This is a genomic window from Actinomadura sp. SCN-SB (genome assembly GCF_043906805.1).
In the GTDB taxonomy this organism is placed as follows: Bacteria; Actinomycetota; Actinomycetes; order Streptosporangiales; family Streptosporangiaceae; genus Spirillospora.
In genome coordinates this window covers 1-55087 of the sequence record NZ_JBIMPP010000033.1, presented here as the reverse complement: position 1 = coordinate 55087, position 55087 = coordinate 1, and the positions used below count along the sequence as shown (strand labels likewise).

Sequence of the window (55087 nt, the reverse complement as noted above, 5' to 3'; positions counted from 1 at the left end):
GGGCCCTTCTTCGTCATGGATCGCGTGCCCGGACGCGTGCCCGCCGCCAAGCCCTCCATCCACAGCCATGGCTGGCTCGTCCCTCTCAGCCCGGCCGAACGCCGGCGCCTGTGGGAGTCGGCCATGGACGCCCTGGTCGCCGTCCACTCGACCCCGTGGCGGGAGTCGCACGCGTTCCTCCTTGAGGAAGGCGTGGAGCCCGGTCTTGAGAGCCATCTCCGCCGGACCGCCCAGTGGTACCGGTGGGCGGCGGACGGCCGCCCCTTCCCCACGACCGACGCCGCACTCGCCTACCTCATGGACCGACGGGCCGAGGTGGCGGCGGGAGAGCCCGTCCTTGTGTGGGGGGACGCCCGCATCGGCAATATGATCTTCGGGCCGGACCTGTCCGTCGCGGCGGTGCTGGACTGGGAGGTGGCGTGCGTCGGGCCGGCCGCCATCGACGTCGCGCACTGGCTGGTCTTCGACGAGTTCGCGACGGCGGCGTGCGGGGTCGACCGGCTGGACGGCTTCCCGGGGCGAAGCGAGACCATCGCCCGCTACGAGGCGGCGTCGGGGCGCACCCTGCGCGACCTGGACTTCTTCGAGATACTCCAGGCGTTCTTCCTAGCCACGACGCTGATCCGGCAGGCGGACGCCAAGATCCGGACGGGGACTCTGCCCGCAGGAAGCCGGATGGCACACGGTAACGCCCTCACGCAGATGCTCGCGCGCCGGCTCGGGCTGCCCGTCCCCGACCTGGCGGAGGATTACCTGGCGCACCGGTACGCGAGCCCCGGCACCGCATGAAGCGGACCTAGGCGCCGCGGAGGGCGGGGGCCACTTCCTTGCCGAAGAGGCTGAGGGTGGCGGGGTCGCCGAAGTCGTGGAAGCGCAGGACGAACAGCTCCACCCCGCGCTCGCGCTCGGCCACAAGTTGCGCGGCCAGCACCTCCGGTGTTCCCACCAGGGCCCGACCCCAGCCGTCCTCGGGCATGCGCCGCGCGGTAGCCGCCGCGACGGCGTCGACGGCGTCCTTCGTGGACGCGAGCCCGACGGCGTACTGCGCGGAGATACGCGCGTCCCCCCGGAGCGTGGCCAGTTCCTCCAGCCGGTGCCGCGCCTGCCCCAGGCAGTTCCACCAGTCGGCGTACTCCGCCACCAGCGGCATCGTCAGCGTGCGACCGCCGCCGCCGATGTGGATCGGTACACGCTGCTGCACCGGCCGCGGCAGCCCGTAGGCGCCCTTCAGCCGGAAATGCCTGCCCTCGTAGTCGAACGGCTCACCGGCGAACATCAGCCGCAGGATCTGCAGCGTCTCCGCCAGCGCCTCCGATCGGCCCCGCCGCGTGGCCGGGCCGAAGCCGAGGTCCCTCAGCTCGTCCTCAGCCGAACCCCAGCCCAGTCCCAGGTCCAGCCGCCCCCCGCTCACCTGGTCGAAGGTGGCCGCCATCTTCGCCAGCAGCACCGGATGCCGGAACGGGTTACAGCCCACCAGGTGCCCGAGCCGCAGCGTCGAGGTCGCTCCGGCCAGCGCGGTCAGCAGCGTCCAGCTCTCCAGGTTGCCGGTCGGCGGCGCCGCCGGGACGAGCAGGTGGTCCATGACCCAGAAGGAGTCGAACCCCGCCTCCTCGGCTGCGATCGCGCGCTCGCGCATCCCGGCGACATCGGTCTTGAACTGCGGGACGAACACACCGAACTGGACGCTGCCCACCATCATCCTTCCCGTCAGCGGCCGATGACCCGGTCGCCGATCGTCCCGACATCACGCTTGAACGCCTCGAAGCTGCGGCTGGGCGGCTCGATCGTGATCCAGGTGACGCCCGCGTCCTCGTACTCCGCGCGCCGGGGGGCGAACGCCGCGCAGAACGCGGCCGCGTCACCCGAGCGCAGCTCGTCCTTCTCGAACGGGGTCAGCACGACGTCCATTGCCCGCCCGCCCACCTCGTCGCGCCGTCGGTTCATGTCGGCGATCAGCTCACGCAGGGCCGCCATGTCCTCCAGCGGCGGGGTACGGGTGATCGCGGCCATCTCCGCGCCCTGGACGATCGGCATCCACCCCTGCCCGAGCGTGGCCGCGCGCCGCCGGGCCGCACCACTGTTCCCGCCGATCCAGATCGGCGGCCCGCCTTTCTGCGCCGGGCCGGGCAGGGCGCGGTGGCCCCGCACGCCGAACTCCGGCCCCTCGTGGTCGACGCCGTCCCAGGACGCCCGCATGGCGGCGATCGCCTCGTCCAGCAGAGCGCCGCGCCGCCCGAAGTCCGCGCCAAGGGCGGTGAACTCCGCTTTCAGGTACCCGGCGGCCATGCCCAGGGTGAGCCGCCCGCGCGACAGCAGGTCCAGGCTCGCGGCCGCCTTCGCCGCCAGGTAGGGATTGCGGTAGCCGGCCACCATCACGTAGGTGATGACGCGCAGCCGCTCGGTGGCCGCCGCCATCATGCTCAGTGACACGAACGGGTCGAAGGCGTGGTGACCTCCGTTGGACAGCCACGCCTCATCGGGATACGGATGCTCGCTCATCGCGATGGCGTCGAAGCCCGCCGACTCCACCGCTCGCGCGACGTCCCCGAGGTCTCCCTTCCCGATCCAACGCTCGTAGTGCTTGACCGCCCGCATCGGGAACATCAGGTTGTACCGCAGGGTCATGCCGGCACCTCGATGAGCACGGCGCCGGACTGCCCGCCGCCCGCGCACATCGCGGCCACCCCGTACCCGCCGCCGCGGCGGCGCAGCTCGTTCATGAGGGTGATGACCATCCGGGCCCCGGTCGCGGCCACCGGATGGCCGAGGCTGCAGCCGCTGCCGTGCACGTTGACCAGGTCCTCGTCGATGCCGAGGCCCTTGCAGGCGGCGACCGGCACGGAGGCGAACGCCTCGTTGATCTCCCAGAGGGCGATGTCGCCGACGCCCAGGCCGGCCCGGCCCAGGACCTTGGGGATCACGTCGAGCACCGCCATGCCGGTGCGGGCCGGATCGGTCGCGGTGGCGGCCCAGGAGCGCACCGTCGCCAGCGGGCGCAGGCCGCGCTCGGCGGCCAGATCGGAACCCGCCAGCGCGACGGCGGCCGCCGCGTCGTTGATGCCGCTGGAGTTCCCCGCCGTGATCGAGAAGCCCTCGATCTCCGGGTGCAGCACCTTCAGACCGGCCAGCCGCTCGGCGGTGGTGTCGCGGCGCGGGTGCTCGTCCACGGCGAACTCGGCGAGCGACCCGTCGTCCTGCAGGGCCTTCACCGGGACGATCTCGTCGGCGAACACGCCCGCGTCGATCGCGGCGATGGCCCGCCGGTGCGAACGCAGCGCCCAGGCGTCCATCTCCTCACGGGTGACCCCCGCCTCCTGCGCCGTGTTCCATCCGACGGTGATGGACATGTCGCGGTTGGGCGCGTCGGCGCGGTCGGGATGCGTCGGCGGCATCCACTGATCCTCGAACCCGTCCGCGGTGCCGGGCGTCCTGAAACGCTGCAGCGGGGCGGTCGACACCGACTGCGCGCCGCCGGCGATGAGGGCGCGGCCCGCGCCCGCGACGATCGCGGCGGCCGCGTTGCCGATGGCGGTCAGCCCGCCCGCGCAGTGACGGTTCACGGCCTGCCCGGGTACCTGGTGCATCCCGGCGGCCACCGCGGCGTGCCGCGCGAGGTCACCGCCGCCGTAGTTGGACTCGGCCAGGATCACGTCGTCGATGTCGGCTACGTCCAGCCCGGACCGGGCCCGCGCCTCGGTCACCACGACCTGCGCGAGTTCCATCGCGGTCGTATGGCGGAGGGTGCCCTTGAACGACGTGCCGATGGGCGTCCTGACACCCGCGACGATGACCGCCTCGGGCCTTGTGCTTTCAGACATTGCGGTGTGCTCCGTTGGCGTGAGGAGACGGTGAAGAGGTCGGCTCTGCGGCTGCTGACGGCGGCTACACGGCCGCCGTTCCGGCCTCGGCCGCCGAGGCGGCATCGCCGTTGGCCGAGAACCCGCCGTCCACTGTGATCAGCGCTCCGGTGGTGAAGGCCGCCTCTTCGGAGGCCAGGTAGGTGGCCGCGTAGGCGATGTCCATCGGGTTACCGATCCGTGTCAGCCGGCCTCCGCCGGTGTGAAGGCCGGAGTCGCCCCGGGAGGCGACGACACGGCCCACGATGATGCAGTTGGCGCGGATGCCGTCGGCGCTGCCCTCAGCGGCCAGCGTCCGGGTCAGGCTGTTCACACCGCCCTTGGCCGCCGCGTACGCGCCGAACCCCTTGAAACCTGCCAGCGACTGCCCGGAGGAGATGTTGATGATCGAGGCACCCGGCGCGGCGGCGAGGTGGGGCCAGGCGTACTTGGTCGCCCAGAAGACGTTTCCGGTCAGCGTGCCGACCAGGATCCGCTCCCACTCCTCATTGCTGTATTCGTGCAGCGGCTTGACCGTACCGGCCACCGCGTCGGTCGGGGCGGCGTTGTTGACGAGAGTGTGCAGCGCGCCGAACCGCTTCACCGTCGCCTCGACAACGCTCCGCACGCTGTCTTCGGAGGTGACGTCGAGCTCGAAGAACTCGGCATCACCGCCCGCGTCCCTGATCCGGCCGACCAGTTTCTCGCCGCGTTGCACGGTGCGGCCCGTCACCGCGACGCTCGCGCCCTCCGCCGCGAAATGCTCGGCGATGGAGCGTCCGATGCCCCGGGTGGAGCCCGAGATCAGCGCCACCTTGCCGGCCATCCTGTCACCCACGCGAATCCCTTTCCCATCATTGAACACCGTGTCAGTTCGCTTTGATATGCCGGGGGGGGCGCGCCGGCGCGTGCGCCGGCGCGCCCCCGCCAGGGTTCACGGCCTCGGGAAGTTGAAGACCCGGCGCGCGTTGAGTTCGACGATCTTGTGGGCCTCCTCGTCCGGCACCTCCTGCAGGATCTTGGTCACGTACTCACGGCTGTTGGGCCAGTTGGAGTCGGAGTGGGGGTAGTCGCACTCCCACATGATGTTGTCGATGCCCACCTTGTGACGGCGGGCGACGCCCTCGAAGTCGTCGATGAAACAGCCGAACATGTTGCGGCGCCACAGGTCCGACGGGCGGACCTCCTTGTTGACGTTCTGGTACCAGCGGTGCCGCTCCCAGGTCAGGTCGATACGCTCCAGCAGGTAGGGGACCCAGCCGATACCGCCCTCGGAGAGGGCGACCTTCAGGTTCGGGAACTTGTAGAAGACCGGGGAGAACAACAGGTCGGCCGTCGCGTCCATGGAGTTGGTGCCGAACAGCGCGATCATCACCGCCATCGGCGCCTCGGGCGAGGTGATCGGGGGCTTGCCGGAGGAGCCGAAGTGCATGCACAGCGGCATGCCGGTCTCCTCGGCCGCGCGGAACACCGGGTCCCAGTGGTCGGTGTAGAAGGACGGCAGCCCCAGGCCGACGGTGTTCTCCGGGAAGGTGATGGCTTTGGCGCCCTTGGCCGCGCAGCGGTGGATCTCGGCGGCGGCGGCCTCCGGGTCCCACAGCGGCAGGATGATCATCGGGATGAAACGGTCGGGATAGGCGGCGGCCCACTCGTCGAGGTGGAAGTCGTTCCAGGCCTTGACCGACAGCAGCGCCAGCTCCTTGTCCTGGCCCTCCAGGAACACGGTGCCGGCGAAGCGCGGGAAGGAGGGGAAGCACAGCGCCGACTGGACTCCGTCGATGTCCATGTCCCGAACCCGGGCGTGCACGTCGTAGCAGCCGGGCAGCATGTCGCTGAAGCTGGCCGGCTCCATCCCGTACTCCTGCGGCTTCTTGCCCGCGACGGCGTTGAGCCCGATGTTGGGGTAGATGCGGCCCTCGTACACCCAGACGTCGGCGAGTCTCTCCGAGGCGGCGGTCTCCTTGCCCTGCCGGGCCGCGTTGAGCAGCGCCGCGGACAGTCCCTCGTCACCGGCGCTCTTGCTCATGTCCATCCGGACGATGCGCGGGCCCGCCTCCCTGAACTTCCCTGGCAGGCGGTCCTCCCACAGCGACGGCGGTTCGATCAGGTGGTCGTCCACCGACACCAGCTGCATGTGATCTTGAAGCGGCACCGTGCCTCCTCGTGGGGGTGGGGGTGAGACGGACGTGACCCGGCAGCCGGAGGCGACAGACGGACCAGCGCTCATGCACCCTGGATTTCTGACACTACGTTTAAGACTATTGCGGGGTTATCGAGTGTCAATGTCGATAGATACATCTTCTTCTGACGTACGGTCACGAATCTCGGAACAGCAGCGCGCAGCCGGCCTCGGGGCCGCCGCCGACCCCGACCGCGGCGACCGCAGGATCATCGGGCACCTGCCGGTCGCCCGCCTCGCCCCAGAGCTGGACGCAGGCCTCGTGCAGGAAGCCATAGCCATGCAGACGTCCCGCCGACAGCTGGCCACCGTGCGGGTTGATGGGCAGTGCCCCCTCCAGCCGGTAATGCTCCTCGTCGTCGAGGAACGCACCGGCCTTGCCGTGCTCGCAGAACCCCAGCGCCTCGATCCACTGGAGGCAGAGATAGCTGAACCCGTCGTACAGGAGTGCCACATCGACGTCGGCGGGCGTCAGCCGCGTCGCCTCCCACATCGAGGCGCCCGCGTCATGGGCGGCCATGGTGGTCAGGTCGGTGCGCTGGTCCCAGGAATGCCGCTCGTACAGCGCCGATCCCACGGCCTCGAAGGCGAGTGGCGGGTTGGGGAGCCCCGCGGCCGCCTCGCGGCGGGAGATGACGAACGCGGTCGCGCCGTCGGCGGGGACGTCGCAGTCGTACAGGCCCAGCGGCCAGGAGATGAGCCGCGCCCCCAGGTAGTCGTCCATCGTCATCGGCGCCGTGTAGATCGCGTTGGGGTTGCGTGCCGCGTTCCGCCGCGCGTTGATGACCAGCTTGCCCACCTGCTCGCGGGTCAGGCCGAAGTCGTGCATGTAGCGCTGGGCGTACATCCCGATCCAGTTCGCGGGGGATGCCGCGCCGAAGGGCATCCGGAACTCCCCGTGCCCGCTCGCCCGCTCCTGCTTTCCGGTCAGCGCCGCGGCCCGGCCGGTGGCCTGCGCGGTGGCCTCCCAGACGGCCCGGAAGCACAGGACATGCGTCGCGCGTCCGGTGGCGACCGCGGCGGCCGCGTCGAACAACGTACCGAGCTGGCCCGATGTCTCGTTCCCGCTGACGTGCCACCGGGTCCTGAGCCCGAACGCGTCGCGGACGTCATGGGTGGTCGCGCCCACGAATCCGGCCTCGGCCGGGACCGGGCCGGGGTAGCTGGCCACACCGTCGATGTCGTCGAAGGACAGCCCGGCGTGCGCGACCGCGCGCTCCGCGGCTTCCAGGGCAAGGTCGAGCCCCGTCCGGCCGATCCTGCGCCCGAGCTGGGACTGGCCGGTCCCGCTGATGACGGCCCGATCGTCCGCGAAGCTCATCGGATCTCTCCTTCCGCGCGCACCGGCCGGAACAGGGGCAGGGCGACGTCCTCGTGCGCGTCGAACACCACCTCGACCGGCATGCCGACCGTGACCTGATCGATGTCGCACTCGACCAGGCAGGTGGTGAGCCGGACGTCGGGCTGCTCGGCGAGTTCGACCATGGCGATCACGTAGGGCGGCGGGAAGTCGGGGAACCAGGGATGATGGTTGACCGTGAACGCCGCGACCGTCGCGCGTCCCGAGGCGACCTCCGGTCCGACGTCCCGGCTTCGGCACCGGAAGCACGCGCCCACCGGCGGGTGGAACCAGCCGCGACAAGCGCGGCACCGGTAGATCCGCAGCTCCCCGTCGAAGCCGCCGGTCCAGAAGGGCCGGGACTCCCTGGTCACCGCGGGCAGGACGCGCCCGGGCCGATCTGCCATCGCTCTCCTCCAGTCGACCTGGGGAGCCTCCTCGCGGCTCCGCCGGAGCAATGTAGGCATACTGTCAGATTCTTATCGAGGGAAACAAGCCTAACCACATCTGACCCATTCACATGCGACGGAATCGGTGTGTACGATTCGTCAGATCCATGAGCATGGGCAAGAGGAGGAAGCGTCCTTGACCAGAGTGATGAGCGGCGTGCGCGTCGTGGAAGTGGCGGCCTGGACGTTCGTGCCCTCGGCGGGTGCGATCCTCACCGAATGGGGCGCCGACGTGCTCAAGATCGAACACCCCGAGACCGGCGATCCGCAGCGCGGCCTGGTCACCTCGGGACTGATCCCGGACGGCAGCGTCAATCACATGTTCGAGCTGCCCAACCGCGGCAAGCGCAGCGTGGGCCTGGACCTGAAGTCCGAACAGGGCCGCGAGTTGCTGATGAAGCTGGTCGCGTCGGCCGATGTCTTCCTCACCAACCTGCGCCCGGGCGCGCGCCGCAGGCTCGGCATCGACGTCGAGGACGTGCGCGCACACAACGAAATGATCATCTACGTGCGCGGTTCGGCGGCGGGCCAGCACGGCCCCGAGGCCGACCGCGGCGGCTACGATCAGACCCACTTCTGGGGACGCAGCGGCGCCGCCGACACCGTGAGTCCCGCTCAGCTGGACTTCACGCTGACCATGCCGGGACCGGGCTTCGGTGACGTGATCGGCGGGCTGGCGCTCGCCGGCGCGATCTCCTCCGCCCTCTTCCACCGGGAGCGCACCGGGGAGGCCATCACGGTGGACACCTCACTCCTCGCGCTGGGCGCCTGGGCGATGGGACCGACGATCGCGGGGGCGCATGCCTACCAGATCAAGGAGTACCCCAAGCACACCCCGGCCGACGCGCCCAACCCGCTGGTGAACAGCTATCGGACCGCCGACGGCCGCTCGATCTCCCTGGTGATGCTCGAATCGGACCGGTTCTGGCCCGAGCTGGCGACCGCGGTCGGACGGCCCGAACTGATCGACGATCCTCGCTTCCTGAGCCACGCCGACCGGATGAAGAACAACATCGCGTGTTGTGCCGAACTCGCCGCCGCGTTCGCCACCCGATCCCTGGAAGAGTGGATGCGGGCGCTGAAGGATCTCAGCGGCACCTGGACGCCGGTCCGGCGGCCGATCGAGGTTCCCGACGACCCGCAGGTCACGGCGAACGGTTACATCGCCGACCTGGAGGACGCCGACGGCATCCCGTTCAAGCTGGTCTCCGCGCCGGTGCAGTTCGGGGAGCGCCCCGGTGACGTGCGGCGGGCGCCCCGGCATGGTGAACACACTGACGAAGTCCTTCAGGAGCTGGGCCTGTCCATGGACGAGATCATCGAGCTCAAGGTCGGCGGCGCGGTCCTGTGAGACCTGCCATAGAGGTGATGTCGCCGACGGTGCCCGGGCAGCTCCGGGCACCCGGCTAGACTGGTCAGCGATGTCAGATACCTCGATCACCCGCCGGGCCAGCTACGGTCCCGCCAGCCCCGAGATCGGCAGCCGCGGCGCCAGCACGCGCCGCAAGATCGTCGAGGTCTCGCTGGAGCTGTTCGGCGAGCAGGGGTTCTTCACCACCTCCGTCGACGCCATCGCCAAGGCCGCGGGTATCTCCCGCGCCACGCTCTACCAGTACTTCCCGGGCAAGGACGAGATCTTCCTGGAGCTGCTGGACGAGTGCGGCAGCGCCCTGGTCCGGGTCGCCCGGCGGATCGGCCCGCTGGGCCCGACCGACCTCGGGCTGGACAACCTGCACTGGTGGCTGGGCGAATGGAGCTACGTCTTCGAGAAGTACCGGACCATGTTCGTCCAGTGGGCCATGGTCGGCTCGGTGGACAGCCTGGTCCGCAGCGAGGTCATCGGGTTCGTGGGGCGCTACAACCAGCGCATCGCCCAGCGCCTGCGGGCCTGCGACATCGAAGGGATCGAGCCCGAGACCGCGGCCGCGGCCATGACCGCGATCGTGCACCGGTTGAACCTGTTCGTCCACACCGGGCAGGCGCACGACGCCGACGGCGAGACGGTCACCACCGCGCTGTCGTACTTCCTGCAGCTCGTGCTCTTCCCCGGCACCCCTGCGGGGGTGCTGCGGAGCCTGCCGGCCGAGCCCGGCACCGGGGCGGCGCCGAGCGCGATCGTCATCCCCGAACCGCCGTCCACCGAGGGGCTGTCGGTGGAGGCTCGGGTGGCGGGCCTGACCACGCGTGCGGCCAACACGGTGCGCAAGCTGGTCGAGGCGGGCATCCTCAGGTTCGCCCGCAACGGCTACCACCGAACCAACGTGGAGGACATCGTCGAGGAGGCGGGCGTCGCGCGGGGCAGCTTCTACAAGTACTTCAGCGAGAAGCGCGACCTGCTGCTGGCGATCTGCATCCAGTCGACGGCCGAAGTGCTCGAGCTGGCCGATCGGATGCGCGCCATCGACCTGGCCGGCGACGACGCGGAGCTGCGGACGTGGCTGGCGGACTTCCTGGCCTTCGGAGCCCGGTACAAGGGTGCGATCAGCGTCGCCCAGTCCGACTCCGACGACACGCTCGTCGCCGCCCTGAGCGCCTATTCGCAGGCCGTGCTCGACGAGTCACTCCAGTGCGCCCTGGCGAAGCTGGCACACGAGTACCCGTTCGATCCCGCGACCGCCGCCGTGATCTTCCGGGCCCTGATCTCCCGGGTGCCCGGGGCGTTGAAGGAGCTTCCCGAGCCGCTCGACGATGAGCAGGTCCTCGACTTCCTGGTGATGGCCATCCGACGCGGGTTCCTCATCCACGCGGCACCCCGCCCCGAAGCGGCGGCCGCGTCCTAGAAGCACCGAAGGCGGCGGACCCCGGCATGCCACGGTCCGCCGCCTTCTTTTCTGAATGCTTCAGGCGCCCGGCGTCACGAACCCGTCAGCGGCCGCCATCGGGGTTCGCGCTTCTCGGTGAAGGCGCGTGCCCCTTCCATCGCGTCGGCGCTCTCGAAGACCGCCCGGCACTCCGCCATGATCTCCGCCATCGGGGCGCCTTCGGCCTCCGCACGCATCAGCTTCTTCGTGACCGACAGCGCCAGCGGCGCGTTCCGGGCCGCGAGCCCCGCGAGCTCCGCAGCGCTGTCGAGCAGTTCGGAGGCCGGCACGACCCGGTTGACCAGGCCCAGTTCCCGTGCCCTCGGCGCGTCGATGTACTCGCCGGTGAGGCCCATCTCCAGCGCGATGGCGAGCGGGATCCGGCGCGGCAGGCGCGTCCCGCCCCCCGCCGCCACCAGCCCCCGGCGGATCTCCGGCAGGCCGAACCGGGCGTGCTCGGCCGCCACGACCAGGTCGCAGGCCAGCGCGAGCTCGAATCCGCCACCGACGGCCGCTCCGTTGACCGCCGCGATGATCGGCTTGGGAAAGACCCGCTCGGTGAAGATCTCCAGGCCCGGTCCGTCGCCGGCCGGTTTCCCGCCCGCGGCGAACGCCTTCAGGTCCATGCCCGCGCAGAACGCGCGGTCGCCCGCCCCGGTCAGGATCAGCGCCCGTACCTCGGGGTCGCCCTCGGCGTCCTGGAAGGCCGTGCCGAGCCCGGTCATGGTCTCGGGAGTGAGCGCGTTGCGCGCCTCGGGGCGGTCGATCGTGACGATCGTCAGCGGACCGCGCCGCTCGATGCCGACGCTCATCGTCCCTCCTCATCGCGGGCCGGCGCCATCGCTGCCTCAGTCACTGGCGGGGAGGGGCTTGGCCTGCTTGAGCTCCAGTTCCACCCCGCCGAGAGCGAGCGTGCCCGAGCCCGGCTTGGTCACCAGGATCTCCAGGCCGGGGTCCTTGGGCGAGGTGTAACGCTTGCCCAGCTGGGTGCCCGCGCCGCCGCCCTCGGACGCCAGGCCGGGCGCCACCTCCTCGTCCATGCCCACCATCGGATGGCCGCCACAGGTCAGCACCTCATCGGTGGCAGGGGCGCGGACGATGATGATCTCAGTCGGGTCGACCTGGCTGCGCAGCCTCAGTCCCGGCTTCGGTTTCACTCTCGGTACCTCTCTGATACGTCCGGCCGCGGGTCTACTTGGGCTGGAAGCGCTGGGCGCCGTCCAGCCGGATGACCTCGCCGTTGAGATAGTCGTTCTCGCACACGTGCCGGACCAGCCCGGCGTACTCCTCCGGCCTGCCCAGCCGCCGGGGGTTGGGGATGTTCGCGCTGAACCTGGCCAGCGCCTCCTCCCCCACCCGCTCCATGATCGCGGTACGCATCGTGCCCGGCGCCACCGTCACCACCCGGACCCCCAGCGGACCCAGATCGCGCGCCGCCACAAGGGTCAACCCCACGACGCCCGCCTTGGCCGCCGCGTAGGCGCTCTGCCCGATCTGCCCTTCGTACGCGGCGATGCTGGCCGTCATCACCACCGCGCCGCGCTGCCCGTCGGCATCCGGCTCCGCGGCGCCGATCTCCGCCGCGGCCAGCCGCAGCACGTTGTAGGTGCCGGTCAGGTAGAGATCGATCGTCTTGGTGAACCCGTCCATGGACGCGGGTTCCAGCTTGCGGTTCACCACGCGTTCAGCCACCCCGAACCCGCCGTGCGCGGCCACCGCCCAGCGCAGCGTGCCCAGGCCGCGCGCGGCCTCGATCGCGCCCAGCACAGCGTCGTCATCGGTGACGTCCGTGCGCGCGTACACCACCCGGTCGCCGAGCTCATCGGCGAGCTTGCCCGCCCGGTCGTCATCGAGATCGGCGATCACCACGCCGGCGCCGGCGGCGGCCAGGCCGCGCACCGCCGCCTCGCCCAGGCCACCGGCTCCCCCGGTGACCAGCGCGACGCCTTCCGAAAGTTCCATCGAGCCCTCCAGCGCTCTTCGGCCTTGCACGAGTCGGCCGGCTGGCCGTCCGGACCGCGGACGGCCGCCCGGCTCAAGAGTCCAGCCGCAGGCCCGGGGCCCGGGTGCGGAAGATGTCGGTGGCCATGAGCGACCCGAGCTTGGCGGCGTTCCAGCGGGAACCGCCGTTGGAAATGGTCGCGGCCTTGGTCCAGCCTCGCATCAGGTCGATGGTCTCCCCCATCGCCCTGATCACCTGGCCGCTGACATGACCCGCCTGGGCGCTGGCCAGCCATGCCACCACCGGCGAGCACAGCGACGGGTCCAGCGGGTCGAACTCGTCCTCCGGACGCTCGTCGGGCTCCTTCGGCGCCTCCCGTCCCGGGATCGTCCCGGACATCCGGGTCAGACCGCCAGGGCTGATCGCGTTCACGGTCACGCCGATGCTCTCCAGCTCGCGGCTCAGCGTGAGGGTCAGGCCGGCGATGGCCGCCTTGGCGGCGCTGTAGTTGGTCTGGCCGAAGTGGCCCAGCAGCCCGGAGCCGGAGGTGGTGTTGATGATGCGGCCGTAAACGGTGCCGTCGCCCTCCTTGGCCGCGGCACGCCACCGCCGAGCGGCGGCCCGGCTGGTCAGCCAGGTCCCGCGGACATGCACTCGCATCACCATGTCGAAGTCCTCGACGCCCATGTTCCACACCGCGCGGTCGCGCACGATCCCGGCGTTGTTCACGAGGATGTCGAGCCGGCCGAACTCGTCGCAGGCGCGCTGGACCATCGCGTCGGCCTGCGCCTCGTCACCGACGTCGCCGAAGTCGGCGACGGCCTTGCCGCCGCGCTCGGCGATCAGCTCGACGACGCGCTCGGCGTCCTTGCCGCTGCCCTCCCCGGTGACCGACGTGCCCAGGTCGTTCACCACGACCATGGCCCCGTGCTTGGCCAGTTCGAGGGCGTGGCCCCGGCCGATGCCGTGCCCGGCCCCGGTCACCAGAGCGACCTTGCCGTCCAGAAGGCGAGTCATTCCGACGTTTTCCTCTTCTTCGATTGCGGTGCGGGACGAATGCGGTGCGGTTCAGGCGGCAGGACGGAAGACGGCGGTCCAGAGGTCCCCGTCCAGTTCCTGGAAGGCGGCCGCGAGTTCCATGCCGATGCGCAGGTCGGCCGGGTCGCAGTCGACGACGGTCGTCATCACCCGCGGCCCTTCCTCCAGGTCGACCACGGCCGCGACGTACGGCAGCCGCTCTTTGAAGGGCGGTAGGTCGTTCATGTGGACGGTGGAGTAGGTGTAGAGAGTCGCCCTCCCGGACGCCTCGACCGGGGCGACGTCCTCACTCCAGCAGAACGGGCAGGCCGGGCGCGGGTAGTGGTGAACGCGCCCGCAGTCGCCGCAGCGTGCCACCAGGAAACGTCCCTCGCGAAATCCGTCCCAGTAGGGCCGGCTGTGGTCGTCGACCGTGGGGAGGTCGGTCCGCATGTGCTCTCCTTCACCTGTCTGCTGGCCCGTCGCGTTCTGCCCGCCGGTCCGCTCAGTGGCCCTTGTACTCGGGCTCGCGGCGCTCCAGGAACGAGCGGACGCCCTCGGTGGAGTCCTCGGCGCGGGACTGCAACTCCTGTGCCATGCCCTCGGCCAGGAAGGACGCGGCGCGGTCACCATCGAGCGACGCGTTGAACAGCCGCTTGGTGAGCGCGATCGCCGTGGTGGGCGCCGCGGCCAGCCGGCCGGCCCAGCGCAGCGCCGCCTCCTCCAGCCGGTCCGCGGGGACGACCTCGTTGACCAGCCCCAGTGCCATGGCCTCGGCGGCGGGCAGCTTGTCGCCGAAGAACGCCAGCTCCTTGGCCTTCTGCAGGCCGATCCGGCGCGGCAGCAGGTAGGCGCCGCCGGCGTCGACGACGAGCCCGCGCCGGGCGAACGACTCGACGAAGACGGCCTCCTCCGCGGCGACCACCAGGTCGGAGGCCAGCGCGAGATGCGCGCCGAGCCCGGCGGCCGGGCCCTGCACCATCGCGATCACCGGCTTGCCACAGTCGAGCACGGCCGCGATCAGCCGCTGGGCGCCGGTCATGATGCGGCGCATCCCGTCCCCGACCCGGGGCGGCCCGGACTCCGGGCCCCGGTTCAGAGTGGTGAGGTCCGCCCCCGAGCAGAAGTGCCGGCCTCGGGACGACAGCAACACGACCCGGATCCCGTGGTCGGCGTCGGCGTCGGCCAGCGACTCGATGATCAGGTCACGGTCCTGCGGGCGCACCGCGTTCGCGGCGACGGGTCTGTTGAGGACGATCCGCCGGATCCCGCCGGTGTCCTCGATCAGGACGCCGGCCTCGGCCTCCCGGATCGTCTCGGCGGGCGCACCCGCGGGTACGCGTCCGTCCGCGCCGACGGCGCTGTCACTCATCGTGCCGGTCCCCTTCCCTGACGGCCCATCATTCTGACAGTACCGTCACAAACTATGCAAGCCCTTCTAGCAGGCGATTGTCAAGGACAGAACGCTGTAATGCGGATTCGATCGACCCTTGCGACAGCGATTTATCTGACATACAGTCGCCCACTGCGAGGCGCGGGTGGCAGGCCCGCCGGGCAACCGAGGAGGAGCGGGGACGTGAACGACGGGAGCGGTGCGCCATGAGCGCCCCGATCGGCACCCGCGGCACCGAGTACGAGATGGTCGTCGAACGGGGCAAGATACAGGAGTTCGCCGCCGCGACCCGGCCCGCCGGACCGGACGACCCGGCCTACCGCGGGCCGGATGCCGTCGTCCCGCCGACCTTCCTGGTCAGCGGCGCGCTGTGGGCCCCGCCCGGTGCCCGGGTCGACGTCGGCTTCGACCGGCGGCGGCTGCTGCACGGCGAGCAGGAGTACGTCTTCCACGGCCCGCCGCCGCGTGCCGGGCAGACCCTCACCGTCTGCGACCGCGTCGAGGACCGCTTCGAAAAGCCGGGACGCCGCGGCGGCACCATGCGCTTCGCCGTCGTCGTCACCGAGTACCGGAACGAGGAGGGGGATCTGGTGGCCGAGGCACGGGCGACCTACATCGAGACGGCACCGCGTGCCGGTGATGCCGGATGACGGCCACGGCGCCCTCGGCCCCGGCGGTCGACTCGACCGCCCCGGCCCGGGACTACGGTCCGCTCACGACCCAGATGTTCGTGCGGTACGCCGGGGCCTCCGGAGACTTCAACCCCATGCACTACGACGACGTCCAGGCCCGCGGGGCCGGCTACCCATCGGTGTTCGCCCAGGGCATGCTCAGCGCCGGGCTGCTGGCGGGGTACGCCGTGGACTGGCTCGGCGCGGAGAACGTCCGCCGCTTCCGGGTCCGTTTCCGCGAACAGGTCTGGCCGGGCGACATGCTGACCTGCTCCGGCAGGGTCACCGCCGTGGAGGAGCGGGACGGAGGCCGGCTGGTCACCGTCGAGCTCGCCGCGGGACGGCAGACCGGGGCGGTGGCGGTCACCGCGACCGCCGACTTCCTGTTGCCGGCCTAGGAACGCCGGAGCACCGTGTGGCCAACGCCGAGCAGAACCGCCGTCCACTGGACGGCATCACCGTGGTCAGCCTCGAACAGGCCGTCGCAGCCCCCTTCGCCACCCGGCAGCTCGCCGATCTCGGCGCGCGGGTCATCAAGGTGGAGCGCCCCGGCACGGGTGACTTCGCCCGGGGTTACGACGAGTCGGTGCGCGGCCAGTCGAGCTACTTCGTCTGGCTCAACCGCGCCAAGGAGTCGATGACCCTTGATCTGAAGTCCGACGCCGGCCGGGCCGTCCTCGGCGAGCTGCTGGCGGGCGCCGACGTTCTGGTCCAGAATCTCGCGCCCGGCGCCGCCGCCCGCCTGGGACTGGACGCCGATGAGCTGGCGCCCCGGCTGCCGCGCCTGGTCGTCTGCGACATCTCCGGATTCGGGCGCGACGGGCCCTGGTCCGGCCGAAAGGCATACGACCTGCTGGTCCAGGCGGAGACCGGGTTGATGTCACTGACCGGCACGCCCGGCGACATGGTACGGGTCGGCATCTCGGTGGCCGACATCGCCGCCGGAATGTACGCCTACTCCGGCATCCTGGCGGCGCTCCTGCAACGCGCCACCACGGGACGGGCCGCCGCCGTGCGGGTGTCGCTCTTCGACGCGCTGGCGGAATGGCTCGGCTCGCCCGCCTACTACACCGGCTACGGGGGCACGTCCCCGCGCCGTACCGGCGGGGAGCACGCGACCATCGCCCCGTACGGGCCGTACACCACCGCCGACGGTACGCCCATGCTGATCGCGGTGCAGAACGACCGGGAGTGGAAGGCGTTCTGCACCGTCCTGCTGGAGGACGCCGGGCTGGCGGAGGACGCCCGGTTCGCCCGCAACTCCGCGCGGGTCGCCCACCGCGAGGAGCTCAACGCGCTGATCTCGGCCCGGATGGCCGTCCTCGACGGCGCGGACGCGGCGCGGCTGCTCGACCGCGCGGGCGTCGCGCATGCCCGGATCACCACGATGGACGACTTCGCCGACCATCCCGTACTGACCGGACGGGACCGGTGGCGGGACATCGAAACCCCCGGCGGGACGGTCCGGGCGCTACGGCCCCCGGTCGACCTCGCCGGCATCGAGGCCCGGATGGGGCCAGTGCCCGCGCTGGGCGAGCACACCCGCCCCATCCTGCTGGAGCTGGGACGGACCGACGAGGAGATCGCGAAGCTGCGCGCCGGCGGCGTGCTCTGATCGCGGCCCGCGCGACTGAAGGAGAGGCAGCACGTGCCGCTGAACACCGAGGAACAGGCGATCGTCGAGACCGTCCGGGATTTCGTCGACCGCGAGGTCCGGCCCGTAGCGCGCGAGCTGGAGCACGCCAACGACTATCCCGAGAAGCTGATCGAGCAGATGAAGCAGATGGGGATCTTCGGGCTGGCCATCCCCGAGCCCTACGGGGAGGCGGCCGTCTCCACCCCCTGCTACGTGGGCGTCACCGAGGAGCTCGCCCGCGGCTGGATGAGCCTGGCGGGCGCCATGGGCGGCCACACGGTCGTCTCGAAACTGCTGCTGGCCTTCGGCACCGAAGAGCAGAAGGAGCGCTACCTCCCCCGCATGGCCACCGGCGAGGTTCGCGCGACCATGGCGCTCACCGAGCCCGGTGGCGGCTCCGACCTGCAGGCCCTCACCACCACGGCCCGCCGCCACGACGACGGCTACGTGATCGACGGCGCCAAGACCTGGATCACCAACGCCCGGCGTTCCCAGCTGATCGCGCTGCTGTGCCGGACCGATCCCGGCGCGGTCCCCCGCCACAAAGGCATCTCCATCCTGCTCGTGGAGCACGGCCCGGGCCTCGAAGTCTCCCGGGACCTGCCCAAGCTCGGCTACAAGGGCGTGGAATCGTGTGAACTGTCCTTCCAGGACCACCAGGTGCCCGAAACCGCGTTGCTCGGCGGGGTCGAGGGCCGGGGGTTCGCGCAAATGATGAAGGGGCTGGAGATCGGGCGAATCCAGGTCGCCTCCCGCGCGCTCGGCGTGGGCCAGGCCGCCTTCGACGACGCCCTGCGCTACGCCCAGGAGCGCGAGAGCTTCGGCAAGCCGATCTGGAAGCACCAGTCCATCGGCAACTACCTCGCCGACATGGCGACCAGGCTCACCGCCGCGCGCCGCCTCACCCTCTTCGCAGCCGAACGCTATGACAGCGGGGAACGCTGCGACATGGAGGCCGGCATGGCCAAGCTGTTCGCCTCCGAGACCGCCATGGAGATCGCCCTCAACGCGGTGCGCGTCCACGGCGGCTACGGCTACTCCACCGAGTTCGACGTCGAGCGCTACTTCCGCGACGCCCCGCTGATGATCGTCGGCGAGGGCACCAACGAGATCCAGCGCAACGTCATCGTCGGCCAGCTCGTCAAGCGTGGCGGCCTGGACTGAACCCCACGGCGTGCGGCCGGCTCGGATGCCGGTTGGGACCTGGTGCGGACGCACCCGGCAGCCAGTCCGAGCGCCGTTCGGGATGTTCACCATGCCCGCACCCGAACCGCATAAATGACATGACTGTCAGCTATATCCCTCCACTACGAGGAACCTGCCCACCAATGGCGCAGCTCGATCCAAAGTGTGGCTCGTCTTTTCGCCTGCCCCTATAGGCAAGTCGGGCCAACAGAGTGATCCCCCGCCGGAACCACTAAATATAGACACTCTGCCAGATTTGGGTTAGGTTCTGCCCGACGCGGCGTCATCGGGCCGAGGGTCACTGATCGACCGCGTTTCCACCGTTCAGCCCGCGCCCCAGGGAGGAAAGTCATGGGAACGCTTCCGAGGAGAGGGCCTATCAGATGACGCAGGGTTGCTTGAGATGGGCCGTCAGGCTGACCGCGTCGCTCGCCGTGCTGGCCGGTGCGCTGGCCGCTCCCGCGTCCAGCAGCGCCGCGAACAGACCGGCGTGCGATGTGAACGACCTCCAGGCCACGGTGCCCGCGGACACGACGATCGTGTCGGCGAAGCCGGTCGCCGAACCTACGGCCCATTGCCGGGTCGACGGCCATGTCACCACGAGGAATCCTGGCCCCAACCAGGTGAACTTCATGGTGGCGCTGCCCCGCGACCACAACGGCCGCTACTTCTTCATCGGTCTCGGCGGCACGGCCGGGTACGTCCCGAACCCGCCCGCGAATCTCCTCGCGGACGGGTACGCGATCGCGGGCACGGACACCGGCAACCAGACAGGTGACACCGCCGGGCAGACGGCCGGGCTTGACTGGTCGTTCATGGGGGATCCCGCCAAGGCGCTCGACCACGACCATCGCGGGGCCCACGTGACGGCCGTGGCGACGCAGCGGCTCACCAAGGCGTACTACGGCATCGGCACCCTGTTCCGCTACCACTCCGGCTGCTCGGGCGGCGGACGGATGGGAGTCAACGCGGCGCAGGTATACCCCGAAGACTACGACGGGATCATCGTCGGGGCGGCCGGCAGGGACCTCGGCAACATGCTCCATTTCGGGAAGGTCGCCCAGTACCTGCAACGGAACCCGGGCGGTGTGATCCCCTCCGCGAAGCTCCAGACGATCGCCGCCCAGATCCTGCGGGACTGGGACGCCGCCGACCGCGCGGTCGACGGCATGGTCTGGGATCCCAGCGTCGTCAAGTACTCCCGCGCGCAGCTCGACGATCTCCTCGCAGACCTCACGCCCGCCCAGCGCACCACGATCAAGCTGATCCGGGAGGGTTATGACATCGGCGGCGCGGCAAGGGTCGCGGACTACCCGCTCAGCGGCATCCAGCACTGGGACGTGTGGATGGGCCCCTTCCCCCACACCGTGTTCAACACGTGGGCGCATGCCGCGTTCGGCGCGGACTTCAACTACGTCACCGACTACGACTTCACCAGTCTGGACGACGAGCGGGCCTTCCTTGCTCCGTTCGCGGGACTGCAGTTCGGCAGTACACGCACCGGTGCGGAGTTCACGCGATTCCGGGACGCCGGTGGCAAGCTGCTGACCTGGCACGGGGTACACGACCCGGTCATCTCCTACAACGGCGCACCCCAGACCTACGAGGAACTCGTCAAGGCGAGCGGCGGGCAGCGGAAGGCGCAGACCTGGGCGCGCCTGTTCGCCGTCCCCGGTATCTCGCACTGCGGCGGAGGCGACGGACCGCAGGACACCCCCGACCGCGCGCTCGACGCCCTCGCGAACTGGGTGGAGAACGGCGTCGCGCCAGACTCGATCGTGGCCGAGCGACCGTCCGACGGCCGGTCCTTCCGGCTCTGCCCCCATCCGCAGGCCGCGGTGTTCCGCGGTGGCGTGCAGAATCCACACGGCCTCGACCCCGACAGCGCGTCCAATTGGCTGTGCAAGGGCCGCAGCCACGCCTAGTAAGGGACAGCGTCCGCGCGGTGCCCGGTGAACCCGACGCCGGGCACCGCGACGCGGGAAATCAGCGCGACGCACGAATACAGAACGGCAGGCGCGAAGGCCGGCGCGGCAGGCATGGACCACCGGGCTCACCGTGACGACTCCAGCGCTGAGATATCCATCGTTGTCCTTTGCCGCCTTCTACTCAGGAATCGAGTGCGTGGTGCCCGCGTTCGGCGAGCACGGGCACCAGGCCGCCGAACGTGAACCCCAGGGACCATGCCCACGCGGACAGGTCCCGGCCGCAGCGCTGCGTATAGGACTCCACCAGGAAGTCGCCGGGCGGGAAGCCGGGCATGTCACCCGGTGACGCGGCGACGGGGTTGTCCAGGCCGTTCATGCCGTCCCATCAGATCACCGCGGAGGCTGGATCGGTCAGCGGGTCGCCGAGGATGGCCATCTCCCAGTCGAGGACTCCCACCACCTGTCCGCCGGCTGGACCGACCACGACGTTGTCCAGAGGTAGTCGCCGTGCACGATCGCCAAGGCCGAACTCAAGCGGAGCCCAGCGCTGCCCATGGCCTGACAGCCATCGGGTCCACCTTGCCGGAGGCGGCCTGCCCTTTCGTTCCCGGCTCGGACGCGCTATAGATCTAACGAATATAGATTCTTCAGATCTGGAGGGCGGATGGCCTTCACCACGGTTACCTACGAGGTCGCGGACCATATCGCGACGGTCACGCTGAACCGGCCCGAGGCCATGAACAGCTTCAACGAGGCGATGCTCAACGAGTTCGCCGAGCTCTGGAAGATCGTGCGCGAGGACGACGAGGTGCACGTGGTGGTGCTGCGCGCGGCGGGCGACCGGGCGTTCTGCACCGGGGTGGACGTCAAGGAGGGCTTCCACCGGCCGGAGAACCTCTGGTCCGAGGAGGACCCGGGGGATCGGCTCTCGCCCAAGCTCAACCGGGTCTGGAAACCCGTGGTGTGCTGCGTGCACGGGATGGCGGCGGGCGGCGCGTTCTACTGGATCAACGAGTCCGACATCGTCATCGCCTCCGACGACGCGACCTTCTTCGATCCGCACGTCAGCTACGGCTTGACCGCGGCGCTGGAGCCGATCGGGCTGGCCCGCAGGATCCCGGTCGGCGAGGTGATGCGGATCGCCCTGCTCGGCCTGGACGAGCGCATGTCCGCGCAGCGGGCGCACCAGATCGGCCTGGTCAGCGAGGTGCTGCCGCGCGAGGAGCTGTGGGCGCGGGGCGAGGAGCTCGCGCGGATCATCGCCGCGAAGCCACCGGCTGCCGTGCAGGGCACCGTCCGGGCCGTGTGGGAATCGCTGGACTCCGGGCGGACCGAGGCGCTGCGGTCGGGGCTGCTGTACACGCACATCGGCAACCCGATCGGGACGAAGCAGGTGGACCGGTCAGGTGTGCCTACCCGCAAGTGGTCGCTGCGGTGAGCCGACCGCGGTCCGAGTTGCGCCCGAAGAAGATGGCGGACCTGGTGGCGCAGCGGATCCGGCAGCAGATCGTGCGCGGCGAACTGCGGGATGGCGACTGGCTGCCGACCGAGCCGGAGCTGATCGAGCGGTTCGGGGTATCGCGGCCGACGCTGCGGGAGGCGTTCCGGCTGCTGGAGGCGGACTCGCTGGTACGCGTCCGGCGCGGGCCGCCGGGCGGGGCGCAGGTCAGCATCCCCGGCCCTGAGGCGGCCGCACCGATCTTCAGCCTCCTGCTGGCACTGCAGGAGACGACGGTCGAGGACGTGTACGCGGCCCGGATGGTGATCGAGCCGCCGGCGGTCCGGAGGCTGGCCGAGCACGGCTCGGACACCGACCACGAGGTGCTGGCCGCGGAGCTGGAGCGGGTGGCGGCCGCGCTGGACGGCCCGTTCGGCTCGGCGACCGTCCGCTTCCACCAGCAGATCGTGCGGCTGTCGGGCAACCGGACACTGTCCACGGTGGTGACGCTGCTCGGCGAGATCATGTCGCGGCACATCGCGGCCGTCTACGACGAGACGCCCTTGGAGGGCACGGCGCAGGCGGAGAGCAACCGGCGCGCCCTGCGCTCATACGAGCGGCTCGTCGAGCTGATCCGGGACAGGGACGGAGACGGCGCGGAGCGGCACTGGGTGGAGCACATGCGCCGGGCTCGGGAGCACCTGTTCGACCGGCCGGGGGCGGTGCGCCGCCGAGTCATCGACCTACTAGACTAACCTAGTTAACTCAGTGTAATCGCGGGTCGGCGCTCACCGGCGATATGGAGGAAGCATGGAGATTCAGGGCAAGAAGGCGATCGTTGTCGGCGGCGCGTCCGGCATGGGCCGTGCCACCGCGGAGCTGATGGCGGCGCGCGGCGCGTCCGTGGCGGTGCTGGACCGTCCCGGGTCCGGCGGCGACCAGGTAGCCAAGGACCTCGGCGGCCCGTTCCACCCCGTCGATGTCACCGACTTCACCGGCACCGAGCAGGCCATCGGCGCCGCCGTCGCCGACCTCGGCGGCCTGCACGCCATCATCACCACCGCCGGCGGCGGCATCGCCGCCCGCACCCTCGGCAAGGAGGGCCCGCACGACCTGGACGCCTTCCGCCAGGTCGTCGACCTCAACCTGATCGCCTCCTTCAACATCTCCCGGCTCGCCGCCCACCACATGAGCGCCAACGAGCCCGAGGACGAGGAGCGCGGCGTCATCATCAACACCGCCTCCATCGCCGCCTTCGAGGGCCAGATCGGCCAGGTCGCCTACACCGCCGCCAAGGCCGGGATCGCCGGGATGTGCCTGACCATGGCCCGCGACCTGGGCTCCCTGGGCATCCGCGTGCTCGCCATCGCACCCAGCCTGTTCGCGACCGGCATCACCGCGGGCATCCCCGAGGAGTTCGAGAAGAAGCTCACCAAGGACGCCGCCTTCCCCAAGCGCATGGGCCGCCCCGAGGAGTACGCCAAGTTCGCCCTGGCCATCATCGACAACCCCATGCTCAACGGCCAGTGCCTCCGCCTCGACGCGGGCCAACGCTTCGCCCCCCGCTGACCTGACGCCTGACCGGCCCGGCCGCCGACCGGAGGCGGCCGGCACCCGGATCCACGCTGGATCCTCGTAGGACTCACTGCTCCCCGAAACCCGACAGCCGGAGCCCGAAGAGGCCGTGCACATTGGTCCAGTACGCCCGTGGAACCTCGCCGGGCACCAGGCTGTACTTGGGGATGACCTCGTGCCAGCCCTGGAGTGCGATGTTCATCTCGATCCGGGCCAGGTGCGAGCCCAGGCATCGGTGCGGACCCCCGCCGAACGCCAGATGCGGCGTGGTGTGGCCACGCTTGAGATTCACGTGGTCGGCGCCGGTGACCAGCGCGTCGTCACGGTTCCCGGCCACCAGGGGGAAGAGGACGAGGTCACCGGCCTCGAGTCGGTGGCCGTCGAGTTCGATGTCCTGGACGACCTTCCTGCCGATCTCGGGAACCGCGTAGAAGCGCAGCATCTCCTCGACGATCTCGTCCATCGGCCCGCCCGCCGCCGCGACCGCTGCCACGTGCTCACGGTCCGCGTCATGGGTGGCGAGGTGGTACATCGCGTAGGACAGGCTCATCGCGACCGTGTCGAGGCCGGCCAGGAACAGCAGCAGGCAGCAGTTGACCAGGTCGTCGTCCGGGACGGGGACGCCGTCCAGCTCCCAGTCCATCATCTGGGAGAGCAGATTCTCGCCGCGTTCCCCGCCGGCGCGCATGCGGGCGATCTCGGCCTGGAAGTAGCCGACCACGGAGAAGATCCCGCCGGCCTGGCGATCGCCGTCGTACGTGCCGTCCGCGGAGGGCGCCAGGGCGAGCTTCTCCCACTCCAGGAACGTCGGGAGCTCCTCGACCGGGAGGCCCATCATCTCCAGGAACACGACGGTCGGCAGCTGGAGCGCGAACTCCTCGACGTAGTCGCACTCGCCCTTCTCCTTGATCGCCGCCACCAGTTCCCGGGTGCGTTCCTCGAGCCTGGGGCGCAGCAAGGCCATCTGGCGGGGCGAGAAGTACTGCCCAAGCAGCCGGCGCCAGCGTGTGTGCTCCGGTGGGTCGAGCTGGATCGGGATCATCTTGAACGGCGGATCCGGGTTCAGCGGGGTGACGACCTGGCTGGAGAACACGGCCGGGTTCTGCAGGCATTCGCGTGTCAGGTCGTGGCCGAGCACCATCCAGTAGGTGCGGTCGGGCTCTTCGACCTTGACAATCCGGTGCCCGGCACGGCGGAGTTCGTCGAACCGGTCACCGACCTCCTCGACCGAGCCCGCGCCGACGAGGCGGTGGTCCGTGAGCGTCATGTCCGTCCTCTCTCTCAGCGGCTCTCAGCGGATCGAGAAGCCGGCGTCGAGCGCCCACTGGGTGCCGGTGATGAAGGCCGCCTCGTCGCTCACCAGATAGGCCACGGCGTTCGCGATGTCCTCCGGCTGGAGGATCTGGATGGGCAGCAGGTTCTGCATGGCCGCGATGTTGGTGTTCGGGTCGGCGGCCATCTTCAGCATCGCCTCGTTGGTGGTCATGCCGGAGACCACGCCGGTCGGGTGGATGGTGTTGACCCGGATCGAGTGCTCCGCGTAGAGCTGGGCGAGGACCTGCATGTAGCCGACCAGTCCGCGCTTGGCCGCGGTGTAGGCCTGCGCCGCGGGCAGGTGGCTGCCGGTGCCCTTGAGGCCCGCGCTGGAGCTGACCAGCACGATCGATCCGCCGTTGCCACCCTCGACGAGCTTGCCGACGGAGGCCTGCACGGTGTTGAACGCGCCGGTGAGGATGACGTCGAGGCTGTCCTGCCACTCCCGGGCCGGGTTCTCGGGCTCGGCGTAGCGGATCATTCCGGCGTTGGCGATCACGATGTCGACGCGTCCGAGCTCCGCGTAGCCGTCGTCGAAGACCCGCTGCACAGCCGCGGGGTCGCGGACGTCGGCCTTGCCGATGACCATCTTGCGCCCCTGCTTCGCGACGAGGGCGGCGGTCTCCTCCAGCTCCTCCCAGGTGCCGCAGGAGTAGTCGAAGGTGGGGATGTCCTCGCAGATGTCGAGTCCGATGATGTCGGCACCCTCGCGGGCGAGGCGTACCGCGTGCGCACGGCCCTGGCCGCGGGCGGCGCCCGTGATGAAGGCGACGCGGCCTTCGAGGTTTCCGGTCATGGTGGCGCTCTCTTCCGTTGGGGCGGCTTGGGGCTGTCAGACGGCGATGCCGACGCTGCGGATACGGAGGAACTCCTCGATGCCCTGGCGGCCGCCCTCCTTGCCCACCCCGGACAGGCCGAAGCCACCGAACGGGCGGCCCACCTGCAGGTTCATGGCGCCGTTGATGAGGGTCTCGCCGGCCTCGAGTTCGGCGGCGACGCGGACCGCACGCCCCAGGTCGTTGGTCTGTACATACGACGAGAGGGCGTAGCGCGTGTTGTTGGCGAGCGCGATCGCCTCGTCCTCCGTCGAGAACTTGAAGATCGCGAGTACCGGGCCGAAGACCTCGGTCTGCGCGAGCTCGGAGCCGGGGTCGACGTCGGTGAACACCGTCGGCTGGATGAAGAAGCCGTCGCGGTCCATCCGGGTGCCACCGGTCACCAGCGTCGCGCCCTGCTCCTGGGCACGCTCGATCATTCCGGTGATCCGCTCGACCGCGGCCTCGTTCACGACCGGGCCGGACATGACGCCCGGGTCGAACGGATCGCCGACCGCGACGTTCTCGGCGATCAGCTTCAGCCGCTCGACGACCTGGTCGTAGACGTCCTCGTGCACGATCATCCGGGTGGCGAAGGCGCAACCCTGGCCCGACAGGACGATCAGCGAGAACATCGCGCCGAGCTGGCACGCGGCGTCCAGGTCGGCGTCCTCGAAGACGATGTTGGCCGACTTGCCGCCCAGCTCCAGCACCGCCGGCTTCATGTCGGGCGCACAGGTCTCAAGGATCTTGGTGGCCGTGGCCGGACCGCCGGTGAAGCTGACCTTCTTCACCAGCGGATGGGCCACCAGCTGGGCACCGGCCTCCGCCGTACCGGGAAGGACGTTGATGACGCCCGGGGGGAAGCCCGCCTCCTCGACGAGATCCATGAACAGCTCGCCGCTGAACGGGGTCAGCTCGGACGGCTTGACGACCACCGTGTTCCCGCCCGCGACCGCGGCGGGGATCTTCATGGCGAGCGAGATCAGCGGGCCGTTCCAGGTGATGATGATCCCGACCACGCCGTACGGCTGGGCGAGGGTGTAGCCGAGCTCGCCGTCCTGGATCGGGTTGCCGGTGAGGTCTCCCTGGATCTTGTCCGCCCACCCGGCGTAGTAGCGGGTCCACTCGGCGGAGTGCACGGGGAATGCCGAGCCGACGGTCACGGGGGTGCCGTTGTCGAGGGCACCGAGCCTTGCGAACTCCGCGGCGTTCGCCTCGATCAGGTCGCCCAGCTTGTGCAGCAGCGCCCGGCGCCGCGCGGGCGGCGTGCGTTTCCAGCTCTGGAACGCCTCGTGCGCCTTGGAGACGGCGAGGTCGATCTCCTCCTTGCCGGCGAGCGGGATCTGGGCGTCCACCTGCTCGGTGACGGGGCTGACGTGCTCGTAGGTCCCACCGGATCCGCTCTCGAGCTTCTCGCCGTTGATCCTGAGGTGGACCTTCGGCGGCGTACGGTCGACGTCGGGCATGCGACACTCCTCAAGACTGACTGAGTTAACTTTGTCGCACCATCATCTGTGACTCGGGGCACATGTCAAGAGTTACGGACGAAATCGTCGGAAATTGGCCTTCACCAGGTGACAGTGATCAATCGGCATGGTGTGATGGGCGCGATGTCCGGCATTGGCGAGGAGAGGCCACAGGCCACCGGGACGACCCGCAGGCGCCCCGGGCGACCGCGCGACCCCTTGGTCGAGCAGCGCATCCTCGACGCCGCGATCGACGAGTTCCTCGAACGCGGTTCGGCCGGCTTCACCGTGGACGGCGTCGCCCGTCGCGCCGGGGTCGGGAAGTCCACCGTGTACCTGCGCTGGCCCGATCGTGACGCGCTGCTGGTCGAGAGCGTCCGGGCACGCTCGAAGGGCATCGAGGACGTCGACACCGGATCGCTGCGCGGCGATCTGATCCAGCTGACGACCAACCTCCTGCGCTTCCTGCTGGACCCGATCGGCTACGCGACGTTCCGGATCACCGTGGACGCCGTCGCCAACCGTGCCTACCAGCACGTCGCGGAGGAGATCGCGCGGCAGCACCGGCAGGCTGTGCAGCGGGTTTTCGACCGAGCACGCGAACGCGGCGACGACATCGACGAGGCGGCCGTGGACCCGGTCGTCGAATGCCTCTACGGCGCGGTGACGATGAAGGCCCTCACCAAAGGCTTCGAGGAGCCGTTCGCGACCGATGCCGACATCGAGGCGTCCTGTACGTCGACGGTCGACCTCGCCATGCGCCTGCTCGAGCGTTAGCCGACGCCGCACCTCCCGCCGACCTGGTATCTGGGCAGTGCTCGGGTTCACGCTGGATAAGGTTGTGGCCCGAATCTCGCCACGTACAGGAAGGGGCAGCGCTCGTGCCGCCGGGGCAGGCCACCGAGAGGGTGCGCATCATCAACGCCGCGTACCGCTGCCTGGCGGCCGCGGAGGGCGCGCCGGTGTCCATCACCGACATCCTCAACGAGGCGGGCCTGTCGACCCGGGCGTTCTACCGGCACTTCGAGTCCAAGGACGCGCTGCTCCTGTCCATGTTCCGGCGGGACAGCACCCGGGTGATGACCGAGTTGCGGTCATTCGTGGCGTCCGCCGCAGGCCCACCCGAGGCGCTCGGCCTCCTGATCGGCGGGATGCTGCGGATCACCTCGGATGAGCGCCGCCGCAGCCGGGTGCTGGCGCTCAGTTCCGGCGACGCGACCCGCGCCAGGGGCTACGCGGAAGAACGCGCGCGTGCCCTGGCCGACCAGGAAAGCCTCATCGCCGAGATCCTGAAGGCGGGGCTGGCGGACGGTTCGTTCCCCTGGGCCGACCCGGAGCCGGACGCGCGGTCCATCCGAGCCGCTCTCGGCCAGGCCTTCGAGGACCAGATGGCCGGGACCGCACGCGACAGTGCGGCCACCGTGGCCGAACAGATCACCGGGTTCGCGCTGCGCGCCCTCGGGGCCTCCCGTCCCGCGCACTGACCGTCACACACGGCAGCACCTCGAAGGTCCGGTTCACGCCCCTGACCGGGGCATTTCGACCGGAGTTTTTGTTTCCACCGTGTTGCCCGGGTCACACTCACTTACGTATCGTACCTAGTTAACGAAGTTAGATTCATGACCATGGAGGTGGCACGGTGGGCGAAGGTTCCGCGGGAGCGCGCGCGGCGACCGGGCGCGAGCGGCAGGACGGCGGACCACTGGCCGGGATCACGGTCATCGACCTGTCGACCACGGTCCCCGGCGCCCAGGCGACGCAGTTCCTCGCCGACGCCGGCGCGGACGTGGTCCAGGTCGAGCCGCCGGGCGGCAGCCCGCTGCGGGAGCGCGCGGCCTGGCCCGCTCTGGCCCGCGGCAAGCGCAGCATCGCCCTCGACCTGCACGACGAGGCCGACCGCGCGGTGCTGGACGGCCTGATCGCCACGGCGGACGCGCTGGTCATGACGCTCCGCCCCGCGGCTGCCGCCCGGCTGCGGCTGGCACCGTCCGATCTGGCCGCCCTCAACCCGCGGCTGGTCAGCGCGGCGATCACCGGGTTCGGCTCGTCCGGCCCGTGGGCTCACCTCAAGGGCTACGAGGGCATGGTCATGGCCAAGCTCGGCGTGTTCCAGACGAAGAAGCGGATGGTGCCACGGCCCGGGCCCGCGTTCGTGTCCGTCCCGTACGCGGGTTGGGGAGCGACGCAGACGGCCGTGCAGGGCATCCTCACCGGGCTCATCGAGCGGGAGTCCAGCGGCCTCGGCCAGCACATCGAGGCCGACATGGTCCGCGGGGTCACCGCCCTGGACACCTGGACGTGGTTCACCGAGATGGTCGGCCTGCGCTGGCCGGACGCCTACCAGAACGTCGAGGCGTTCACCGAGGAGGGCGAGCCGCAGGCGCCGCTGGTCTACCCGCTGCTGATCGCGCCCACCAAGGACGGGCACTGGCTGCAGTTCGCGCAGGTCCAGCCGCGCCTGTTCGCCGCGATGCTGCAGGAGTTCGGGCTGATGGAGATGCTGGCCGACCCGAAGTGGAAGGGGCTGCCGGTCCTGGAGAGCCAGGAGCTGCGCACCGAGCTCTGGGAGATCATGATCAGGAAGGTGCGGGAGCGGACTCTCGAGGAGTGGCAGCGGGTCTTCGACACCAACCCCGACATCATGGCCGAGGTGTTCCGGGCCGGCGCCGGAGCCCTGGACCACCCGCAGCTGCACCACGACCACCGCGTGGCCGTCGGCGAGGACCCCGAGTTCGGCCGTGTCACGCAGCCGTCCACGCTGGTGCACGAGAACGAGATGCCGCTGACCCCGCCCCGCCCGGCGCCCCGCCTGGACGAGCACGGCGCCGAGCTGCGCGGTGTCACGGCGCCCGCCACGACCGAGGCCCCGGCGGACGCGCCTGCCGGGCTGCCGCTGGAGGGCATCACGATCCTGGAGCTCGGCACGATGTTCGCCGGGCCGTACGGTGCCACGATCCTCACCGACCTCGGCGCACGCGTGATCAAGGTCGAGGCCAAGGAGGGCGACCAGATCCGCACCATCGCGCCGTTCCCGGAGTCGGGCGGCGCCAAGGTCCTGCAGGGCAAAGAGAGCGTCGCGCTCGACCTCGGCACCGATGAGGGGCTGCGCATCGTCCGAGAATTGGCCGCAAAGGTGGACGTGGTGCTGCAGAGCTTCCGAGCGGGCGCGGCCGAGCGCACGGGGGTGGACGCGGACTCGCTCCGGAAGGTCAACCCCGATCTCGTGTACGTCAACGCCCCCGGCTACGGGACGGGCGGCCCCTCCGGCATGCGGCCCGCGTACGCCCCGTCCATCGGCGCGGCGTTCGGGCTGGCGCTGACGGACGCGCCGGACGCCGCGCACGCGACGGGCTCGCTGGAGGAGATCAAGGCCGGGGCCATCCGGCTGATGAACGCGACGGCGGTGCCCACGATCCAGGCGGACGGGATCGCCGCGCTCGGCGTCGCGTCCACCATCCTGCTGGGCGTGCTCGCCCGGCGCCGTGGCCGCCCGATGGGGCCGCTCACCGCGACCATGGTCGGCACCACGACGCACGCGATCCTGGAGCAGGTCGTCGACTACCCCGGCCGCCGCCCGGTGTCGGCGCCCGACCCGGACGGGCACGGCTACCACGCCCTGTACCGGATGTACAAAGCGGCCGAGGGCTGGGTGTTCCTGGCCGCGCCCGAGCCCCGGGAATGGACGCCGCTGCGGGAGGCTCTGGCGGCCGAGGCCGACCTTGGCGGCGAGCGGTTCGCGACGCCCGAGGCGCGCCGGGAGAACGACGCGGCGCTCGCTGAGGCGCTGGGCGAGGTGTTCGCGCGGCGGCCCGCCGCCGAGTGGGAGGACCTGCTCGGCAAGGCGGACGTCGGCTGCGTCCAGGTCACCGAGCGGATCCCCGAACTGGTCCTGCAGACCGACGAGGCGCTCTCGGCGGAGTACTGCGCGACCGCCACCAACGCGATCTTCGACGAGCATCTGCGGATGGGACCGCTCGTGCGGTTCTCCCGTTCGGCGACGAAGGCCGACGGCGGCTGCTCGGTCGGCGAGCACACCGACCTCGTCCTGGCCGAGCTCGGCTACGACGAGGACGCGATCGCCGGGCTGCGCGAGCGCGGCGTCATCGGCTGACGCCGGCCCGGCCGGCGGCACTTTGACAAGGACGGGATTAAACGGGTATGAGTGAAAAAGCCATTTTCACTACGGAGGGCCGGACACCACCGGCCCGCTCCCGACTCGGCCGGGCTCCTGGAGCCGCGATGACCGTCCCACTTCCGGTGCGCCCGCTGCACCCGCGTCACGGGATACACGAACCGACCTCCGGCACGCCCGCCCGGCGTGCCGGGTCGGTCCGGCGCACCAGCACCGTCGACATGGTGCGGCCGGACGGCCTGGGCGGCCCCCTGGTCCTCGCCGGACGGGGCCGCGATCTGCGCACCGGCGACTCCGGCGAGGCGCACACGGTGTCGGAGGCGAGCGTCCGCGCGGTCGTGGACTTCGTCGGCGGACGTCTCCTGCGGGAGCTGAGCACCGACCCCGCGCGGCCCCTGGACGCGCTGCTCGGTGCGCGGGTGAGCTCGGGGTTCCGGGGCAGGCTGGACGAGGCGGACCCGGATCTGGCGGCGGAGCACGACCTGCTCTACCTGCTGCTGGACGAACTGCCCGTCACCACGCTGGTCTCCGGGCACGCCATGAGCGCCGGAACGCCAGAGGCGGCGATGCGGGCCGCGATGGCGCGGCAGGGCACCACGCCCGGCCGCGCCGGGCGGCCCGGCTTCGCAGCCGACCAGTGCGCCGGATTCGCCACCGGCGGGACGATCATGAACGGGGTCGCGGACACCGGGCTCCCCCCGGTCGTCACGGGACCGCCCGCACTCCCGCTGGACACCGGTGACGATCCCGCCGCCTGGCACGCGACCGATCCTCTGCCACCGCAGGGAATGCGCCGCGCCCGCCGGATCGACGTGCTCCCAGAGAACCCCGCCGTGCCCGGCGAGCGCGCCACCGTGGACGCGCTGTTCCGCGACTCCTACGTCCGTCCGGACGGCCTGGAGACCGTCATCCACGAATACACGCTGACCGCTCGCATCGACGGCGGCACGGTCACGAGCTGCGAGGCCCGCGCCCGCGTCCTGCCATGGGTGGAGTGCCCGGCGGCCGTCGCCAGCGCGGGACGGCTGGCGGGCGTCCGGCTCGCCGGCCTCCGCCGGCACGTCCGGGAGACCTTCACCGGCACGACCACCTGCACGCACCTCAACGACATGCTGCGGGCCCTGGAGGACGTCCCCGCCCTCCTCGGCCGCACCACACCCTGAAACGACACGACAATGGAGGACCCGATGGGCGACACGCAGAAGATCTGGGCGAACTCGGGCGACTCGCACTTCCTGGAGCCCGACGACCTGTGGCGCGAGGCCCTGCCGCCGCGGCTCGCCGAGCTGGTGCCGCGGACCGAGAAGGACCCCGACGGGCAGTGGGAGACCGTCCACATCGACGGGATGTCCTTCCGCCGCAAGCTGCCCACCGGCAAGGCGCTGGAGTTCCTCGAAGCGTCGCATCGCGCGCCCGGGGCCGGCGACATCACCAAGCGGCTGCCCGACCTCGACCAGGAGGGCATCTGGGCGGAGCTGGTGTTCCCCTCGCTGGGCATGTGGAGCAGCTCGTTCCGCACGCCTGAAGTGCTGCGCGAGGCGCTGAAGGTGTCCAACGACTGGGCCTTCGAGACGATCGACAAGTACTCCCCGCGGCTGATCAGCACCGCGCAGGTGTCCACGCTCGACATCGACGACGCGGTCGCCGAGCTCAAGCGGGTCGCGGAGATGGGCTTCCGCGCGGTGTTCCTGCCGGTCACGCCGCACCCGCTGCAGAAGGACTACAACCACGACTCCTGGGAGCCGTTCTGGGCCACCGCCGAGGAGGCGGGCATCGTACTGGCCTTCCACATCGGCACCGACCCCATCGACCTGTCCAAGGGCGCCTCGGCGGGCGTGGTCTACCGCGGCCCTGGCGGCGCGGTCCTGAACTACACCGAGACGACGTTCGGCGGGCAGCGCGCGGTGGTGAAGATGGTCGCGTCCGGCGCCCTGGACCGGCACCCCGACCTGAAGATCCTGATCTCCGAGGGCGGCGCCACCTGGGTGCCGTTCATCGCCGACCGGATCGAGGAGGGCTACCGGCAGCACGCCATGGCGGTCCGCCCCAAGCTCAAGCGCTCGCCGCGCGAGATCATCTACTCGCAGGTGTACGCCTCGTTCCAGCATGACGCCACCGCCGTCGCGGCGGCCGAGTCGATGGGCTACCGGAACGTGATGTGGGGCAGCGACTACCCGCACATGGAGGGCACCTACGGCCACACCCAGGAGACGCTGCACCAACTGTTCGACGACGTGGACCCGGCGCTGAGGCGGCGGATCACCGTCGAGGCGTTCACCGAGCTGTTCCCGGGCGTGCCGCCGCTCCCGACGGCCGAGACCGCGGGGGTCTAGCCGCCATGAGCAACGTCATGCACGACTCGCCCACCGAGTTCCTGCACGAGGTGGCAAGCGAGGGCGGGCGCTGCGTCGCCCAGTCCGTCATCCCCGACGGCGAGGGGACCTACCGGTGCGCCTGCTCATGCGAGCGCTGGGAGATCACCGCGCCGTCGCGGGAGGAGGGGCTGCGGCTGGCCCGCGTCCACACCGGAAGTGAGAAGGACACACCGTGAGCCGTATCCAGGGACAGGTCGCGATCGTCGGGGTCGGCGCGACGCCGTACTACCCGCGCGGCCGGTCGGTCCCGCAGACCATCACCGAACTGGCCGGCAGGGCCATCATCGCGGCCTGCGAGGACGCCGGTCTGTCGGTCAAGGACATCGACGGTTTCGCCTACTACTCCGGCGCGAGTGCCGGGTACGGCGACACGATGGACACGGCCACGTTCATGGAGACGCTCGGCATCCCCGAGGTCACGTTCAGCGCCGCGCTGACGTCCGGAGGCGGCGGCTCGGCCGGTTCCATCGGGCTCGCCCGCGCCGCCATCCTCGCCGGGGACGCCACCGTCGTGGTCACCGTGATGGCCCTGCAGCAGTCCAGGCAGCGGCTCGGCAGCGTCTTCGCCGCCGCGCCGCCGAACCCGATCAACTCGTTCCTGCAGCCGTCCGGGCTGTCCGGGCCGGGGCACCTGATGTCCGTGCTCACCCGCCGCCACATGCACCTGTACGGCACGCGGCGGGAGGCGTTCGCCGAGATCGCGATGTCCCAGCGGGAGAACGCGGCCAACCGGGAGACCGCGCTCAAGCGCGACCCGATGACACTGGACGACTACTTCAACGCGCGGATGATCGCCGAGCCGCTGTGCCTGTACGACTTCTGCCTGGAGACCGACGGCGCCGTCGCCGTCATCACCACCAGCATGGACAAGGCGCGCGATCTGCGGCAGAAGCCCGTCCCGGTCATCGCCGCCGCGCACGGCGGCAGCCGCGACTGGGGACGCGCATTCGCCTGGATGGGCATGCCGGACGAGACGTTCGCCTCCTCCGGTCACGCGCCGGTCGCCAAGCACCTGTACAAGCGGGCAGGAGTCACGCCCGCCGACATCGATGTGGCGCTGTTGTACGACCACTTCTCCCCCATGGTCCTGATGCAGCTGGAGGACTACGGCTTCTGCGAGAAAGGCGAAGGCGGCGAGTTCGTGGAGAGCGGCGCGATCCGCTACAAGGGCGGCTCCATCCCCGTGAACACCCACGGCGGCCAGCTCTCCGAGGCCTACATCATCGGCATGACCCACATCCGCGAAGCCGTCGAGCAACTGCGCGGCACCGCCGTCAACCAGGTCGCGGACGCCGAACTCGCCCTGGTCACCGGCGGCCCGGCGTCCCTGCCGGTCAGCGGGCTGATCCTCGGCCGGGACGGGTGACACCCATGGGAGAAGACTTGAAGGCGCAGGCACTGCCCGCCGACCACGTGCGGATCACCACCGACACCTCCACCGAGCCGTTCTGGCAGGCCGCCAAGGAGAAACGGCTCGTCGCACCCAAATGCGCCGACTGTGGCACGTTCCGGCTGCCGCCCACGCCGTTCTGCCCGGAGTGCCAGTCCACCAACGTGGACTGGACACAGCTGTCCGGCCGCGCGACCGTGTTCAGCTTCTCGGTGGTGCACGGCTTCCCGGGCCTCCCCGACATCACGCTCGTCCCGGCGATCCTCGACCTGCCCGACGCCCCGGGCGCCCGGCTGGTCAGCAACGTCGTGGACGTCGACCCGGAGAAGGTCGAGATCGGCATGCAGGTCGAGGTGCTGTTCTCCCCCATCTCCGACGGTTGGCTGCTTCCGCTTTTCCGTCCCACGGTGCGCGGATGAGCCATCTGCCCAGGGGCGGCTGGGGCGCCGGCGCCGGGGACGACTCCGCCCCCGGCGGCCCGGAGTTCGCCGCCATGATCGACGCGCTCCGGCTGCTCCAGGACCGGATCACCGGTGCCGCCCCGCCCCCGGAACTGCTCAAGGAGCTGACCCGGACCTTCGAGCACCTGGCCGCGGACCTGGCACCGCACACCGTCCCGGAGCGGGAGCAGATCACCGGGCACCGCACCGACCTGCCCGGACGCGGCCAGACGCTCGTCCCCGTCTTCGACGTCGAGGAGTCCGACGAGCAGCGCGTCCGGGGCCGGATCCGGTTCGGACGGCACTACCTCGGCGGCAACGGCGCGGTCCACGGCGGCGCGATCCCGCTGATGTTCGACGAGATGCTCGGCCGGCTCGCCAACACCGGCGGCCGTCCCATCTCGCGAACCGCCTACCTGCACGTCGATTACCGCAGCATCACCCCCATCGGGAAGGACCTGCGCGCCGAAGCCTGGTTCGACCGCGAAGAGGGCCGCAAGCGTTTCCTCAGGGGCACCATCCACGACGGCGACACCCTCTGCGCCGAAGCCGAGGGGCTCTTCGTCCAACTGCGCCCCGGCCAGCCCTAAGGCTTAAGGGGCCGGCCGGCCTGCCTAAGGGGCGCGGGTGCCGGTTTTCAGGTCGCGGTACGGGACGTCGCGGCTCGGGTCGGGGTCGCGGGGAAGACCGAGGACGCGTTCGGCGATGACGTTGCGCTGGATCTCGTCGGTGCCGCCGCCGATCGTCCCGGCGAAGCTCCAGTAGAAGGCGGCGTGGGCGCGGCCGTCGTCGGGGCCGTCGGCGTCGACCAGCACCCCGTCCGGTCCCAGGATCTTCAGGAGGAGATCGCGGAAGCGGCGGCCCTGCAGGCTCATCGCCAGCTTGAGCGTTGAGGCCTCCGGTCCGGGCGGACGGCCTTGCGCGGCGGCGGCCTTGACGCGCTGCCCGGTCAGCCTCATCACTTCGGCCTCGATCCGGTAGTCCGCCAGCGCGTTGCGGATCACCGGGTCGGTGGTCAGGCCGCGTTCCCTGGCCAGCGCCACCATGGCCTGCGGCGACAGGAAGAAGGCGGTGCGCGCGGCGGGGACCGGCTCGGCGAGCAGGTCGGCGACGACCCGGTCGAGGTTGCCGGACTTGCGGCCGCATTCGATGATCCTGAGGCCGGCGAGGCCCTCGCCGCCCAGGCCGTCACGTTCCAGTGCCAGCGTCGTGCGGGCGACCCGCCACCCGTCGCCGACCGTGCCCACCACCCGGTCGGCGGGCACACGAGCGTCGTTGAGGAACACCTCGCAGAAGTGCGCCTCCCCGCTCAGCTGCCGCAGCGGGCGCACCTCGACGCCGGACTGGTCCATGTCGATGATGAAGTACGTGATGCCCTTGTGTTGCGGCACGTCGGGGTCCGTGCGTGCGAGCAGCATGCCGCGGTCGGCGGTGAAGGCTCCCGAGCTCCACACCTTCTGGCCGTTGATCACCCACTCGTCGCCGTCCAGGACCGCGCGGGTGGACAGGCTCGCCAGGTCGGAGCCCGCGCCGGGCTCGCTGAACAGCTGCACCCACGCCTCGTCGCCGCGGGCCAGCGGGGGCAGGAACCGGGCTTGAAGGTCAGGGCCGCCGTGTGCCAGCAGGGTGCCGCCGCCCAGGCCCTGTCCCACTCCGAGCGGCGGGCCGATCACCTGTGCGGCGGCGAGTTCGGCGGTGACGGCCCGGGCGTCGTCCCGGGACATTCCCCGGCCGCCGAGCCCCTCCGGCCAGGCGGGGTGGGCGTAGCCGGCCTCGAACAGCCGCCGCCACCATTCCGCGAGCGTGACCGAGGTCGACCAGTTCTCCCGCAGCCAGGCGCGCACCTCGTCGCGCAGGCCCGTCGTGGTCATGCGGCTCTATTCCGGAGCTCGTCACGGAGCAGGCGTTTGTAAAGCTTGCCGGTCTCGGTACGCGGCAGCTCGGGACGGAACTCCACCACGCGCGGGCACTTGTGGCTCGCCAGGCGCTCCCGGCAGTACGCGATCAGCTCCGCGGCCAGCTCGTCGGACGGGTCACGGCCGGGAACCAGCTGCACGAACGCCCGCACCTGCTCACCCCACTCGGGATCGGGCGCACCGACCACCGCGCTGTCCAGGACGGCCGGGTGCACGGCCAGCACCGCCTCGACCTCCGCCGGGTAGACATTGACGCCACCGGTGATGATCATGTCCTTGATGCGGTCGACGATGAACAGGAAGCCGTCCTCGTCCAGGTAGCCCGCGTCGCCCAGGGTGAACGCCGTCCCCCGGAAGACCTCGGCGGTCTGCTCGGGGTCACGGTGGTAGGAGAAGCCAGGGCCGCCGCCGTCCAGGTAGACCGCGCCCACCTGCCCGGGCGGGAGTTCGTTGCCGTCGTCGTCCAGGATCCGGAGCGTCCTGCCACGGATGGGGCGGCCCACGGTGCCGGGCTTGGCCAGCCAGTGGTGCGGCTTGGCGATCGTCGCGGCGCCCTCCGTGCCGCCGTAGGTCTCCCAGATCACCGGCCCCCACCAGGCCAGCATCCGCTTCTTGAGCTCCGGCGGGCAGGGCGCCGCCGCGTGCACGATGGACTCCAGGCTGGAGACGTCATAGCCGGCCTTCACGTCATGCGGCAGCCGCAGAAGCCGTGCGAACTGCGTCGGCACCATGTAGCCGGTGGTGATCCGGTGTTCCTGGATCAGCCGCAGCGTCTCCTCGGCGTCGAAGGTGCCCATGATGACCAGTGGCTGGCCGACGTGCAACGCCGCGAGATAGAAGCCCTGGCAACCGCCGTGGAACATGCCGGCCGACACCAGATGCGCGCCCTCCAGGGGCGTGAACCGGAACGCGTGCGCGAACGTCTTCATCGCGTCGGCCATCGCCTCCGGGGCGACGGCGGGCATCTCCCGCCAGATCCCCTTCGGTTTGCCGGTCGTGCCCGAGGTGTACACCAGCGGCATACCCGCGGCACGGTCCGGTGGCGCGGTGCCCGGATGCCCGCGCAGCACGTCCTCTTGGGGCGTGAAGCCCCCGATGTGGCCGCCCACGCTGATCCGGATCGGCACGCCGGTGACCGCTCCCGCGCCCCCGGCATACTGGGCGTGGACGATCAGCGCCTTCATCTCCGCGTGCTCGGCGATCGCCGCCACTTCCGCGGCGGGCGCCTTGGGGTTGAGCGTGACGTAGCGCCAGCCGGCCTCCGCCGCCGCCAGCTGCCACACCACGATGTCCAGGTCGTTGGGTAGCGCCATGCCGACCACGTCGCCGTGCCCGGCGCCCAGCGCGCGCAGCGCGTGGACGGCCTGGTGCGCCCGCCCCGCGAGCTGCGCATACGTGAGCTCCTCGCCGGACGGGCAGCTCAGGACGGCCGTCCGGTCAGGGTAGTGCTCGGCGAGATGCCAGCTGCCCAGCGGACGATCCCAAGGGTGCCTCATCGGTCCGTACCGCGGCCGCCGAGGACCGGGGCGAACGAGGCCGGGTCGATGCGGTACGGGGTGTAGAGGCTCACCCGGTCATAGATGTCGCCGATCTTGGCCTGCAACGCGGGTCCGATCTCGTCCGGCGTCCCGGTCACCGCGAACTCGTTCAGGATGTCATCGGTGATCAGATCGGTCATCTCGCGCCATTTGCCCTGCTTGGAGAGCGCGGTGAGCTCGGGCTGGATGTCACCGAACCCGTGCAGGTCCAGGACGGCCCGGTAGGCGGGCGTGGAGGCGTAGAACGCGATCTGCCGCTTGACCCCTCGGGCGGCCTTGGCGATCTCCTCCTCGGTGCGGCCGGTGACCACCATGGACGAACCGCAAACGGTGTAGCCGTCCAAGTCCTTCTTCCCGGCTTTCGCCCGTCCGCGCTCCAGGGTGGGGAGCGTGACCTCCCGCAGGTAACGCTCGGTGGTGAACGGGTGGACGAAGAAGCCGTCCGCGACCTCGCCCGCGACCTCGGTCATCCGCTCCCCCACCCCGGCCAGGTAGACCGGCGGCGGCCCGTACTCATGCGGCTGCTGCGCGAAGAACGGCGTCATCAGGGTGTGGGTGTAGAAGTCGCCCTGGAAGTCGAGTTTCTCGCCGTCCTGCCAGCAGGCCCAGATCGCACGCATCGCCAGGATCAGCTCGCGCATCCGCGCCGCCGGACGCGACCACGGCATCGAGTAGCGCCGCTCGATGTGCGCCTTCACCTGCGATCCCAGACCGAGAACGAACCGGCCCTGGGAATGCTTCGCCAGATCGAAACCCACCGTGGCCAGCGTCATGGGGGTGCGGGCGAACGCGATGGCGACCGAAGTGCCGACGGTCACCGACTCCGTGGCAGAGACGGCCTGCAGGCTCAGCAGGAACGGGTCATTGCCGGCCTCGCCCACCCAGATGCCGCGGTACCCCTCCTCCTCCAGCTTCGCCGCCGTGGCCGGAGCCGAGGCCAGGTCGCCGCCCAGATTGGCATCGATCTTCATCCGCACTCCTCCGAACCCGGTTAAACCGACTAAATCATAGTCTGTTTTTCTCCCGGGCCTCAATGATGCGATGCGAGGCGGCACCGGAGCGGGCCGGGATCGCGGGCAGCGATGGGTACGCTCGGCTCGTGTCGCCTCGCAACGTCATCGACCCCGACTCCCAGGCCCCCGGCGCTCCGTCCACCGGCCGCGACGGCGGCACGCGCCCGGGTCCCGGCAGACCCCGGCGCTACGCGGAATCCGAGGAGCTGCGGCTGCTCCTCGAGGCGGCGTTCACGGTGGTCGCCCGCAAGGGCTATCAGGACGTCACGATCGCCGACGTCCGGGCCGAGGGGGGCGTGCCACGGCGGGCCTTCTACCGCCACTTCGACTCCAAGGAACAACTGCTCACGGCGATGGTGCACCGCGACGCCGAGGGCTTCGCCGCGGCCGTGACCCGCCGGGTCGAGGCGGCACCCGGGCCGTGGCCGGCACTGGTGGCCTGGGTCGACGAGATCCTCTCCCTGGTCAGGGACCGCCCGCGCGCTCGCCGCGCGGAGGTCCTGGGCTCCGCCGGTGTGATGCAGGCGCTGCCACCGGGGGAACTGGCGCGCGCCAACGCGCCGCTGGTCGAGCGGCTCACCGCGACGCTCACCGCAGGGGCGGCGGACGGCTCGTTTACCGGTGGCGCTCCGGAGGCCGACGCCCATCTCATCTACGCCGCGGTCTGGGACACCGCCGCCCGGATGCGGGAGGTGCCGGACCCGGCCGGCAAGGACGAACTGCGGGCCGACCTGCTGTCCTTCCTGCGCCGGGCGCTGGGCGTCACGACCGGCTGAGCAGCCTTCCCGATCACCATCCGGCCCCCGGGGGCTGTGCCCGGGACGCGTCACGGCTAATATGGGAACGTGGTTCTCGAAATAGCGCGTCCGGCATGACGGACCCCGCACCGGCCGTCCTCGGCCCCGCGGCACGACCGCCCACGCGCCGCCCGGACTCCGTCCGGCGCACCTCGACCCTCCTGATGACCTGGCCCGATGGCATCTTCTCCGGGCTGCGCCTGGAAGGCCGCTGCCGTGACCTGCGCACCGGCCCGGGCGGGCGTCCCGAGGTCCTGGGGCAGTCCGACCTGGTCGCCCGCACCACGCTCGACCGGACCATCGAGTCGATCACCGCGCCCGGCGCGGCACCGGACCTGTCCCCGCTCGCCGGAGCCCGCGCGGGCGGCAGGCTGCGCTCGGCGATCGCCGATGTCGCACCGGGTCTGCGGGAACGCGGCGACCCGCTGTACCTGCTGCTGGACGATCTCGCCGGCTCCTCGCTCATCGCCGGGTTCGCCTGGTTCCGGTGGCGCGACCATCTCCCCGAGCTGGCGCGGCTGCGCGACCGCATGCCACGACGATCGATGCAAGGCATCTGCTCGGGCTTCCGTCCGGGGGCGTCCTCGCTCAACCCCGACGGAAGCCAATCCGACATCGGGCATGCCGTCGCGGCCGTGCCACCGCTCATCGACCCCGACGACCCGATCGGGTGGCACGAACTTCCCGCGCCGCCCCAGATGGCGATGCGCCGCGCCCGCCGGATCGACGTCTGGCGGGAAGGGGACACCCTGCACATCGACGCGATGTTCCGGGACGGTTGCTGGGAGCCGGACGGCACGGAGATCGCCGTCCACGAGTACCAGGTGCTCGCCACCGCCGGAGCCCTCGACGGGCGCCTGTTGTCGGTGGAGGCGCTGCCCCGCGTCCTTCCGTTCACCGAATGCCCGCTCGCGGCACCGAACGTCACCGTGCTGGAGGGCGTGGCCATGCCCGATCTCCGCGAGGTGGTGCTCGACCGGCTGAAGGGCGTCCCCGGCTGCACACACCTCAACGACGCCCTCCGCGCGCTCGCCGAGGTGCCGGTGCTCGCCGCTGCACTCGAACGCGACACACCCGCCCGGGGAGATAAGAGGTTGCGATGACCCTGAAGGACAAGACCGCCATCGTCGGGATCGGCGCGACGCCTTACTACCGGCGCGGGGAGTCGCTTCCCCTCACCGAGACAGAACTGGCCTGCCGGTCGATCCTCGGCGCGCTCGACGACGCCGGGCTCACCATCAAGGACCTGGACGGGTTCGCGCTGTACTCGGCGTCGGTCGACCCCGCCGAGCTCGCCTCGATGCTGGGCATACCCGAGGTCAGGTTCGCCGCGACGCTGACGTCCGGAGGCGGCGGCAGCGCCGGCTCCCTGGGCCTGGCCGCCGCCGCGATCGACTCCGGCCAGGCCGAGTGCGTGGTCACCGTGATGACGCTGCAGCAGGCCGGGCGCCGGCTGGGCGGCAGCTCCTCCGGAGGCGGTGACGGTTTCGCGGCCATGTCCAGCGGCGGCCCCTACAGCAGTGGCGGCGTCCCTCCGGTGGTCGGGTTCGTCGGCAACGCCGGGCTGCTGTCGCCGGGCCATAGCTTCTCGCTGCTGACCCAGCGCCACATGCACTTGTACGGCACCACCCGCGAACACCTCGCCCATGTCGCGATCAACCAGCGGGACCTGGCCATCAAGCGGCCGACGTCGCTGCAGACCGAGCCGCTGACCATGGACGGCTACTTCAACGCCCGGATGATTTCCGATCCGCTCTGCCTGTACGACTACACGATGGAGTCGGACGGCTCGGTCGCGGCCGTGATGACCTCCGCCGAGCGGGCCCTTGACCTGCGGCACCCGCCGGTCTACATCATGGGCTCGGCGCACGGCGCCGCGGGCCGCTGGGGCACGGCGATCTTCACCTACTTCCAGATGCCCGATGAGTACTTCGCGTCCTCGGGGCACCGCACCGTGGCCAAGCGGATGTACGAGATGGCCGGTGTCACACCCGCCGACGTGGACGTGGCACTGCTGTACGACCACTTCTCCCCGCTGGTCATCATGCAACTGGAGGACTACGGCTTCTGCCCGGTCGGCGAGGGCGGGCCGTTCGTGGCCGAGGGCAACACCCGGCTCGGCGGCACCATCCCGGTCAACACCCACGGCGGCCACCTGTCCGAGGCGTACATCATCGGGATGACGCATGTGCGCGAGGCGGTCGAGCAGCTTCGCGGCTCCGCGGTCAACCAGGTGGAGGGCGCGGAGATCGCGCTGGTCTCCGGCGGCCCGGCCGGCCTTCCCGTCAGCGGCACCCTGCTCCGGAGGTAGATCATTATGACCCGTGGCGTCTTCCCGGCCGGCCTCCGGCAGTCCTTCGCCGACCGGCACACCCAGCCGTTCTGGGACGCCGCCCGCGACGGACGGCTGGCGGCGCCCAAGTGCGATGCCTGCGGCACGTTCGTGCTGCCGCCCAAGCCCTACTGCTTCGAGTGCCTCGGTCAGGACTTCACCTGGACGGACCTGCCGGGCACCGGGACGATCTACACGTTCACGGTGGTGCGCCACCCGCTCAACCCGAAGCTGAAGGACGTCGTCCCGTACGTCTCAGGGGTCATCGAACTCGACGGCACGCAGGGCGCCGGGGCACGCCTGATGGGCAACATCTTCGGCGCCGACCCCGACGGCGTGCGGATCGGAGACCGGGTGGAGGTCGACTTCACCCCGATCGGTGACGACTACGCCGTCATGCGCTTCCGGCACCTCGGCGCCGCGGCCTGACCCCGGCCGGTGGGGGCGCCTGCGACGCCCCCGCCGGTCGGCTCATTCTCCCGGCGGTTGCGGGACGTGCGGGAACAGCTCCTGGAAAGCGCCGATCCGGATCCGGTGGCTGACTTCGGCGTCCACGCCGTCGAACAGTTCGTGCAGCGTCTCCTGGGTGTGCCCGAAGGTGCCCTCGAAGTGCGGGTAGTCGCTGCCCCACATGACGTTCTTCCAGCCCATGGCCCAGTTCGCCGGGACCGCCGAGGCGTCGTGCTGGAACGAGGCGTACACCTGCTCGAACAGGAAGTCGCTGGGCGGCTTCGACAGCACCGGCCGCACACCGGCGCTGTGCTGCCGGTAGCCCTCGTTCATCCGGTCGGCGATGAACGGCCCCCAGGTGGCGCCGCCCTCCGACACCAAGACCCGCAGCTCGGGATGCCGGTCGAGCGCGCCGCACGCGATCAGCTGGGTGACCGCCCGCTGCCCACCGTAGGTGGTCTCCACGTAGTTGAGCACCGCTCCGCCGCGTCCCCGGTAGTACACGCCGGTGCGTTGCGTGGGGTCGTGCGGTTCGGTGCCTATGTGGAAGCAGATCACCATCCCGGTCTCGGCGAAGGCGGCCCACAGCGGGTCCCACTCCTCGTCGTTCCACTCCGGCCGGCCGATCGGGGGCCGGGTGGGCAGGAAGCCCGCCGCGAACCCGGCCGCGCTGGCCCTGCGGACCTCGGCCACCGCATCGTCGATGTCGATCAGCGGGATCGAGGCCGTGCAAACGAACCGCGGCGACTTGTGCTGGAAGTCCAGTGCGAACTCGTTGAGCGCGCGGACACCCTCCTTGACGACCCTCGGGGTGCGGATGTTGAACGTCCAGATGCCGAGGGAGGGGTAGATGACCTCGCCCCACACGCCCTCGCCGTCCAGGTCCTTCAGGCGGTGCGCCGGGTCGTTGCCGCCGAGGATGCGGTTCAGGAAGTCGTCCTCGGTGGAGTCGGCGGGGCGGGCGTTGATACCCAGCCCCTTCTTCTCGCCCGGCTTCGGCTTGGGCAGGTCCCGGCGGAACTCCTGCCCGTCGATGTAGATGGTCTCGAACTCGCCGCTCGGATCTTTGACGCTGCGCGGCAGGCGCTCGCGGACGTCCTCGGGCAGGGAGTCGAACAGGTCGGGCGGCTCCATGATGTGGGAGTCTCCCGAGTTCGTCCAGATTTTCGTACCTTCGTGCGCCGTCATGATGGCCTCCGGTGCGCCGGCGGATCTAAATGAGAATGATGTTCTCTAATTGGTGGCCCGTCAAGACGGGTCTCGCTCGGCGGAGGCACCCGCGGCACCCGGCAACGAATACCGACTAAGGTTATGGCTTCTTTACACAAGGCTGGAGGGGCCATGTCGATCGCCATCAGTGCCGACCACCGCGAGCTGGCGAGCACCGCCCGGGCGTTCCTGAAGTCGCACGACGCGCGCGCGGCGAACCGGGCGCTGCTGGAGGCCGAGGCCGAGACGCTGCCCGCGTTCTGGAAGGAGTTCGCCGGGCTGGGCCTGCTGGGCGTCCACCTGCCCGAGGAACACGGCGGCGGGGGCGCGGGGCTGCCCGAGCTGGTGGTGGTGCTGGAGGAGCTGGGCCGTGCCGCCGCTCCGGGCCCGGCGTTGCCGACGGTGACGGCGTCCGCCGTGATCGCCGCACTCGGGACGGACGAGCAGAAGGCAGCGCTCCTGCCCGGGCTGGCCGACGGCACCACGATCGGCGCCGTGGCGCTCGGAGGCGACGCGAAGATCGAGGGCGGCACCCTGACCGGCACCTCCGGGACGGTCCTGGGCGGCGCCCTGGCGCAGGTGGTACTGGTCGCCGCCGGTGACGACCTTGTCGTGGTACGCACCGACGCCCCCGGCGTATCCGTGCGGACCCCGACGAGCCTGGATCGCGCCCGCCGTTCGTCCAAACTCCGGCTGGACGGAGTCGCCGCCGATCACGTCCTGCCGGGCGCGCGAGCGCACGCCCTGGCGATCGCCCGGACACTGGTTTCCGCCGAGGCGATCGGCGGCGCGCTCGACTGCGTCGAGACCGCCACCGCCTACGCCAAGGTGCGCGAGCAGTTCGGCCGCACCATCGGCACCTTCCAGGCGGTCAAGCACCATCTGGCGAACATGCTGGTCGCCGCCGAGCTCGGCACCGCGGCCGTGTGGGACGCCGCGCGCGCCGCTTCCGGTCCCGGGCAGGAGTTCGAACTGGCCGCCGCGATCGCCGGCACCCTCGCGATCCCGGCGTTCGCTCGCAACGCCTCGCTCAACACCCAGGTGCACGGCGGCATCGGCTTCACCTGGGAACACGATGCGCACCTGCTGCAGCGCCGCGCGACCACGCTGGAGGCGGTGTACGACCCGGCGGACGCGGCCGCCGACGTGACCCGGCTCGGCGCCGCCGGGGTCGTCCGCGAGACCTCCCTGGACCTGCCGCCCGAGGCCGAGGCCGAACGCGCCGCCGTCCGCGTACTCGCCCAGGAGATCGCGGCCCTGCCGGAGCAGGAGCAGCGCGCCAAGCTCGTCGAGACCGGCTACATCCAGCCGCACTGGCCCAAGCCGTGGGGCATCGAGGCGCCCGCCGGGCTGCAACTGGTCATCGAGGAGGAGTTCAAGGCCGCCGGGGTCAAGCCCCCGTCCCTGGGCATCACCGCCTGGAACATCCTCACCCTGGTCCAGCACGGCACGCCCGAGCAGGTCGACAAGTACGTTCCGGCCGCGCTGGCCGGGGACGAGATCTGGTGCCAGCTGTTCAGCGAGCCCTCCGCAGGGTCGGACGCCGCCGCGGTCAAGACCCGCGCCGTGCGCACCGACGGCGGCTGGATCGTCAACGGCCAGAAGGTCTGGACCAGCGGCGCCCACCTCAGCCGGCGCGGCTTCGCGACGGTCCGCACCGACCCCGACGCGCCCAAGCACCGCGGCGTCACTATGATGATCATCGACATGGAGCACCCGGGCGTGGAGGTGCGGCCGTTGCGCCAGGCCACCGGCGGCGCCGACTTCAACGAGGTCTTCCTTACCGACGTCTTCGTCCCCGACGCCGACGTGGTGGGCGAACCCGGCAAGGGCTGGACGGTCGCGCGCGCCACCCTCGGCAACGAGCGGGTCAGCATCGGCGGCGGCACCGGCGGCGCCTTCGAGATCCCCGACCTGTACGGCCTCTACGCCGAGCACGGCGACCGCGTCCCGGCCGCGGCGCAGCGCGTCGGCGAGTACGCCGCCGAGGGCGCCGCACTGCGCCTGCTCAACCTGCGCAGTGCCGAGCGGGCCGTCGCGGGCGGCGAACCCGGACCCGAGGGCAACATCACCAAGCTCGTCCTCGCCGAACATGGGCGCACCGCAGCCGACCTGCTCCTGGCCTTCCACGGAGACGATGCCGCCTTCGAAGAGGGCCCCGGCACCATCGCGGCCCTGGTGGCCGTCGGCTGGCGCGCCATGACGATCGCGGGCGGCACCTCCGAGATCACCCGCAACCAGATCGCCGAACGCATCCTCGGCCTCCCCCGCGACCCCCTGATCAAGTAGATCCAGCTCCGCGGCCGCGGCGCGATCGGTGATCGCTGCGGCCGCAAAACCGTAAATATATATACCTATATTTTCGTCACACGCCCCTTGCCCGGTCCTCACGATGCCGTTTACATTCCAGCCAGGTAAGTTCACCTAGTTAGCGGAGTACTCGATGTGGGCCCGACTGACAGGCGTGACCTCGCACATCCCATCGCCGCGACACCGCGGGGCGCTGCTATGCACGGTGCTCTGCGCGGCTCTCGGCTTCATCACGGTCCCCGCTCTCGCCGCTCCGGGCGGTAGTGAATCCGGCCTAGTACGAACCGAACAGGGGCTCGTGCGCGGGGTCGTCGGTGAGACAAGCCGGGCGTTCCTGGGGATCCCGTTCGCGGCGCCACCAGTAGGTGATCTGCGGTGGCGTCCGCCTCAGCCCGCCGCGCGCTGGCCGGGGACGCGCGACGCCACCGAACCAGGCAGCGACTGCGTGCAAGGAGTTTTCGCGGGCTCACCGGCGGGGGACGGCTCGGAGGACTGTCTCTATCTCAACGTGACCACTCCCCTGCCTCGCGGCAGCGCGCCGTCCAAGCGGCCGGTCATCGTCTGGATCCACGGTGGTGGATTCGCAGTGGGCAGTGGCTCGCAATACGACCGTCCCGGATGGCGAGCCAGGGCGGCGCGGTGGTGGTGACGGTCAACTACCGGCTCGCCATATTCGGTTTCCTGGCCCACCCTGACCTGAACACCGGCGAGGGCACCTCGGGCAACTTCGGTCTGCAGGACCAGCAGGCGGCGTTGCGCTGGGTCCAGCGCAACATCGCCGCGTTCGGCGGTGACCCGGGCAACGTGACCATCGCCGGGGAGTCCGCCGGCGCCATGAGCGTGTGCGATCAACTCGTCTCACCGGGCGCCCGGGGCCTGTTCCACAAGGCCATAGAGCAGAGCGGATCCTGTTCCTCCCCGCTGGTGCCCCAAGCGCAGGCCGAGCAGATCGGCGTGGCCGCCGCGAGCGGGCTCGGCTGCACCGGAGAGGGCGCCGCCGCTTGCCTGCGGGGCAAGACCGCCGCCGAACTCGCCCCCGTCGTGCCGGCCGGTGGACAAGGATGGTTCCCGGTGGCCGGTGGCACGACGGTGCCCCGACAGCCCGCCGACGCCATCGCCTCGGGCAGGTGGAACCGGGTACCGGTGATGCTGGGCGGCACCCGCGACGAGATGAACCTGTTCGCCGCTCTCGCAGACGTGCAGTCCGGGAGCCCGCTGACACCGGAGGGATACACCCAGGCCGTGCGAGCCAGGTACGGGGAGAACGCCGACGAGGTCCTGGCGCGCTACCCGGTCACCGGCCATCCGACCCCCACGCTCGCGCTCGGCGCGGTGCAGACCGACTGCGTCCCCGGACTACCGCTGACCTGGTGCGCCAACCTCGACAGCGCCGAGCTGTTCAGGACGGCGGGCCGCACTCGCGTCCACCTCTTCGAGTTCGCCGACCGGACGGCTCCCCCGCTGTTTCCGGGCCTGACCGGCCTTGGTGCCTTCCACGGAGCCGAACTCGCCTATCTGTTCGATGTCAGCGGGGGCGCCGCCGCCGAACTGAACGCGGACCAGCGGGCACTGAGCACCACCATGATCGCCTACTGGACGGCGTTCGCCGCCACCGGCGATCCCAACGGCGCGGGCCGGCCCGCCTGGCCGGCGTACGCGACACCGGCGGACACCCTCAGCCTGGCCCCGGGCGCGAACGGCATACGTCCCGTCGACGCCGCCACCGAACACCAGTACGCGTTTTGGCAGGGCCTCGGCTGACGTTCCGGTCCGCCGCCTGACCGCGGGTGTATCCGAAGGGACTCTGGTTCCTTCGGATACACCCATGCCCTCATGGGATCACCGCACTCCTCATAAGTCGGCTAAACATATGTCGCTTTTCGCTGGAATCAGCCGGGCACAGCGATCTAGGATGGTGACGAGGGTCACTTAGATGACCTCCTGCGGGACGGAGGAGGACCATCCCATGAGCGCTTCCGCCGAGCCCGGCTCCCTTGTCGGCGCCGACCTGGACTACGTCCCGTCCGATCCGGTCTTCGGCCGGCCCTACATCGACCAGGACGTGTCCAAGGAAGAGCCGGCGCCGCACCGGTACGTGCACGGCGGGTTCGAGGGCACCGACACCCGGTTCTCCTTCTATTTCCCTCCGGCCGAGCGGTACCAGGGGCGCCTGCTGCAGTATCTGGAGGGCGGCGCCGGTGGGCACGAGACCGTGCTCACGTCGATGGTGCTCGGCTCGCCCTGGATCTTCGAGTTCGCGTACTCCGAGCTGGGCGCCTTCCTGGTCGAGTCCAACCAGGGGCACCTGCCGCTGGACGGCACCGGTTTCCGGAACGACACCGAACTGTTCGGCGCCAGCGCCGAGTCGGCGCGGTTCGGTTCGTGGCTGGCGGGCCGGCTGTACGGGGAGCCGCCTCACCACCGGTACATCACCGGGGTGAGCGGCGGCGGCCACCGTTCGTTCCAGTGCCTGATGCGGGCGCCGGACGTCTACGACGGCGGGGTTCCCGAGGTCTTCGGTGTCCAGCCCGGCAACTACTGGGCAGCGATGGGCCTGGCCGTGCTGCTGCTCGGCGAGGACCTGCCGAAGGTGGTCGACGCGTGCGAACCGGGAGGCGGCGATCCCTTCGCGGACCTGGGCTTCGCCCAGCGCGAGGCACTGCGGGACCTGTTCTGGATGGGCTACCCGCGCGGCGCCCTCACCCAGCTCGCCAGGCTGCCGGTCTTCCCGTTCACCCTCTACAACGCGATCGACTCCAACCCCGGGTACTTCCGCGCGTTCTGGAACGACCGCGGCTACCTGGGCGCCGACCAGCCGGAGCGACTGGCGAGCCACGTCGTGAAGACCACCGCCAAGGTGCGGAGCCTGAGCACCGCCCAGGAGCTGTCGAGCGACATCCTGGTCGCGTTGCAGCTGTCCACCGGCGGTGCGATGCCGCAGACCCGGTACGGCGCGGTGCTCGAATTCGACGAGCCGGGCCGCCTGTTCATGGCCAGGCTGACGGTGCGGTCCGGCGCGGCGGCCGGGCGGGAGATGGTCGTCGCCGACGTGGTGCACGGGAACGTGCTCGTCCCGTTCGGCGAGCGCTGCCCGGAGCTGTTCGAGGGCATCGAGCCCGGCGACGAAATCGAGATCGACAACAGCGACTGGGTGGCGTTCTGCCACAGCCATCTGCACTCGGCCGAATTCAACGTGCCGGGCCTGCACGACCACGGCGAGCGGGTCCCCGCGGAGTACGCCCGGTTCGCCGTGGACGGGGTTCCGGTCTTCCCGCAGACGGACACCTTCGAGTACAAGCTCAACGAGATCGTCCCCTTCGGCAGCAAGATGATCATGGTCGGGGCCACCCACGACGCCTTCATCTGGCCCACCAAGATCACGCCGTTCGCGCGGTACGTCCGCAACGTCCTGGGGGACGCGGCCGCGGACACCTACCGGCTCTGGTGGGCTGAGAACTGCACCCACGGCGTCCCGGAGATGGGCGCCATGTTCACCCAGGACCGCGATCCGAAGCTCTGGCGGAGCCGGCTGGTGGACTACGAGGGAGTGACGGCTCAGGCGCTCCGCGACGTGGTGGCCTGGGCCGAGCACGGTAAGCCGCCCCCGCCCGACACCGCGTACACCGTGACCACCGACAACCGCCTAGTCCTCCCGGCGGCTGCGCACGACCGCGGAGGCGTCCAGCCGGTGGCCCGGTTGACCGTCGGTGGCGGCGACCGGCTGGAGGTCGCGTCCGGGGAGCAAGTCGAGTTCACGGCGGAGGCCGCGGTCCCGGACGGCGGCGGCACCATCGTCGAGGCCGTCATCGACCCCAAGGGCACCGGGGACTGGCCAGTGCGCGCCGAGGGCGTCGACGGCACCGCGACCACCTTCACGTTCGCCGCCCAGCACGTCTACGACACCCCGGGCACCTACTTCGCGGCCTTCCGCGTGGCCTCCCATCCGCACGGCCTGTCCGGCACAGGTCCGACCATCCAGAACCTCGCCCGTGTCCGCGTCACCGTGACCTGACCCCGTCCTGCTCTGTGGCCGGGGCGGCAAGTCAACGGAGGAGCCCGATGGAGTTCGTCTTCAGCGACGAGCAGAGCGAGCTGCGCTCGATGGCCCGCGGATTCCTGCGGGACACGTCCCCCGAGGCTCAGGTGCGACGGCTGATGGAGACGCCCGAGGGGTTCGACGCTTCCGTGTGGGCACAGCTCGCGGAGCTTGGGTTGACCGGCTTGGGCATCCCCGAACGGTACGGCGGCGCAGGCCGTGGCGCGGTCGAGGTCGGCATCGTCATGGAGGAGGCGGGCGCGGCCCTGCTGTGCGCGCCGTATCTGTCGACCGTCGTCCTGGCCACCGAGACGCTGCTGGCCGCAGGGGACGAGGCCGCGCTCAAGACCTACCTGCCCGGGATCGCCGAGGGCACCCTTCGCGCGACTCTCGCGACCGACGGCGCGCTGAAGGCCCGGCAGGTCAGCGGCGAGTGGCTGCTCGACGGCACGGCCGACCGGGTACTCGACGGCCTCTCCGCCGGCATGGTGCTCGCGGTGGCCGGCACGCCGGAAGGCCACCGGCTCTTCGCGGTCGACACCGGCGCGGCTGGCGTCAGCAGAACCGCCCTGGCCACGATGGACGCGACCCGCAAGCAAGCCGCCCTCACCCTGACCAGGACTCCGGCCAGGCCGGTCGGGGAGGCGGGCCTTCCCGACCGGATCCTCGGCCACGTCCTGGCGGTCGCCTCCACCTGCCTCGCCGCGGAACAGGTCGGCGGAGCGCAGCGCACGCTGGACATGGCGGTCGGCTACGCCAAGCTGCGGGTGCAGTTCGGCCGCCCGATCGGGTCCTTCCAGGCGATCAAGCACAAGTGCGCCGACCTGTTCCTGCGTGTCGAAGCCGCTCGCTCGGCCGCCTACCACGCGCTGTGGTCCGCCGCCGAGGGCTCCCCGGAGTTCGCGGCTGCGGCCCATATCGCGGGGGCCTACTGCTCCGAGGCCTACTACCACTGCGCCGAGGAGAACATCCTTATCCATGGCGGTATCGGCTACACCTGGGAGCACCCGGCCCACCTGTACTTCAAACGCGCCGCCGCCGACCGCGTGCTCTTCGGCGACCCGGACCATCATCGCGCCGCGCTCGCGGACGGTATCCCGATGACCATGGCATAGGCGCCCGGCTCGGGGGGCCGCAGGAGGGCCCGCAGTTCGGCCTTCCTGACCTTTCCATCGCCGTCCTGGGCAGGTCGGAGACGACCGCGACGCGTCCGGGGACCTTGTGCCGGGCGACCCCGAGACCGGCGAAATGGGAGCGGACGGCGTCCAGGTCGATGTGCGCGCCCGGGCTGGCCAGCACGAACGCGCACACCCACTCGCCCAGGGGCGGATCCGGCTCGGCACAGACGGCCGCCTCAGCGATGCCGGGGTGCAGGACGAGGAGGTCCTCGACCTCGCGGGAGGCGGCCGCGCTCCACCGCTCCATGATCACCGGGAACCCGCCCCGGAGCAGCGGCATGACCGAGCCGAGCAGGCCCGCGATGTGGCCGCTGGGGAACATGGCGAGGGTCCGTTCGGTCCCGGCGGCATGGCGGCCCGCCGCGAGCACGCTGTTGTGCGTGTGCTGCACGCCCTTCGGCTCGCTCGTCATGCCCGAGGTGTAGATCAGCAGGCAGACCTCGTCGGGATGCCTGCCGGGCAGAGCGGTCAGGGGCGAGGCCGCCGCCAGCCCGTCCCAGCCGAGCGTTCCCTCGGGTGGCTCGTCGTCCAGGACGACGATCCTGGCGAGATCCGGCAGGCCCACCAGGTCCAGAGCCTGTGCCGTGTAGTCCTTGTCCCGCCACCTCCCGGGCACGCACAGGGGGCGCGCGCCGCTCTGGCGAAGGATGAACGCCAGGTCGCGCGGGCCGAGCGTGGTCACCACGGGCAGGACGACGCCCCCGCACAGCCACACGGCCGCCATGAGCGCCACGCTCCAGGCGACGTCGGCGCCTGCACCGCGACGACGTCCCCCGGCCCGATTCCCGCGTCTCCAAGCCCCGCGACCCGGCGTGCGGTGGCGACGACCTGCGAACGGGGCATCGTCACCCGGCTGCCGGCGGAGGCGAAGACGAGCGTGCCCTCACCGGCACCGGGCTCACGGTAGAGTTCGGCGGCCAGGTCGGTCGTCCCGTACCAGCCTTCGGCGTACCAGCGTTCCCGCACTGCCGCGCGGTCGGGGGCGAGACTCATCCCCGCTCCTTCCGGTCAGCGCTCGCGCGACCGCTTGAGCTCCCGATGACGGCCCATCAGCCGCACGGCCCGCTGCTTGAGCTCGGCGGGCGGCTCGGGCAGCGGGACGGGGCCGTGCTCGCGGCTCGGCAGCAGCACGGTGGCCTGCGCGGGGGCGGTGACCTGGTCGCGCTGGTTGGTGGCGCGGAAGTCGATGTCGACCTCGCAGCGGCCGTCCACCACGCGCTTGGCGGTGACCTCGCCGGTGATGACGTGGGCGTCGCCGATGTAGTTGAACTTGCGCATCTCGTCGTGCTGGCGCAGCAGCCAGCCGTCGTCGCCGATCCAGTCGGTGAGGAAGTGCGTCAGCCAGCACTCCCGCATCACCCCGTAGTCGTAGGGCATCGGGTTGCCGATGGACTGCGCCCATTCGGTCTCCCAGTGCACCCGCTGCGCCACGTCCGGGATCCCGGCGGCGTTCTTGATGTAGAACTTGGCGAGCTTCTGCCGGTTCTTGTAGCCGATCCGGGACGCGGAGATGTTGTACGGCGCGAGCCCGTACCCGCCGGCGTGAAAGCAGATGATCTCCGTCAGCGTCAGCGGGCCCTTGGCCATCTTCGGCAGTTCCTCGCCGACCCGCACGTCCTCGAAGTAGCGGGGCTCGGCGCCGCGCGGCTTCTCGGCGGCGTAGACGGCGTCGAGTTCGGCGATCTGCTCGTCGGTGTAGGACCCGGGTTCCAGGTCCATGTACTTGCGCCGCTCGCGGGCCTTCTTGCGTTCGGTGGCGATGAGGATGACGCGGGTCACCGAGACGATCTCGGCGCGCTGGTTCATCCGCACCTGCCGCGACACCCGGATCACCGACCGGCGGCGAACTCCGAGCGCTTCTCCTCGACCGATCCCAGCCCGCCGAAGGAGTACAGCTCGTCCCCCGGAAGGACGGGCCGGAACCACTCGGTCGCCTGTCCCGACACGAACAGGTGCACTCCGGAGAACAGCCCCTTGGTCTTGGCCCGCACGTCCTCTGGCAGGGGATCGCCCAGCAGCGGCACCGCGAGCGCCGTCCCGAACATCGGCGGCGCGATCTGGCTCCGGCACCGCGTCCCCGGGCCGTAGGTGGGTCCACGAACAGCGGGTTGTCGTCGCCGTAGCCGCGTGCGAAGTTGCGCAACGCGTCGGTGGTGGCGATCGAGTAGAACTCCCGCATCCCATAGGCCCGGTCCAGGCCGATCAAGGCCCTGGACCGTTCGATGTCCGCGTCCTTGATCTCGTCGTCGAACTCGTGCGCGGTCTCGGTCACGTGACCGCCCTCCCGTCGGGCTGGCGGACGGGTGGCCACCGGTCACCCGGGCACCTTCGGTTTAGTAGGCTAAATATAAGTCGGTTTTGGCCCGGCGACCAGAGGTGCGGTCAACTTCCCAGGCGACGGACGAGCCAACCGCCGTGGAGAAGGCGTCGTTGTCGGCGCCGGCCGCGGTGTGCCCGGTACCCGGGAGGTCGATGACCTCGGCGTGCGGGACGGCTCGCAGGAATCGTTCGACGTCGGCCGGGCCGACCACGTCGGAGAGCGCGCCGCGCAGGACCACGAGCGGAACGCGCAGATCCTTCGCCGCCTGTTCGAGCAGACGCATCCGCTCCTGCCGCGACGCCTCCTTCTCGGCCACCGCCTGCGGAGCCATGAAGGCCGGATCCCAGTGCCGGCGCCATCGGCCGTCCTCACCCAGCCGGAGGTTGCGGCGCACGCGCTTGACGTCCGCCACCTGGCTGTCCGGCCGGTAGTCCCCGTTCGCGACCCATTCGCTGTCGCCGTGCCCGCGGCCGGCCAGCGCCAGCGCCCGCAGGCCCTGCCCGGCCAGCGCGGCGCACGCACGACGCCACGAGTGCCTGGTCTGCCGGCCCCGTGCAGGAAGACGACGAGCCGTCCGTCTCCCGCCCCCGCCCGCCCGCCGCCACCCGGACGGCCCCGGGGCGGGGAAGGTGGCAGCCGTGTGTGTATGGGGCTGTGGTAGCGT

54 protein-coding genes and 1 pseudogene (1 of these 55 cut by a window edge) are annotated in these 55087 nt (G+C 70.7%); 28 read left to right on the top strand and 27 right to left on the bottom strand.

Going from position 1 to position 55087, the window contains the following annotated elements:
- Positions 1–789, top strand: partial view of a phosphotransferase family protein gene (locus ACGWYJ_RS21660; RefSeq protein ID WP_395108045.1) — the 3' portion only. Its footprint begins 345 nt before the window's first position; 789 of the gene's 1134 nt are visible here — the last part of the coding sequence; its start codon lies off the left edge, out of view; it ends in the stop codon at positions 787–789.
- Between the two features lie 7 nt (positions 790–796).
- Here ACGWYJ_RS21660 and ACGWYJ_RS21655 read toward each other — a convergent pair whose 3' ends face one another.
- The 7 genes from ACGWYJ_RS21655 to ACGWYJ_RS21625 form a co-directional block, all read right to left on the bottom strand.
- Entirely contained in the window at positions 797–1693 is an 897-nt protein-coding gene (locus ACGWYJ_RS21655; protein WP_395108044.1) for an LLM class flavin-dependent oxidoreductase, read from the bottom strand.
- 14 nt (positions 1694–1707) lie between these two features.
- On the bottom strand, positions 1708–2625 hold the full coding sequence (locus tag ACGWYJ_RS21650; protein ID WP_395108043.1) for an LLM class F420-dependent oxidoreductase: 918 nt from the start codon (positions 2623–2625) through the stop codon (positions 1708–1710).
- The gene (locus tag ACGWYJ_RS21645; RefSeq protein ID WP_395108042.1) at positions 2622–3818 is read right to left on the bottom strand and encodes a thiolase family protein; all 1197 of its coding nucleotides are present in this window, start codon (positions 3816–3818) and stop codon (positions 2622–2624) included. Before ACGWYJ_RS21645 ends, ACGWYJ_RS21650 begins: the two co-directional genes overlap by 4 nt.
- 64 nt (positions 3819–3882) lie before the next feature.
- Positions 3883–4674, bottom strand: a complete 792-nt coding sequence (locus tag ACGWYJ_RS21640) for an SDR family NAD(P)-dependent oxidoreductase (RefSeq protein ID WP_395108041.1) — start codon at positions 4672–4674, stop codon at positions 3883–3885.
- A 96-nt stretch (positions 4675–4770) separates the two neighbouring features.
- Positions 4771–5988 carry an amidohydrolase family protein gene (locus ACGWYJ_RS21635; RefSeq protein WP_395108040.1) on the bottom strand — a complete coding sequence of 406 codons (1218 nt, stop codon included), beginning with the start codon at positions 5986–5988 and terminating at the stop codon, positions 4771–4773.
- A 163-nt stretch (positions 5989–6151) separates the two neighbouring features.
- Positions 6152–7336 carry a thiolase family protein gene (locus ACGWYJ_RS21630; RefSeq protein ID WP_395108039.1) on the bottom strand — a complete coding sequence of 395 codons (1185 nt, stop codon included), beginning with the start codon at positions 7334–7336 and terminating at the stop codon, positions 6152–6154.
- Complete coding sequence (locus ACGWYJ_RS21625) at positions 7333–7761, bottom strand: Zn-ribbon domain-containing OB-fold protein (RefSeq protein WP_395108038.1); 429 nt, start codon at positions 7759–7761, stop codon at positions 7333–7335. The genes ACGWYJ_RS21630 and ACGWYJ_RS21625 overlap by 4 nt, the downstream gene beginning before the upstream one ends.
- Positions 7762–7948: 187 nt before the next feature.
- Between ACGWYJ_RS21625 and ACGWYJ_RS21620 the strand changes: the two genes are divergently transcribed.
- Positions 7949–9154 (top strand): CaiB/BaiF CoA transferase family protein, encoded by a 1206-nt coding sequence (locus ACGWYJ_RS21620; protein ID WP_395108068.1) that lies wholly within the window; start codon positions 7949–7951, stop codon positions 9152–9154.
- Between the two features lie 70 nt (positions 9155–9224).
- Complete coding sequence (locus ACGWYJ_RS21615; RefSeq protein WP_395108036.1) at positions 9225–10583, top strand: TetR/AcrR family transcriptional regulator; 1359 nt, start codon at positions 9225–9227, stop codon at positions 10581–10583.
- A 74-nt stretch (positions 10584–10657) separates the two neighbouring features.
- Here ACGWYJ_RS21615 and ACGWYJ_RS21610 read toward each other — a convergent pair whose 3' ends face one another.
- The 6 genes from ACGWYJ_RS21610 to ACGWYJ_RS21585 all read right to left on the bottom strand — a co-directional run bounded on the left by ACGWYJ_RS21610 (position 10658) and on the right by ACGWYJ_RS21585 (position 14935).
- Positions 10658–11416, bottom strand: a complete 759-nt coding sequence (locus ACGWYJ_RS21610; RefSeq protein ID WP_395108035.1) for an enoyl-CoA hydratase-related protein — start codon at positions 11414–11416, stop codon at positions 10658–10660.
- A 36-nt stretch (positions 11417–11452) separates the two neighbouring features.
- Complete coding sequence (locus ACGWYJ_RS21605) at positions 11453–11761, bottom strand: hypothetical protein (protein WP_395108034.1); 309 nt, start codon at positions 11759–11761, stop codon at positions 11453–11455.
- Between the two features lie 34 nt (positions 11762–11795).
- Positions 11796–12566 (bottom strand): SDR family NAD(P)-dependent oxidoreductase, encoded by a 771-nt coding sequence (locus ACGWYJ_RS21600; protein ID WP_395108033.1) that lies wholly within the window; start codon positions 12564–12566, stop codon positions 11796–11798.
- A gap of 73 nt (positions 12567–12639) precedes the next feature.
- Complete coding sequence (locus ACGWYJ_RS21595; protein WP_395108032.1) at positions 12640–13563, bottom strand: SDR family NAD(P)-dependent oxidoreductase; 924 nt, start codon at positions 13561–13563, stop codon at positions 12640–12642.
- 51 nt (positions 13564–13614) lie between these two features.
- Positions 13615–14016 (bottom strand): Zn-ribbon domain-containing OB-fold protein, encoded by a 402-nt coding sequence (locus ACGWYJ_RS21590; RefSeq protein WP_395108031.1) that lies wholly within the window; start codon positions 14014–14016, stop codon positions 13615–13617.
- 52 nt (positions 14017–14068) lie between these two features.
- Entirely contained in the window at positions 14069–14935 is an 867-nt protein-coding gene (locus tag ACGWYJ_RS21585) for an enoyl-CoA hydratase/isomerase family protein (protein ID WP_395108030.1), read from the bottom strand.
- 227 nt (positions 14936–15162) lie between these two features.
- Here ACGWYJ_RS21585 and ACGWYJ_RS21580 point away from each other — a divergent pair, with 227 nt between their 5' ends.
- The 5 genes from ACGWYJ_RS21580 (at position 15163) to ACGWYJ_RS21560 (ending at position 20373) form a co-directional block, all read left to right on the top strand.
- Positions 15163–15606, top strand: a complete 444-nt coding sequence (locus tag ACGWYJ_RS21580) for a MaoC family dehydratase N-terminal domain-containing protein (protein ID WP_395108029.1) — start codon at positions 15163–15165, stop codon at positions 15604–15606.
- Positions 15603–16025 (top strand): MaoC/PaaZ C-terminal domain-containing protein, encoded by a 423-nt coding sequence (locus tag ACGWYJ_RS21575; protein WP_395108028.1) that lies wholly within the window; start codon positions 15603–15605, stop codon positions 16023–16025. The genes ACGWYJ_RS21580 and ACGWYJ_RS21575 overlap by 4 nt, the downstream gene beginning before the upstream one ends.
- 17 nt (positions 16026–16042) lie before the next feature.
- The gene (locus ACGWYJ_RS21570; RefSeq protein ID WP_395108027.1) at positions 16043–17242 is read left to right on the top strand and encodes a CaiB/BaiF CoA transferase family protein; all 1200 of its coding nucleotides are present in this window, start codon (positions 16043–16045) and stop codon (positions 17240–17242) included.
- A 33-nt stretch (positions 17243–17275) separates the two neighbouring features.
- Positions 17276–18427, top strand: a complete 1152-nt coding sequence (locus ACGWYJ_RS21565) for an acyl-CoA dehydrogenase family protein (RefSeq protein ID WP_395108026.1) — start codon at positions 17276–17278, stop codon at positions 18425–18427.
- 419 nt (positions 18428–18846) lie between these two features.
- Positions 18847–20373 (top strand): tannase/feruloyl esterase family alpha/beta hydrolase, encoded by a 1527-nt coding sequence (locus ACGWYJ_RS21560; protein WP_395108025.1) that lies wholly within the window; start codon positions 18847–18849, stop codon positions 20371–20373.
- A 184-nt stretch (positions 20374–20557) separates the two neighbouring features.
- Here ACGWYJ_RS21560 and ACGWYJ_RS21555 read toward each other — a convergent pair whose 3' ends face one another.
- On the bottom strand, positions 20558–20752 hold the full coding sequence (locus tag ACGWYJ_RS21555) for a hypothetical protein (protein WP_395108024.1): 195 nt from the start codon (positions 20750–20752) through the stop codon (positions 20558–20560).
- A 9-nt stretch (positions 20753–20761) separates the two neighbouring features.
- Complete coding sequence (locus ACGWYJ_RS21550) at positions 20762–20860, bottom strand: phosphotransferase (RefSeq protein WP_395108023.1); 99 nt, start codon at positions 20858–20860, stop codon at positions 20762–20764.
- Between the two features lie 180 nt (positions 20861–21040).
- Between ACGWYJ_RS21550 and ACGWYJ_RS21545 the strand changes: the two genes are divergently transcribed.
- Genes ACGWYJ_RS21545 through ACGWYJ_RS21535 form a run of 3 tightly spaced genes read left to right on the top strand, consistent with a single transcriptional unit; the run spans position 21041 to position 23383 of the window.
- Positions 21041–21814 (top strand): enoyl-CoA hydratase/isomerase family protein, encoded by a 774-nt coding sequence (locus ACGWYJ_RS21545; protein ID WP_395108022.1) that lies wholly within the window; start codon positions 21041–21043, stop codon positions 21812–21814.
- Positions 21811–22569, top strand: coding sequence for a FadR/GntR family transcriptional regulator (locus tag ACGWYJ_RS21540; protein WP_395108021.1), 759 nt, complete (start codon positions 21811–21813; stop codon positions 22567–22569). The genes ACGWYJ_RS21545 and ACGWYJ_RS21540 overlap by 4 nt, the downstream gene beginning before the upstream one ends.
- Positions 22570–22624: 55 nt before the next feature.
- Positions 22625–23383 (top strand): SDR family NAD(P)-dependent oxidoreductase, encoded by a 759-nt coding sequence (locus ACGWYJ_RS21535; RefSeq protein WP_395108019.1) that lies wholly within the window; start codon positions 22625–22627, stop codon positions 23381–23383.
- Positions 23384–23456: 73 nt separating this feature from the next.
- Here the strand turns inward: ACGWYJ_RS21535 and ACGWYJ_RS21530 are convergent, their stop codons facing one another.
- Genes ACGWYJ_RS21530 through ACGWYJ_RS21520 form a run of 3 tightly spaced genes read right to left on the bottom strand, consistent with a single transcriptional unit; the run spans position 23457 to position 26987 of the window.
- The gene (locus ACGWYJ_RS21530; RefSeq protein WP_395108018.1) at positions 23457–24656 is read right to left on the bottom strand and encodes a cytochrome P450; all 1200 of its coding nucleotides are present in this window, start codon (positions 24654–24656) and stop codon (positions 23457–23459) included.
- Positions 24657–24680: 24 nt separating this feature from the next.
- On the bottom strand, positions 24681–25499 hold the full coding sequence (locus tag ACGWYJ_RS21525; protein ID WP_395108017.1) for a mycofactocin-coupled SDR family oxidoreductase: 819 nt from the start codon (positions 25497–25499) through the stop codon (positions 24681–24683).
- Between the two features lie 36 nt (positions 25500–25535).
- The gene (locus ACGWYJ_RS21520; RefSeq protein WP_395108015.1) at positions 25536–26987 is read right to left on the bottom strand and encodes an aldehyde dehydrogenase family protein; all 1452 of its coding nucleotides are present in this window, start codon (positions 26985–26987) and stop codon (positions 25536–25538) included.
- Between the two features lie 144 nt (positions 26988–27131).
- Between ACGWYJ_RS21520 and ACGWYJ_RS21515 the strand changes: the two genes are divergently transcribed.
- The 9 genes from ACGWYJ_RS21515 (at position 27132) to ACGWYJ_RS21475 (ending at position 35914) form a co-directional block, all read left to right on the top strand.
- Entirely contained in the window at positions 27132–27764 is a 633-nt protein-coding gene (locus ACGWYJ_RS21515) for a TetR/AcrR family transcriptional regulator (RefSeq protein WP_395108014.1), read from the top strand.
- Between the two features lie 104 nt (positions 27765–27868).
- Positions 27869–28471, top strand: coding sequence for a TetR/AcrR family transcriptional regulator (locus ACGWYJ_RS21510; protein ID WP_395108013.1), 603 nt, complete (start codon positions 27869–27871; stop codon positions 28469–28471).
- Between the two features lie 155 nt (positions 28472–28626).
- Positions 28627–31098: a CoA transferase gene (locus tag ACGWYJ_RS21505; RefSeq protein WP_395108012.1), complete on the top strand. Its 2472-nt coding sequence runs from the start codon at positions 28627–28629 to the stop codon at positions 31096–31098.
- A gap of 128 nt (positions 31099–31226) precedes the next feature.
- The gene (locus ACGWYJ_RS21500) at positions 31227–32282 is read left to right on the top strand and encodes a DUF2889 domain-containing protein (RefSeq protein WP_395108011.1); all 1056 of its coding nucleotides are present in this window, start codon (positions 31227–31229) and stop codon (positions 32280–32282) included.
- A gap of 24 nt (positions 32283–32306) precedes the next feature.
- Complete coding sequence (locus ACGWYJ_RS21495; protein WP_395108009.1) at positions 32307–33452, top strand: amidohydrolase family protein; 1146 nt, start codon at positions 32307–32309, stop codon at positions 33450–33452.
- Positions 33453–33457: 5 nt separating this feature from the next.
- Positions 33458–33670 carry a hypothetical protein gene (locus tag ACGWYJ_RS21490; RefSeq protein WP_395108008.1) on the top strand — a complete coding sequence of 71 codons (213 nt, stop codon included), beginning with the start codon at positions 33458–33460 and terminating at the stop codon, positions 33668–33670.
- Complete coding sequence (locus ACGWYJ_RS21485) at positions 33667–34860, top strand: thiolase C-terminal domain-containing protein (protein WP_395108007.1); 1194 nt, start codon at positions 33667–33669, stop codon at positions 34858–34860. The genes ACGWYJ_RS21490 and ACGWYJ_RS21485 overlap by 4 nt, the downstream gene beginning before the upstream one ends.
- Positions 34861–34865: 5 nt before the next feature.
- Positions 34866–35303: a Zn-ribbon domain-containing OB-fold protein gene (locus ACGWYJ_RS21480; RefSeq protein WP_395108006.1), complete on the top strand. Its 438-nt coding sequence runs from the start codon at positions 34866–34868 to the stop codon at positions 35301–35303.
- A complete protein-coding gene (locus tag ACGWYJ_RS21475; RefSeq protein WP_395108005.1) occupies positions 35300–35914 on the top strand; it encodes a PaaI family thioesterase in 615 nt (204 codons plus the stop codon). Before ACGWYJ_RS21480 ends, ACGWYJ_RS21475 begins: the two co-directional genes overlap by 4 nt.
- A 24-nt stretch (positions 35915–35938) precedes the next feature.
- Here ACGWYJ_RS21475 and ACGWYJ_RS21470 read toward each other — a convergent pair whose 3' ends face one another.
- The 3 genes from ACGWYJ_RS21470 to ACGWYJ_RS21460 are packed head-to-tail and all read right to left on the bottom strand — an operon-like array spanning position 35939 to position 39749.
- Positions 35939–37195 (bottom strand): acyl-CoA dehydrogenase family protein, encoded by a 1257-nt coding sequence (locus tag ACGWYJ_RS21470; RefSeq protein ID WP_395108004.1) that lies wholly within the window; start codon positions 37193–37195, stop codon positions 35939–35941.
- Positions 37192–38736, bottom strand: a complete 1545-nt coding sequence (locus tag ACGWYJ_RS21465; RefSeq protein ID WP_395108002.1) for an AMP-binding protein — start codon at positions 38734–38736, stop codon at positions 37192–37194. Before ACGWYJ_RS21465 ends, ACGWYJ_RS21470 begins: the two co-directional genes overlap by 4 nt.
- Positions 38733–39749 carry an LLM class F420-dependent oxidoreductase gene (locus tag ACGWYJ_RS21460; protein ID WP_395108001.1) on the bottom strand — a complete coding sequence of 339 codons (1017 nt, stop codon included), beginning with the start codon at positions 39747–39749 and terminating at the stop codon, positions 38733–38735. The genes ACGWYJ_RS21465 and ACGWYJ_RS21460 overlap by 4 nt, the downstream gene beginning before the upstream one ends.
- Positions 39750–39877: 128 nt before the next feature.
- On the opposite strand from ACGWYJ_RS21460, the gene ACGWYJ_RS21455 reads away from it, so the two are divergent.
- From ACGWYJ_RS21455 to ACGWYJ_RS21440, 4 genes are all read left to right on the top strand, one after another.
- Complete coding sequence (locus tag ACGWYJ_RS21455) at positions 39878–40567, top strand: TetR/AcrR family transcriptional regulator (protein WP_395107999.1); 690 nt, start codon at positions 39878–39880, stop codon at positions 40565–40567.
- A 95-nt stretch (positions 40568–40662) separates the two neighbouring features.
- Positions 40663–41691 carry a DUF2889 domain-containing protein gene (locus ACGWYJ_RS21450; protein WP_395107997.1) on the top strand — a complete coding sequence of 343 codons (1029 nt, stop codon included), beginning with the start codon at positions 40663–40665 and terminating at the stop codon, positions 41689–41691.
- Positions 41688–42899, top strand: a complete 1212-nt coding sequence (locus ACGWYJ_RS21445) for a thiolase C-terminal domain-containing protein (RefSeq protein ID WP_395107996.1) — start codon at positions 41688–41690, stop codon at positions 42897–42899. Before ACGWYJ_RS21450 ends, ACGWYJ_RS21445 begins: the two co-directional genes overlap by 4 nt.
- 6 nt (positions 42900–42905) lie before the next feature.
- A complete protein-coding gene (locus tag ACGWYJ_RS21440) occupies positions 42906–43349 on the top strand; it encodes a Zn-ribbon domain-containing OB-fold protein (protein ID WP_395107995.1) in 444 nt (147 codons plus the stop codon).
- Between the two features lie 42 nt (positions 43350–43391).
- Here the strand turns inward: ACGWYJ_RS21440 and ACGWYJ_RS21435 are convergent, their stop codons facing one another.
- A complete protein-coding gene (locus ACGWYJ_RS21435; RefSeq protein ID WP_395107994.1) occupies positions 43392–44558 on the bottom strand; it encodes an amidohydrolase family protein in 1167 nt (388 codons plus the stop codon).
- A gap of 153 nt (positions 44559–44711) precedes the next feature.
- On the opposite strand from ACGWYJ_RS21435, the gene ACGWYJ_RS21430 reads away from it, so the two are divergent.
- The 4 genes and pseudogenes from ACGWYJ_RS21430 to ACGWYJ_RS21415 all read left to right on the top strand — a co-directional run bounded on the left by ACGWYJ_RS21430 (position 44712) and on the right by ACGWYJ_RS21415 (position 52040).
- Complete coding sequence (locus tag ACGWYJ_RS21430) at positions 44712–46868, top strand: acyl-CoA dehydrogenase (protein ID WP_395107993.1); 2157 nt, start codon at positions 44712–44714, stop codon at positions 46866–46868.
- A 154-nt stretch (positions 46869–47022) separates the two neighbouring features.
- Positions 47023–48650, top strand: a pseudogene (locus tag ACGWYJ_RS21425) (carboxylesterase/lipase family protein).
- A gap of 205 nt (positions 48651–48855) precedes the next feature.
- A complete protein-coding gene (locus tag ACGWYJ_RS21420) occupies positions 48856–50901 on the top strand; it encodes a hypothetical protein (RefSeq protein WP_395107992.1) in 2046 nt (681 codons plus the stop codon).
- A 47-nt stretch (positions 50902–50948) separates the two neighbouring features.
- Positions 50949–52040: an acyl-CoA dehydrogenase family protein gene (locus ACGWYJ_RS21415; protein ID WP_395107991.1), complete on the top strand. Its 1092-nt coding sequence runs from the start codon at positions 50949–50951 to the stop codon at positions 52038–52040.
- Here the strand turns inward: ACGWYJ_RS21415 and ACGWYJ_RS21410 are convergent.
- The 5 genes from ACGWYJ_RS21410 to ACGWYJ_RS21390 all read right to left on the bottom strand — a co-directional run bounded on the left by ACGWYJ_RS21410 (position 51949) and on the right by ACGWYJ_RS21390 (position 54835).
- Positions 51949–52827: an AMP-binding protein gene (locus ACGWYJ_RS21410; protein WP_395107989.1), complete on the bottom strand. Its 879-nt coding sequence runs from the start codon at positions 52825–52827 to the stop codon at positions 51949–51951. The genes ACGWYJ_RS21415 and ACGWYJ_RS21410 overlap by 92 nt on opposite strands.
- Positions 52782–53096, bottom strand: coding sequence for a hypothetical protein (locus tag ACGWYJ_RS21405; protein ID WP_395107988.1), 315 nt, complete (start codon positions 53094–53096; stop codon positions 52782–52784). The genes ACGWYJ_RS21410 and ACGWYJ_RS21405 overlap by 46 nt, the downstream gene beginning before the upstream one ends.
- Before the next feature lie 15 nt (positions 53097–53111).
- The gene (locus ACGWYJ_RS21400) at positions 53112–53909 is read right to left on the bottom strand and encodes a hypothetical protein (protein WP_395107987.1); all 798 of its coding nucleotides are present in this window, start codon (positions 53907–53909) and stop codon (positions 53112–53114) included.
- A gap of 23 nt (positions 53910–53932) precedes the next feature.
- A complete protein-coding gene (locus ACGWYJ_RS21395) occupies positions 53933–54148 on the bottom strand; it encodes a hypothetical protein (protein WP_395107986.1) in 216 nt (71 codons plus the stop codon).
- Positions 54149–54436: 288 nt separating this feature from the next.
- Entirely contained in the window at positions 54437–54835 is a 399-nt protein-coding gene (locus tag ACGWYJ_RS21390) for an alpha/beta fold hydrolase (RefSeq protein WP_395107985.1), read from the bottom strand.
- Positions 54836–55087 lie beyond the last annotated feature (252 nt).

Excerpts from the sequence above, each read along its gene's own strand:
- ACGWYJ_RS21650 (WP_395108043.1), bottom strand. The coding sequence starts at position 2,625 with ATGACCCTGCGGTACAACCTGATGTTCCCGATGCGGGCGGTCAAGCAC.
- ACGWYJ_RS21645 (WP_395108042.1), bottom strand. The coding sequence starts at position 3,818 with ATGTCTGAAAGCACAAGGCCCGAGGCGGTCATCGTCGCGGGTGTCAGG.
- ACGWYJ_RS21630 (WP_395108039.1), bottom strand. The coding sequence starts at position 7,336 with ATGAGCTTCGCGGACGATCGGGCCGTCATCAGCGGGACCGGCCAGTCC.
- ACGWYJ_RS21625 (WP_395108038.1), bottom strand. The coding sequence starts at position 7,761 with ATGGCAGATCGGCCCGGGCGCGTCCTGCCCGCGGTGACCAGGGAGTCC.
- ACGWYJ_RS21615 (WP_395108036.1), top strand. The coding sequence starts at position 9,225 with ATGTCAGATACCTCGATCACCCGCCGGGCCAGCTACGGTCCCGCCAGC.
- ACGWYJ_RS21610 (WP_395108035.1), bottom strand. The coding sequence starts at position 11,416 with ATGAGCGTCGGCATCGAGCGGCGCGGTCCGCTGACGATCGTCACGATC.
- ACGWYJ_RS21600 (WP_395108033.1), bottom strand. The coding sequence starts at position 12,566 with ATGGAACTTTCGGAAGGCGTCGCGCTGGTCACCGGGGGAGCCGGTGGC.
- ACGWYJ_RS21595 (WP_395108032.1), bottom strand. The coding sequence starts at position 13,563 with ATGACTCGCCTTCTGGACGGCAAGGTCGCTCTGGTGACCGGGGCCGGG.
- ACGWYJ_RS21590 (WP_395108031.1), bottom strand. The coding sequence starts at position 14,016 with ATGCGGACCGACCTCCCCACGGTCGACGACCACAGCCGGCCCTACTGG.
- ACGWYJ_RS21585 (WP_395108030.1), bottom strand. The coding sequence starts at position 14,935 with ATGAGTGACAGCGCCGTCGGCGCGGACGGACGCGTACCCGCGGGTGCG.
- ACGWYJ_RS21580 (WP_395108029.1), top strand. The coding sequence starts at position 15,163 with ATGAGCGCCCCGATCGGCACCCGCGGCACCGAGTACGAGATGGTCGTC.
- ACGWYJ_RS21575 (WP_395108028.1), top strand. The coding sequence starts at position 15,603 with ATGACGGCCACGGCGCCCTCGGCCCCGGCGGTCGACTCGACCGCCCCG.
- ACGWYJ_RS21555 (WP_395108024.1), bottom strand. The coding sequence starts at position 20,752 with ATGAACGGCCTGGACAACCCCGTCGCCGCGTCACCGGGTGACATGCCC.
- ACGWYJ_RS21545 (WP_395108022.1), top strand. The coding sequence starts at position 21,041 with ATGGCCTTCACCACGGTTACCTACGAGGTCGCGGACCATATCGCGACG.
- ACGWYJ_RS21535 (WP_395108019.1), top strand. The coding sequence starts at position 22,625 with ATGGAGATTCAGGGCAAGAAGGCGATCGTTGTCGGCGGCGCGTCCGGC.
- ACGWYJ_RS21530 (WP_395108018.1), bottom strand. The coding sequence starts at position 24,656 with ATGACGCTCACGGACCACCGCCTCGTCGGCGCGGGCTCGGTCGAGGAG.
- ACGWYJ_RS21525 (WP_395108017.1), bottom strand. The coding sequence starts at position 25,499 with ATGACCGGAAACCTCGAAGGCCGCGTCGCCTTCATCACGGGCGCCGCC.
- ACGWYJ_RS21520 (WP_395108015.1), bottom strand. The coding sequence starts at position 26,987 with ATGCCCGACGTCGACCGTACGCCGCCGAAGGTCCACCTCAGGATCAAC.
- ACGWYJ_RS21515 (WP_395108014.1), top strand. The coding sequence starts at position 27,132 with ATGTCCGGCATTGGCGAGGAGAGGCCACAGGCCACCGGGACGACCCGC.
- ACGWYJ_RS21500 (WP_395108011.1), top strand. The coding sequence starts at position 31,227 with ATGACCGTCCCACTTCCGGTGCGCCCGCTGCACCCGCGTCACGGGATA.
- ACGWYJ_RS21495 (WP_395108009.1), top strand. The coding sequence starts at position 32,307 with ATGGGCGACACGCAGAAGATCTGGGCGAACTCGGGCGACTCGCACTTC.
- ACGWYJ_RS21490 (WP_395108008.1), top strand. The coding sequence starts at position 33,458 with ATGAGCAACGTCATGCACGACTCGCCCACCGAGTTCCTGCACGAGGTG.
- ACGWYJ_RS21480 (WP_395108006.1), top strand. The coding sequence starts at position 34,866 with ATGGGAGAAGACTTGAAGGCGCAGGCACTGCCCGCCGACCACGTGCGG.
- ACGWYJ_RS21475 (WP_395108005.1), top strand. The coding sequence starts at position 35,300 with ATGAGCCATCTGCCCAGGGGCGGCTGGGGCGCCGGCGCCGGGGACGAC.
- ACGWYJ_RS21470 (WP_395108004.1), bottom strand. The coding sequence starts at position 37,195 with ATGACCACGACGGGCCTGCGCGACGAGGTGCGCGCCTGGCTGCGGGAG.
- ACGWYJ_RS21465 (WP_395108002.1), bottom strand. The coding sequence starts at position 38,736 with ATGAGGCACCCTTGGGATCGTCCGCTGGGCAGCTGGCATCTCGCCGAG.
- ACGWYJ_RS21460 (WP_395108001.1), bottom strand. The coding sequence starts at position 39,749 with ATGAAGATCGATGCCAATCTGGGCGGCGACCTGGCCTCGGCTCCGGCC.
- ACGWYJ_RS21450 (WP_395107997.1), top strand. The coding sequence starts at position 40,663 with ATGACGGACCCCGCACCGGCCGTCCTCGGCCCCGCGGCACGACCGCCC.
- ACGWYJ_RS21445 (WP_395107996.1), top strand. The coding sequence starts at position 41,688 with ATGACCCTGAAGGACAAGACCGCCATCGTCGGGATCGGCGCGACGCCT.
- ACGWYJ_RS21440 (WP_395107995.1), top strand. The coding sequence starts at position 42,906 with ATGACCCGTGGCGTCTTCCCGGCCGGCCTCCGGCAGTCCTTCGCCGAC.
- ACGWYJ_RS21435 (WP_395107994.1), bottom strand. The coding sequence starts at position 44,558 with ATGACGGCGCACGAAGGTACGAAAATCTGGACGAACTCGGGAGACTCC.
- ACGWYJ_RS21430 (WP_395107993.1), top strand. The coding sequence starts at position 44,712 with ATGTCGATCGCCATCAGTGCCGACCACCGCGAGCTGGCGAGCACCGCC.
- ACGWYJ_RS21420 (WP_395107992.1), top strand. The coding sequence starts at position 48,856 with ATGAGCGCTTCCGCCGAGCCCGGCTCCCTTGTCGGCGCCGACCTGGAC.
- ACGWYJ_RS21415 (WP_395107991.1), top strand. The coding sequence starts at position 50,949 with ATGGAGTTCGTCTTCAGCGACGAGCAGAGCGAGCTGCGCTCGATGGCC.
- ACGWYJ_RS21410 (WP_395107989.1), bottom strand. The coding sequence starts at position 52,827 with ATGGCGGCCGTGTGGCTGTGCGGGGGCGTCGTCCTGCCCGTGGTGACC.
- ACGWYJ_RS21405 (WP_395107988.1), bottom strand. The coding sequence starts at position 53,096 with ATGAGTCTCGCCCCCGACCGCGCGGCAGTGCGGGAACGCTGGTACGCC.
- ACGWYJ_RS21400 (WP_395107987.1), bottom strand. The coding sequence starts at position 53,909 with ATGAACCAGCGCGCCGAGATCGTCTCGGTGACCCGCGTCATCCTCATC.
- ACGWYJ_RS21395 (WP_395107986.1), bottom strand. The coding sequence starts at position 54,148 with ATGTTCGGGACGGCGCTCGCGGTGCCGCTGCTGGGCGATCCCCTGCCA.